Origin of the sequence: Aequorivita capsosiphonis DSM 23843 (assembly GCF_000429125.1) — a bacterium.
In the GTDB taxonomy this organism is placed as follows: Bacteria; Bacteroidota; Bacteroidia; order Flavobacteriales; family Flavobacteriaceae; genus Aequorivita; species Aequorivita capsosiphonis.
On the sequence record NZ_AUBG01000010.1, the window covers coordinates 149,645 to 207,315 of the forward strand.

General features: G+C 37.6%; 42 protein-coding genes. 24 read left to right on the top strand and 18 right to left on the bottom strand.

Annotated features, from left to right (window positions below):
- The first annotated feature begins 209 nt into the window (after nucleotides 1-209).
- From G440_RS0108490 to G440_RS0108520, 7 genes are all read left to right on the top strand, one after another.
- Complete coding sequence (locus G440_RS0108490) at nucleotides 210-593, top strand: four helix bundle protein (protein ID WP_026450915.1); 384 nt, start codon at nucleotides 210-212, stop codon at nucleotides 591-593.
- Nucleotides 594-653: 60 nt separating this feature from the next.
- Nucleotides 654-1,814: an efflux RND transporter periplasmic adaptor subunit gene (locus tag G440_RS0108495; protein ID WP_026450916.1), complete on the top strand. Its 1,161-nt coding sequence runs from the start codon at nucleotides 654-656 to the stop codon at nucleotides 1,812-1,814.
- A gap of 15 nt (nucleotides 1,815-1,829) precedes the next feature.
- Nucleotides 1,830-5,327 carry an efflux RND transporter permease subunit gene (locus tag G440_RS0108500; RefSeq protein WP_026450917.1) on the top strand — a complete coding sequence of 1,166 codons (3,498 nt, stop codon included), beginning with the start codon at nucleotides 1,830-1,832 and terminating at the stop codon, nucleotides 5,325-5,327.
- Nucleotides 5,328-5,494: 167 nt separating this feature from the next.
- Nucleotides 5,495-7,252: an aspartate--tRNA ligase gene (aspS, locus tag G440_RS0108505; protein WP_026450918.1), complete on the top strand. Its 1,758-nt coding sequence runs from the start codon at nucleotides 5,495-5,497 to the stop codon at nucleotides 7,250-7,252.
- 53 nt (nucleotides 7,253-7,305) lie between these two features.
- Complete coding sequence (locus G440_RS20645; RefSeq protein ID WP_051285235.1) at nucleotides 7,306-7,851, top strand: hypothetical protein; 546 nt, start codon at nucleotides 7,306-7,308, stop codon at nucleotides 7,849-7,851.
- A 52-nt stretch (nucleotides 7,852-7,903) separates the two neighbouring features.
- A complete protein-coding gene (locus tag G440_RS19695) occupies nucleotides 7,904-8,701 on the top strand; it encodes a tetratricopeptide repeat protein (RefSeq protein ID WP_051285237.1) in 798 nt (265 codons plus the stop codon).
- A gap of 22 nt (nucleotides 8,702-8,723) precedes the next feature.
- The gene (locus tag G440_RS0108520; protein ID WP_026450919.1) at nucleotides 8,724-8,984 is read left to right on the top strand and encodes a hypothetical protein; all 261 of its coding nucleotides are present in this window, start codon (nucleotides 8,724-8,726) and stop codon (nucleotides 8,982-8,984) included.
- Between the two features lie 148 nt (nucleotides 8,985-9,132).
- Here the strand turns inward: G440_RS0108520 and G440_RS0108525 are convergent, their stop codons facing one another.
- On the bottom strand, nucleotides 9,133-9,582 hold the full coding sequence (locus G440_RS0108525; protein ID WP_026450920.1) for a nucleoside deaminase: 450 nt from the start codon (nucleotides 9,580-9,582) through the stop codon (nucleotides 9,133-9,135).
- A gap of 26 nt (nucleotides 9,583-9,608) precedes the next feature.
- Complete coding sequence (locus G440_RS0108530; protein ID WP_026450921.1) at nucleotides 9,609-10,541, bottom strand: isoaspartyl peptidase/L-asparaginase family protein; 933 nt, start codon at nucleotides 10,539-10,541, stop codon at nucleotides 9,609-9,611.
- Nucleotides 10,542-10,833: 292 nt separating this feature from the next.
- Here G440_RS0108530 and polA point away from each other — a divergent pair, with 292 nt between their 5' ends.
- Nucleotides 10,834-13,674, top strand: coding sequence for a DNA polymerase I (gene polA, locus G440_RS0108535; protein WP_026450922.1), 2,841 nt, complete (start codon nucleotides 10,834-10,836; stop codon nucleotides 13,672-13,674).
- 127 nt (nucleotides 13,675-13,801) lie between these two features.
- Here the strand turns inward: polA and G440_RS0108540 are convergent, their stop codons facing one another.
- Entirely contained in the window at nucleotides 13,802-14,263 is a 462-nt protein-coding gene (locus G440_RS0108540) for a lipocalin family protein (RefSeq protein WP_026450923.1), read from the bottom strand.
- A 191-nt stretch (nucleotides 14,264-14,454) separates the two neighbouring features.
- Here G440_RS0108540 and G440_RS0108545 point away from each other — a divergent pair, with 191 nt between their 5' ends.
- The 8 genes from G440_RS0108545 (at nucleotide 14,455) to tsf (ending at nucleotide 26,265) form a co-directional block, all read left to right on the top strand.
- The gene (locus G440_RS0108545; protein WP_026450924.1) at nucleotides 14,455-16,026 is read left to right on the top strand and encodes a T9SS type A sorting domain-containing protein; all 1,572 of its coding nucleotides are present in this window, start codon (nucleotides 14,455-14,457) and stop codon (nucleotides 16,024-16,026) included.
- A 178-nt stretch (nucleotides 16,027-16,204) separates the two neighbouring features.
- Nucleotides 16,205-17,749, top strand: a complete 1,545-nt coding sequence (locus tag G440_RS0108550; protein ID WP_026450925.1) for a T9SS type A sorting domain-containing protein — start codon at nucleotides 16,205-16,207, stop codon at nucleotides 17,747-17,749.
- 514 nt (nucleotides 17,750-18,263) lie between these two features.
- Nucleotides 18,264-19,358, top strand: a complete 1,095-nt coding sequence (locus G440_RS19700; protein WP_034259247.1) for a hypothetical protein — start codon at nucleotides 18,264-18,266, stop codon at nucleotides 19,356-19,358.
- Between the two features lie 162 nt (nucleotides 19,359-19,520).
- Complete coding sequence (locus G440_RS0108565) at nucleotides 19,521-22,973, top strand: pyruvate carboxylase (protein ID WP_026450926.1); 3,453 nt, start codon at nucleotides 19,521-19,523, stop codon at nucleotides 22,971-22,973.
- A gap of 284 nt (nucleotides 22,974-23,257) precedes the next feature.
- Nucleotides 23,258-23,713 carry a 50S ribosomal protein L13 gene (gene rplM / locus G440_RS0108570; RefSeq protein ID WP_026450927.1) on the top strand — a complete coding sequence of 152 codons (456 nt, stop codon included), beginning with the start codon at nucleotides 23,258-23,260 and terminating at the stop codon, nucleotides 23,711-23,713.
- The gene (gene rpsI / locus G440_RS0108575; RefSeq protein WP_026450928.1) at nucleotides 23,713-24,099 is read left to right on the top strand and encodes a 30S ribosomal protein S9; all 387 of its coding nucleotides are present in this window, start codon (nucleotides 23,713-23,715) and stop codon (nucleotides 24,097-24,099) included. The genes rplM and rpsI overlap by 1 nt, the downstream gene beginning before the upstream one ends.
- Nucleotides 24,100-24,320: 221 nt before the next feature.
- Nucleotides 24,321-25,202 carry a 30S ribosomal protein S2 gene (rpsB, locus tag G440_RS0108580; protein WP_026450929.1) on the top strand — a complete coding sequence of 294 codons (882 nt, stop codon included), beginning with the start codon at nucleotides 24,321-24,323 and terminating at the stop codon, nucleotides 25,200-25,202.
- Between the two features lie 97 nt (nucleotides 25,203-25,299).
- Nucleotides 25,300-26,265: a translation elongation factor Ts gene (gene tsf, locus G440_RS0108585; protein WP_026450930.1), complete on the top strand. Its 966-nt coding sequence runs from the start codon at nucleotides 25,300-25,302 to the stop codon at nucleotides 26,263-26,265.
- 190 nt (nucleotides 26,266-26,455) lie between these two features.
- Here the strand turns inward: tsf and G440_RS0108590 are convergent, their stop codons facing one another.
- Nucleotides 26,456-27,853: a T9SS type A sorting domain-containing protein gene (locus tag G440_RS0108590; protein ID WP_026450931.1), complete on the bottom strand. Its 1,398-nt coding sequence runs from the start codon at nucleotides 27,851-27,853 to the stop codon at nucleotides 26,456-26,458.
- A gap of 180 nt (nucleotides 27,854-28,033) precedes the next feature.
- Here G440_RS0108590 and pyrH point away from each other — a divergent pair, with 180 nt between their 5' ends.
- The 3 genes from pyrH to G440_RS0108605 all read left to right on the top strand — a co-directional run bounded on the left by pyrH (nucleotide 28,034) and on the right by G440_RS0108605 (nucleotide 30,791).
- Nucleotides 28,034-28,741: a UMP kinase gene (gene pyrH, locus G440_RS0108595; RefSeq protein ID WP_026450932.1), complete on the top strand. Its 708-nt coding sequence runs from the start codon at nucleotides 28,034-28,036 to the stop codon at nucleotides 28,739-28,741.
- 139 nt (nucleotides 28,742-28,880) lie between these two features.
- Nucleotides 28,881-29,435, top strand: a complete 555-nt coding sequence (frr, locus tag G440_RS0108600; RefSeq protein ID WP_026450933.1) for a ribosome recycling factor — start codon at nucleotides 28,881-28,883, stop codon at nucleotides 29,433-29,435.
- A 90-nt stretch (nucleotides 29,436-29,525) separates the two neighbouring features.
- Nucleotides 29,526-30,791 carry a DUF5686 family protein gene (locus G440_RS0108605; RefSeq protein ID WP_026450934.1) on the top strand — a complete coding sequence of 422 codons (1,266 nt, stop codon included), beginning with the start codon at nucleotides 29,526-29,528 and terminating at the stop codon, nucleotides 30,789-30,791.
- A gap of 71 nt (nucleotides 30,792-30,862) precedes the next feature.
- Here G440_RS0108605 and hflX read toward each other — a convergent pair whose 3' ends face one another.
- Complete coding sequence (gene hflX / locus G440_RS0108610; protein WP_026450935.1) at nucleotides 30,863-32,074, bottom strand: GTPase HflX; 1,212 nt, start codon at nucleotides 32,072-32,074, stop codon at nucleotides 30,863-30,865.
- Between the two features lie 467 nt (nucleotides 32,075-32,541).
- On the opposite strand from hflX, the gene G440_RS0108615 reads away from it, so the two are divergent.
- The 3 genes from G440_RS0108615 (at nucleotide 32,542) to G440_RS0108625 (ending at nucleotide 37,758) form a co-directional block, all read left to right on the top strand.
- A complete protein-coding gene (locus tag G440_RS0108615) occupies nucleotides 32,542-34,803 on the top strand; it encodes a T9SS type B sorting domain-containing protein (protein ID WP_026450936.1) in 2,262 nt (753 codons plus the stop codon).
- A 123-nt stretch (nucleotides 34,804-34,926) separates the two neighbouring features.
- A complete protein-coding gene (locus G440_RS0108620; protein ID WP_026450937.1) occupies nucleotides 34,927-35,844 on the top strand; it encodes a PorP/SprF family type IX secretion system membrane protein in 918 nt (305 codons plus the stop codon).
- Nucleotides 35,845-35,868: 24 nt separating this feature from the next.
- On the top strand, nucleotides 35,869-37,758 hold the full coding sequence (locus G440_RS0108625) for an OmpA family protein (protein WP_026450938.1): 1,890 nt from the start codon (nucleotides 35,869-35,871) through the stop codon (nucleotides 37,756-37,758).
- 86 nt (nucleotides 37,759-37,844) lie between these two features.
- Here the strand turns inward: G440_RS0108625 and G440_RS0108630 are convergent, their stop codons facing one another.
- From G440_RS0108630 to G440_RS0108640, 3 genes are all read right to left on the bottom strand, one after another.
- Complete coding sequence (locus tag G440_RS0108630; protein WP_034259250.1) at nucleotides 37,845-38,333, bottom strand: GNAT family N-acetyltransferase; 489 nt, start codon at nucleotides 38,331-38,333, stop codon at nucleotides 37,845-37,847.
- Between the two features lie 81 nt (nucleotides 38,334-38,414).
- On the bottom strand, nucleotides 38,415-39,800 hold the full coding sequence (locus G440_RS0108635) for a DUF5689 domain-containing protein (protein ID WP_026450940.1): 1,386 nt from the start codon (nucleotides 39,798-39,800) through the stop codon (nucleotides 38,415-38,417).
- A 28-nt stretch (nucleotides 39,801-39,828) separates the two neighbouring features.
- A complete protein-coding gene (locus G440_RS0108640) occupies nucleotides 39,829-42,588 on the bottom strand; it encodes a carboxypeptidase-like regulatory domain-containing protein (RefSeq protein ID WP_026450941.1) in 2,760 nt (919 codons plus the stop codon).
- Between the two features lie 124 nt (nucleotides 42,589-42,712).
- Here G440_RS0108640 and G440_RS0108645 point away from each other — a divergent pair, with 124 nt between their 5' ends.
- The gene (locus tag G440_RS0108645) at nucleotides 42,713-43,768 is read left to right on the top strand and encodes an endonuclease/exonuclease/phosphatase family protein (RefSeq protein WP_026450942.1); all 1,056 of its coding nucleotides are present in this window, start codon (nucleotides 42,713-42,715) and stop codon (nucleotides 43,766-43,768) included.
- A gap of 69 nt (nucleotides 43,769-43,837) precedes the next feature.
- Here the strand turns inward: G440_RS0108645 and G440_RS0108650 are convergent, their stop codons facing one another.
- From G440_RS0108650 to uvrC, 10 genes are all read right to left on the bottom strand, one after another.
- The gene (locus tag G440_RS0108650) at nucleotides 43,838-44,278 is read right to left on the bottom strand and encodes a hypothetical protein (protein WP_026450943.1); all 441 of its coding nucleotides are present in this window, start codon (nucleotides 44,276-44,278) and stop codon (nucleotides 43,838-43,840) included.
- Between the two features lie 99 nt (nucleotides 44,279-44,377).
- Nucleotides 44,378-47,011, bottom strand: a complete 2,634-nt coding sequence (locus tag G440_RS0108655) for a TonB-dependent receptor (protein WP_026450944.1) — start codon at nucleotides 47,009-47,011, stop codon at nucleotides 44,378-44,380.
- 187 nt (nucleotides 47,012-47,198) lie between these two features.
- Entirely contained in the window at nucleotides 47,199-48,422 is a 1,224-nt protein-coding gene (locus G440_RS0108660; RefSeq protein ID WP_026450945.1) for a M23 family metallopeptidase, read from the bottom strand.
- Between the two features lie 30 nt (nucleotides 48,423-48,452).
- The gene (locus G440_RS0108665; protein ID WP_026450946.1) at nucleotides 48,453-49,226 is read right to left on the bottom strand and encodes a DUF3108 domain-containing protein; all 774 of its coding nucleotides are present in this window, start codon (nucleotides 49,224-49,226) and stop codon (nucleotides 48,453-48,455) included.
- Between the two features lie 104 nt (nucleotides 49,227-49,330).
- Entirely contained in the window at nucleotides 49,331-50,491 is a 1,161-nt protein-coding gene (gene hppD / locus G440_RS0108670) for a 4-hydroxyphenylpyruvate dioxygenase (protein WP_026450947.1), read from the bottom strand.
- 93 nt (nucleotides 50,492-50,584) lie between these two features.
- Nucleotides 50,585-50,893 carry a type II toxin-antitoxin system RelE/ParE family toxin gene (locus G440_RS0108675; protein WP_026450948.1) on the bottom strand — a complete coding sequence of 103 codons (309 nt, stop codon included), beginning with the start codon at nucleotides 50,891-50,893 and terminating at the stop codon, nucleotides 50,585-50,587.
- The gene (locus G440_RS0108680) at nucleotides 50,863-51,105 is read right to left on the bottom strand and encodes a hypothetical protein (RefSeq protein ID WP_026450949.1); all 243 of its coding nucleotides are present in this window, start codon (nucleotides 51,103-51,105) and stop codon (nucleotides 50,863-50,865) included. Before G440_RS0108680 ends, G440_RS0108675 begins: the two co-directional genes overlap by 31 nt.
- An 81-nt stretch (nucleotides 51,106-51,186) precedes the next feature.
- Nucleotides 51,187-52,350: a homogentisate 1,2-dioxygenase gene (locus G440_RS0108685; protein ID WP_026450950.1), complete on the bottom strand. Its 1,164-nt coding sequence runs from the start codon at nucleotides 52,348-52,350 to the stop codon at nucleotides 51,187-51,189.
- Between the two features lie 161 nt (nucleotides 52,351-52,511).
- Complete coding sequence (locus G440_RS0108690) at nucleotides 52,512-54,743, bottom strand: patatin-like phospholipase family protein (protein WP_026450951.1); 2,232 nt, start codon at nucleotides 54,741-54,743, stop codon at nucleotides 52,512-52,514.
- 23 nt (nucleotides 54,744-54,766) lie between these two features.
- Nucleotides 54,767-56,608 (bottom strand): excinuclease ABC subunit UvrC, encoded by a 1,842-nt coding sequence (gene uvrC, locus G440_RS19705; RefSeq protein ID WP_051285239.1) that lies wholly within the window; start codon nucleotides 56,606-56,608, stop codon nucleotides 54,767-54,769.
- A 132-nt stretch (nucleotides 56,609-56,740) separates the two neighbouring features.
- Here uvrC and G440_RS0108700 point away from each other — a divergent pair, with 132 nt between their 5' ends.
- Entirely contained in the window at nucleotides 56,741-57,613 is an 873-nt protein-coding gene (locus tag G440_RS0108700; protein ID WP_026450952.1) for an ATP-grasp domain-containing protein, read from the top strand.
- The last annotated feature ends 58 nt before the right edge of the window (nucleotides 57,614-57,671 follow it).

Sequence of the window (57,671 nt, forward strand, 5' to 3'; positions counted from 1 at the left end):
GAGGAGTTGAGGAGTTGAGGAGTTGAGGAGTTGAGGAGTTGAGGAGTTGAGGAGTTGAGGAGTTGAGGAGTTGAGGAGTTGAGGAGTTGAGGAGTAAGAAAATTGATATCAAGTTAAATAACAAAAAAAAATGCAAATAATTTTCAACAAATTTACAGGTTCTATAAATAACTGAATAGCAACAATATACTAACTAAAAATTAATCAGTATGAAAATTTTCGGTTTTGAAAAATTACAGGTTTGGCAAAAGTCAAGACAGACCTCTATTAAAATTTATAAAGCAACTGCGAATTTTCCTTCGGAAGCCGTGCCTGCCGGCAGGCAGGAAAGATTTGGGCTTACAAGTCAAATGAGAAGAGCTGCTATATCTATTTCGTCAAATATAGCAGAAGGAACCGGAAGACATTCAAACAAAGATAAGGCCCGTTTTACCGAAATCGCATATGGGTCAGCTCTCGAATTATTAAATCAATGTATCCTTTCTAATGATTTGGAATTTTTAAATGAAGAAAAATATCTGGAACTACGACAAAATCTAACCGAAATAACAGCAATGCTAGATGGACTATACAAGTCACAAATTTCCAAATAAACCCACTCCTAAACTCATCGACTAATACACTTATCGACTATTTAAAAAAACAATCAACAAATGAAAAAATCATTCTTATTTATAATCTTAATAGCCACGTTGGTCTCTTGTAGCGGCGACAAAAAATCAGTTGATGCTATTATCGATTCTGGCGACCTTTCCGCAGTTAAATCAAAAAGAACGGAGCTGAATCAACAACAACGAGATCTAAAAACCGACATCGATAAACTCAACGAATATATAGATTCACATGAAAAGAAGGAGCGCCCAGTTTTAATTACAGCAGAAGTAATAAAAGACACTGTTTTTAAACATTTCGTAGAAGTTCAAGGAAATGTGGAAACGGACCAAAACGTTGTATTGAACGCAGAATTTTCTGGTGTGCTTACCAATATATATGTTAAGGAAGGTCAACGTGTTTCAAAAGGACAGCGTTTGGCAAAAATTGACGATGGTGGTTTATCAAGTCAAGTAGCACAGCAAGAAGCACAGCTTGCGTTATCAAAAACTACTTTTGAGCGTCAAGAGCGACTTTGGGAGCAAAAAATAGGTTCAGAAATTCAATTTCTACAAGCCAAAACAACTTATGAAGCCGCCAAGAATGCAACACAGCAATTACGCTCGCAGTTAAGCAAAACTATTATCACTGCTCCTTTTAGTGGGGTGGTAGATGATATTATTTCAGATCCCGGACAAGTTGTTTCACCAGGACAAACGCCAATAATACGTTTGGTGAACTTGAGTAATATGTACGTAAAAGCCGCCATTCCAGAAAACTATATCAAAAACATAAAAAAAGGAACTCAAGTAAAAGTTAGACTGACTTCTATAAACGAAGAATTTACTGGAACTGTGCGTCAGGTTAGCAACTACATCAACCCAAATAATAGAAGCTTTGAGATACAGGTTGAGATTCCAAATAAAAACGGATTAGTAAAGCCAAACTTAATCGCTACCGTAAAAGTGAACGATTACACGGCTGAAGATGCAATTACAATTCCTGAGAACATACTTCAGGAAAATGCCGCAGGAGAAACTATTGCTTATTTGTATAAACCTGTAAATGATTCTGTGGGTACTGCTAAACGTATCATTCTTGAAACTGGACTTTCGTATGAAAACCACACACAGGTAAAATCAGGACTTAAAAAAGGCGATACCATTATTATAGAAGGTGCCAAAACCCTTCGCGATGGCCAAAAAGTAACTATCAAAAAATAAGAAACCCTTTGCACCATGAGCAAAAACCCGTACAAAGAATTTAGTATTTCATCTTGGGCCATTGATAATAAAATGACAGTCTATGTAGTGATGGCCATTATTTTATTTTTAGGTGCCTTCGCATATTACAGTATGCCACGAGAGGCCTTCCCAGAAATCATAGAGACAAAGATCTACGTGAGTTCCGTCAACCCAGGAAACTCGGCGGAGGATGTGGAGAAATTTATCACCGAACCGCTAGAAGAAGAGTTTAAAGACGTTGCTGGTGTAAAGGAAATTACATCCACAACGCTTCAGGATTACTCTATTATTATTGTGGAATTTGAGGAAACGGTTGAAATTCCTGTAGCCAAACAATTGGTTAAGGACAAGATAGATCAAGTAAAAGCTGAAACCACTTGGCCTGTTCTCACCAATGGTGCTAAAGTGGAACCCAATGCTTTCGATCTAAATTTTTCGGAAGAATTTCCTATTCTAAACATCAACCTAACTGGGGATTATACGGTTCAAAAATTAAAAGACTACGCCGAATATCTTCAGGATAAGATTGAACTGCTTCCGCAGATAAAAGAAGCAACGATAAGAGGTGCCGAAGAAAAAGAAGTTGAAATAGGTGTTGACATTTATAAAATGACCGCTTCGCAGGTGAGTTTTGACAATATTATAAATGCCATAAAAGGTGAAAATAACACTATTTCTGGCGGAAACATTATCACCAACGGCGTTCAGAAAAACATACGTATTACGGGCGAAATTCAAAACCCGAAAGAACTTGAAAATGTAGTAGTCAAAAAGGACGATGGGATCATATTTCTAAAAGATATTGCCTCAGTCAAGTTTCAGGAGAAAGATCCAACAACATACGCTCGCGAATATGGCAAACCAGTGGTCATGCTTGATATTAAGAAGCGCGCCGGAAAAAACATGATCGAGGCCGTTGCGGATATCAAAGAATTATTAGCCTCGGAACAAGAAAATTACTTACCAAAGAGTCTAGAAATTAGTCTTTCAAACGACCAATCCATAAAAACCGAAAACCAAGTAAATGACTTAGTGAATAACATCATCTTCGGAGTTATTTTGGTGGTACTCGTTTTGATGTTCTTTTTAGGATTTAGAAATGCACTTTTTGTCGGGTTTGCGATTCCACTCTCTATGTTGATGTCGCTCGTTATCCTTTCAGCATTAGGCTTTACGCTAAACACGATGGTTTTGTTTGGTTTAGTGATGGGGCTTGGAATGCTCGTGGACAACGGGATTGTAGTAGTTGAGAACGTGTACACATTGATGAGCGAAGGAATGTCTCCACGAAAAGCCGCAAAACAAGGAATGGGCGAAATTGCTTGGCCCATCATTGCGTCAACCGCAACCACTTTGGCAGCGTTTTTTCCACTTGGGCTTTGGCCAGGAACCATAGGTAAATTTATGGTTTATTTCCCTATCACGCTTTCGGTAGTGCTATCATCATCACTTTTTGTGGCGCTTATTATTAATTCCATGCTTACTTCAGAATTTATGAAAGTAGAGGAAGAGCCATTGACAAAAAAGAAACTCATTCGTTGGAGTTTAATTTTGATAGGAGTTGGCGCGATCCTTTTAATCGCAGGTTTTGCGTTGGATATCGCAGCTTTCCGTGGTTTTGGAAACCTAGCAATATTAACGGCGCTATTGCTTTGGCTATATAAGTATGTATTGGCTGGAGCTGTGGATTATTTTCAGTTTAAATCCCTTAAAAAGCTGGAGAATTCCTATGAGAAAACTCTAAAATACGCTTTGCGCGGAAGAAAGGCGTATGTGTTTTTCTTCGGAACTATAATCGTTTTAATCCTGTCTTTCGTTTTAGTGGGGTTAGTGCAACCCAAAGTGCTCTTTTTCCCCGAAAATGAACCCAATCAGATTATTACCTATATAGAATATCCACAGGGAACGGACATTGAAAAGACCAATGAGCTCACAAAAAAGGTTGAAAAGCGAATTTACGATGCCATAAAAAAATACGATGAAAACGGCTACAACTATATGGTAGAATCTGCGGTTTCACAGGTAGGAGAAGGTGCTGGAAACCCACAAACTGATGGAGGACAGAGCAATGAAATGCCGCAAAAAGGAAAAGTAACGCTTTCTATGCGCGACTATCAACTGCGCCGAGGTGTAAAAAGTAGTGACGTTTTGGAAGAAGTACGAGAATCGGTAAAAGGATTTCCCGGTGCTTCCATTATTGTGGAAAAAGATGCCGCAGGACCTCCTGTGGGCTATCCTATAAACATTGAATTGAGTGGAGAGGATTATGTGGAAATGCTTCGCGAAGCCGAAAACCTACGTACTTATATTGAAGGACTGGGTATTAGCGGAATCGAAGAACTGAAAATAGACGTAAACAAAGGAAAACCCGAAATGAATATTACCGTAGATCGTGAAAAAGCGGGGCTGTTAGGCATTTCTACAGGACAAATTGGACAGACCTTGCGACGCGCTATTTTTGGGGAAGAAGCTTCCACGTACAAAGAAGGCGATGACGATTATGAAATAAATGTGCGGCTTGCAGAACAGTATCGTCACGATGAAAGTGTACTTTTCAATCAGCCGGTTACCTTTAGAAATAATCAAGGAAAAATTGTGCAAGTGCCAATTTCTTCTATGATTACCAAAAAGAACACGTCTTCTTTTAGCTCTATTAAAAGAAAGAATTTAAAGCGTACCATCACTGTTTACTCAAACGTAATTGGTGGGTATAATGGAAACGAAATTGTAAACGATCTTAAATCTGAATTGCAAAGCTATAATCTTCCAAAAGATATAACGCTTGCTTTTACGGGAGAACAAGAAAAACAAGCGGACAATATGAGTTTCCTATTAATGGCGCTATTTTTTGCCTTAGGAGGAATTCTGTTGATATTGGTTGCACAGTTTAACTCGCTTTCCAAACCGGTTATCATCTTAACTTCAGTTGTTTTAAGTTTGGCAGGAGTATTCTTGGGCTTAGTAATTTTCCAGATGGATTTTGTGATTATTATGACGATGATGGGGATTATTTCCCTCGCGGGGATTGTGGTGAACAACGCAATTGTATTGATAGATTACACCCAAATCCTGATAGATCGAAAGATGGACGAACTACAAATGGATGAGGATCAAATGCTAACCAAAAGACAGTATTTTGAAATCATAGTAGCAGGTGGAAAATCACGTTTGCGTCCTGTTTTGCTAACTGCCATTACAACTGTTCTAGGTCTTATTCCATTGGCAATTGGATTTAACATAGACTTCTTCGGCCTGTTTACAGATTACAGCCCAAATATTTATATTGGTGGAGACAACGTCATTTTCTGGGGTCCACTTGCTTGGACGGTAATCTTCGGATTGATTTTCGCAACTTTCTTAACCCTGATCGTAGTGCCAGTAATGTTCTATTTGGTAAACCGCGCCAAGATTAAAATTAGAAAGAAACGCAGATTGAAGAAGCTCACTAAAGTAAGAGCGAAACAAGCTGCTTATAATGATCGGATTGCTTAATTTATAAGAATAACTATAACATTAAACTGACCTGCAGGATTTCATATTTCTTGCAGGTCTTTTTTTATATACGATGTTTTTTTCATTGCTAATAATAATCCCTTCAAAACCACGACAATTCATTTATTACTTGTTAAATTTGCTCCTCAATTTTTTTTCAGAATAAAATGTACAGAACGCACAATAACGGCCAACTTCGCGCCGCAGATATCAATAAAGAGGTAACACTTTCAGGATGGGTTCAAAAAACTCGTGATAAAGGATTTATGGTTTGGGTAGATCTTCGCGATCGCTACGGAATTACCCAACTTATCTTTGACGAGGAAAGAACTTCAAAAGAAGTAATGGACCAATGCACCAAATTGGGTCGCGAGTTCGTAATTCAAGTGAAGGGAACCGTAATAGAACGCGAATCCAAAAATCCGAATATGCCAACTGGCGACGTGGAAATTTTGGTTTCTGAACTTCTTATTCTGAATGAATCGAAAACGCCTCCCTTCACCATAGAAGACGAAACTGACGGCGGTGAAGATTTACGTATGAAATACCGCTACCTTGACATTCGAAGAAAACCGGTACGTGAAAATTTAATTTTTCGTCATAAAGTTGCGATTGCTGTAAGAAACTATCTTTCAACAGAAGGTTTTATAGAGGTAGAAACTCCATATTTAATAAAATCAACTCCTGAAGGGGCGCGCGATTTCGTAGTTCCTTCAAGAATGAACGAAGGTCAGTTTTATGCCCTTCCGCAGTCACCTCAAACGTTTAAGCAATTGCTAATGGTTGGCGGATTGGACAAATATTTCCAAATAGTAAAATGTTTCCGCGATGAAGATTTGCGTGCCGACCGTCAGCCAGAATTCACACAAATAGACTGCGAGATGGCTTTCGTAGACCAAGAAGACATCTTGAACGTTTTTGAAGGCCTGACCAGACATTTGCTAAAAGAAATAAACGGCGTAGAAATTTCTGAATTTCCAAGAATAACTTACGACCAAGCCATGGCCAAATACGGAAACGACAAACCAGACATTCGTTTTGGGATGGAGTTTGGCGAGCTAAACAAAGTTACACAGCATAAAGACTTCGGCGTTTTTAACCAAGCTGAATTAGTTGTCGGAATAGCAGTTCCTGGAGGAAACAGATTCACAAGAAAAGAAATTGACAAATTAATTGACTGGATAAAACGACCACAAGTTGGCGCTTTAGGAATGATCTATTCACGTTGCAATGACGACGGAACTTATAAGTCTTCCGTAGATAAATTTTATGACCAAGAAGACTTAGCGAAATGGGCCGAAGTAACTGATGCAAAAGCTGGCGATTTAATCTGTGTTCTTTCTGGAGATAAGAATAAAGTGCGCACCCAACTAAGTGCCTTGCGAATGCATCTAGCCGAAGAACTCGGTTTAAGAAAGAGCGATGAATTTGCGCCACTTTGGGTTGTAGATTTTCCACTTTTGGAATGGGATGAGGAAACGGAGCGTTACCACGCCATGCACCACCCGTTTACTTCTCCTAAACCAGGACAACTAGAACTTTTAGACACCAATCCTGGCGAAGTAAAAGCAAACGCTTACGATTTAGTTTTAAACGGAAACGAAATCGGCGGTGGTTCTATAAGAATTCACGATAAAAAAACACAAGCATTAATGTTCGATTATTTAGGTTTTACCCCTGAAGAAGCAAACGCACAATTCGGCTTTTTGATGGACGCCTTTCAATACGGCGCCCCACCACACGGCGGACTTGCTTTTGGATTGGATAGATTGGTTGCAATACTTGGCGGACAGGAAACCATCCGTGACTTTATTGCATTCCCTAAAAACAATTCGGGACGTGATGTTATGATTGATGCCCCTGCTCCTATTGATGCAAAGCAGTTGGAAGAATTAAATCTTGCCGTTACCCTCTCCAAGAAATAACATAAACTCGAATATTCAGCTATTTTGAAAGTTTGACTATAAAAAAATAGTTTATGAAAATTCTAAAAATCATTACATTTATAGTTTTAGGTCTTTGCATCTTAGCACTATTAGTGTTCTTTGGTGGATGGTTGTACTACAACAATAAATTTCCGGTGGACGAGGAAAAATATCCTAACTACGTTGGTTACATAAATCAAGAAACGGCTGCTTTAAACGATGTTTATTCGCTTTGCAATGCTGAAGCTATTTACCATGTACATCACGGGGCTTCAGAAAAAGGATATGCCGGCAATAAAAAGCAATTCAGAGATTCTATATTAGCGAATTACAAAAATGAAAATTATACTGATTCGGGATATTTAAATTTTCGATTTTTGGTTACATGCGAAGGTAATCCTGGTTGGTTTGAAACCATCCAAGTAGACATAGATTACAACAGCACCCATTTTTCCAAAGATCTAGTTATGCAATTGCAAACGCTTACCGCGCAACCTGAAAACTGGAACGTAATTTCAATTGAAGATAATCCCGTTGATTATTATATGTATGTATCCTATAAACTGAAAGATGGAGAAATCACTGAAATATTACCTTAGTATACTGCTGCTGACTACCGTTTTTATTTCTTGTGAGAAGAATATTTCCACAATGTCAGAAACTGAAAGGAAACAACACTCAGCTAAGCTTTATAAAGATGCACAAAGCTTACATCATGGACAAGGAATACCTATGGTGATGACAAAATTAGAAGAAGCCGTTAAAGTGGATCCTAATAATTGTGATGCGCTCCGAGAACTTTCTGTAGCCTATTTAAAGCGAGGATTAATTGATGATTGGAAGATCAAATTCGACAAAGCTGCCGCATGTGATCCTAAAATATGGGTACCATGGCGCGGTTATCTTTACGTTCAATTTTTTAGGGATTACGAAAAAGCAGTTGCAGATTTTGACGCTTCGGATACGTTAACCCCAAATTTCACAGATGCTCCTCAAGGCCACAGTGTAGATTATTGGCGAGGTATTGCATATTTAGGATTGAAGAATTATGGAAACTCCATTGAATATTTTGACCGTTATCTAGACGAAGTAACTGAAAAGAACGGAGAGGATTGGGCAGAACCAACAGCATTTTTATACCGTGGAATCGCCCATTATGAAAACCAAAATTCGGAAGCAGCGATCCAAGACTTTGAAAAAATGATTCATTACAACAAAAACACATCAGCAGACGGGAATTATTATAACGCCTTAATTCTATTTGAAGATAATAAATGTGAAGAAGCCAAAAAGGAACTAGAGAAGGCAATAGAAAACTTTAATCTTGGTTACTACAATAAGCACGACTACACCGAAGTTTTAAAACAAATTTATATTCAGGATCTTAATAATCTAAAAGCTGCGATAGAAAAGGGATGCCGAGGTAAGGAAGAGGTTTTAGATTTATAATATTCCAAATTTTAATCATACAATGAAATATTTTATAATCATATTATTCATTTCTATCGTAATAAGCATAAGTATTGGGTTTTATATAAAGCCTGAAGACGAAGCTACTGGAAAATTAATAATCGGTCTTTCGCTTATGGCAGGTTTCTTTGTTCTTATGCCGGCGTTTATCTATCATCGTTGGAAAGACAGAAGTGTAAAGGATTATATGTTGAATAAAGAAAACATATTAAAAATGCAAGAGTATCAAAAGGGTAAAGAGAAAAATAAACGTAAATCTTAAAAATAATTCTAAAAGAGTAATTATATTTCTCACTTTAAGGTAACTGAATCTTTCTATAGATGACTGGTGGTTTTATTTTCAAAATTAAGGTAGCTGAGTGATCTCGATTATCCCGATTGCTATCGGGATAATCGAGATCGTACCGAATCTAGTTTAAATTACGTCTTTCAATAAAAAACCGTTTTAGCAGTTTAGACGCTTCATCTGCCAAAACGCCGCCAGTCATTACGGTTTTTGGATGTAGTTTTGTGTTTAATGCAATACAGCCTCTTTGCTCGTCTCTAGCACCATAAACTATCTTAGATACCTGACTCCAAAATAGTGCGCCCGCACACATCTGGCAAGGTTCTATGGTTACATAAATAGTACAATCAATTAAATATTTCCCGCCTAAATAATTTGCCGCAGCGGTAATCGCTTGCATTTCTGCGTGAGCAGTTACATCGTTTAGCGTTTCAGTAAGGTTATGGCCACGCGCAATTATCTGATTATTTATGACGACTACCGCGCCAATTGGAATTTCACCCTTTTCATAAGCGGCTTCAGCTTCCTGTAGCGCGCGTTTCATAAAGTAAGTATCGTCGTATGGATTGATCATTTTAGTGTTCAAGTTTTCAAGTAAACTTACTTATAAATACTAACTTCTTTTTGTCCATTGGAAGTTTTATAGGCGCGGTACATTCCTTCAGTGTTGAAAGGCATGGCAATATTTCCTTCAGTGTCAACAGCAATTAAGCCACCATCACCGCCCAATTCTAGAACTCTCTTATTTATTACTTCGGAAGAAGCTTCTTCCAAGGACAATCCTTTATATTCCATTAAACAAGAAACATCGTAGGCAACTACGCCACGGATAAAAAATTCGCCACTACCTGTACAACTTACAGCGCAGGTTTTATTATTCGCATAATTTCCAGCACCTATTATTGGACTATCACCCACGCGACCCCAACGTTTGTTGGTCATTCCGCCTGTTGATGTTGCAGCCGCAATATTCCCTTCTTTATCACAGGCTACGGCTCCCACTGTGCCAAATTTCCCTTCTTTCTTCATACTGTGATCCAACTGAAAAGTATCGCTATCTTTTATATTTTGCCACTGTTGATAGCGGTGTTCATCATAAAAATATTCAGAACATTCCAGAGAATAATCCAAACTTTTAGCAAAACGCATGGCGCCTTCCCCTGCCAAAAAAACGTGATCACTTTTTTCCATAACGTCACGCGCTAAGGAAACAGGGTTTTTAATTCCTGTTATTAGTGACACCGCACCTGCATCCAAAGTTTTCCCATCCATAATGGCGGCATCCATTTCGTGCGTGCCGTCATTAGTAAAAACACTCCCTTTTCCAGCATTAAAAAGTGGTGAATCTTCCAAATGGTTTACGGCAGCTTCAACAGCATCCTTCGCGCTTCCATTATTTTCTAAAACACTATATCCCTTTTCAAGTGCTTCATTTAGAGCAGTATTGTACTGTTCTTCCTTTTCGGGTGTCATCAATCCTTTTACGAGTGTTCCGGCGCCGCCGTGGATTACTATGGAATATTTTTTATTCATTATTACTAACATTTATTGAAACAAAAATACACTTTGGTTTTAAATATTGACGTGAAAAAACCTTCGAGATTTCAAAAACTCTAGAGTTATCTAAAGGATTATTTCTTTTTCATAGAAAAGGCTTCAATTGTGAGGGGTTATTTTTATTTTTGAAGACAATAGCAATGTCCGTTCGAATGCAGTCGAGAACTTCATTCTCTGGAAGTCTATTAAATTAATCCCTTGATGTAGTTTATGCTGAGCGCAGCCAAAGCACTCGGGGGAGACATTCAGTTTTAAAATACAATCATTTATGTCTACCCAAAAACGCCTTTTCCTTCTAGATGCCTATGCCCTTATTTTTCGCGGGTATTATGCACTTATAAAAAATCCCACCATAAATTCTAAAGGTCAAGATACTTCGGCTGTTTTAGGGTTTATGAATTCACTTTTTGATGTTATCCGTCGTGAACGTCCAGACCATCTTGCAGTGTGTTTTGATAAAGATGGAAGCGCAGAACGCATCGAACTATTTCCAGAATACAAGGGAAATCGAGATGCGACACCAGATGTTATTAAACAATCCATCCCAATAATTCAAGAAATTATTAAAGCGATGCACATTCCGTGTGTAGAACTTTCAGGTTTAGAAGCAGATGATATTATCGGCACCTTAGCACAACAAGCCGAAAAAGAAGGCTACCAAGTTTTTATGGTAACACCAGATAAAGATTTTGCACAGTTGGTTACCGAAAATATTTTTATGTATCGTCCAGCAAGAATGGGGAACGCCATAGAAATTTGGGGTATTCCTGAGGTTCAAAAACGTTTTGGCGTAGAGCGACCAGAGCAGGTAATAGATTATTTGGGAATGATGGGCGATGCCAGTGACAATATTCCCGGACTTCCAGGCGTGGGCGATAAAACGGCGAAAAAATTTATCGCAGAATTTGGTTCTATGGAAGCACTTTTAGCAAATACCGATAAGCTAAAAGGAAAAATGAAAGAGAAGGTTGAAGACAATGCAGAACTCGGCATGCTTTCCAAAAAACTAGCGACAATTATTACCGATTGCGACGTGACCTTCCACGAAAAAGATTACGAACTTTCTATGCCAGACGGCGAAAAAGTGCAACAAATCTTTGAAGATCTAGAGTTCCGAAGATTAAAAGATCAATTTCTAAAATTATTTTCAGAAGAAGGTGCTTCAGAAAAAACGACGCAGATTTCAAACTCTGAATCTGCAAAAAAAGCAACTTCTGATTCCGCAGGAAGTGGACAATTCTCACTGTTTGGAGGTGACGGAGAGTCTTCTGACGAAATAAAAGATTACAACTCTCGCGCTACAATTGAAAACACCGAGCATTTCTATCAAACGGTTCAACCTGGCATGGGTACCAAGCTTTTTCTTCAGAATTTAATGAAACAGAAAAGTGTGTGTTTTGATACCGAAACTACCGGTTTAAATCCGCTGGAGGCGGAATTGGCTGGAATCGCTTTTTCTTGGGAAAAGGGAAAAGGCTTTTATATTCCTTTCCCCGAAAACCGTGAAGAAACGCAACAACTTTTAGAAGAACTACGTCCGTTTTTTGAAGATGAAAGCATTCAGAAAATTGGGCAGAACTTAAAGTATGATATAAAGGTATTGGCTAAATATAATATTTCGGTAAAAGGAAAACTTTTTGATACCATGCTCGCACATTATCTTATTAACCCAGATATGCGCCACAATATGGATGTTTTGAGCGAAACCTACCTCAACTACACCCCCGTTTCCATCACAGAGTTGATAGGCAAAAAAGGGAAGAATCAGCTTAATATGCGTGATGTTTCAATTGAGAAACAAACCGAATACGCTGTTGAAGATGCCGATGTAACTTTTCAGTTAAAAGAACATTTCGAAAAAGAACTGGGCGAAGCAAACACTCAAAAACTTTTTGATGAAATTGAAGTGCCACTGCTTCGCGTGTTGGCAGATATGGAGTTGGAGGGAATCAATCTAGATAAGGATTTCTTAAACAACCTTTCAGGCGCTCTGGACAAAGACATTCTTCAACTTGAAAAAAACATTTACGAAGAAGCTGACGAAACTTTCAACATTGCTTCCCCAAAGCAATTGGGCGAGATTCTCTTCGGAAAAATGAAGTTGATAGACAAGCCGAAAAAGACCAAAACAGGGCAGTATTCCACTGCGGAAGATGTGCTTTCCAATTTAGCAAAAGATCATAAAATTATTAGAGATGTTCTGGAATATCGCGGTTTGGCGAAGCTTAAAAGCACCTATGTTGATGCCCTACCAGAACAAGTGGAATCTACTACCGGAAGAGTTCATACCGATTATATGCAAACTGTTGCCGCAACAGGCCGATTGAGCAGTAACAATCCAAACCTTCAAAACATTCCAATTAGAACGGAGCGCGGACGCCAAGTGCGAAAAGCATTTGTTCCTCGAAACGAAGATTATGTTTTGATGGCTGCGGATTATTCACAAATAGAACTTCGAATTATCGCAGCTTTAAGTGAAGAAGACAATATGATAGAAGCCTTTAAAAACGGAGAAGACATTCACGCTTCTACCGCCGCAAAGGTTTTTAATGTTCCTTTAGATGAGGTTACTCGCGAACAAAGAAGCAATGCCAAAACCGTAAACTTCGGGATTATATACGGTGTTTCCGCTTTCGGTTTAAGCAACCAAACCGATCTCTCCCGTGGCGAGGCAAAAGATTTGATAGAAACCTATTATAAAACCTACCCAAAACTGCGGAACTACATAAGCGAACAAATAAATTTTGCGCGTGAAAATGGTTATGTACAAACGGTTTTAGGAAGAAGACGTTATTTAAAAGACATCAACGGAAGCAACGCCATTGTACGCGGTGCCGCAGAAAGAAACGCGGTAAACGCACCAATTCAAGGAAGCGCGGCGGATATTATTAAAATCGCGATGATCAGCATCCACAAAAAATTAGAAGAAAAAGACTTCAAAAGCAAGATGTTGCTTCAGGTTCATGATGAATTGGTTTTTGATGCTTATAAACCTGAATTAGAAGATTTAAAAACGCTCGTGAAACACGAAATGGAAAACGCTTATAAACTTACAGTTCCGTTAGATGTGGATATGGGCGTTGGAGAGAATTGGTTGGAGGCACACTAGACGCCTTAGGGCGAAAACTTCAATAAAATAAAATTCCAAATTTTCGAAATTGACAAAAAAGAATTTAGATGTTATAAAAAAGGCGTTTCCAAAGAAGCGTCTTTTTATTTTAAATTAGTTTTGTTTTTTAATTTCGATCGGCTACAAATTCCAGCGTTCCGAAATCTCCTGCAGATATCGTAATACTTATTGTATTACTATTCAAATCTATGATCGTGGTACTAGTTTCTGATTCTGGAGCGTCAGGAGTCAAGGTAAGTTGATTTCCGTTAAGCTCATAAGTTCTCGAACCAACAATGTCTCCATTACAGTTAAAAACTATAGTTCCATCAACTTCCTCTTCATCTACTTTGCATAAAGTAGATAGGTAATTACCATCTGCGGTAAACGTTGCGTTTCCTTTTATACAAGGAATTTCTTCTATAACATTGCGATTTGCTGTTCCGTCATTATTCAGATCTAATGGGATTGCTGCGTTCAGCTCCACGAGCTTCCACGAGCCTACTAATGTCGTTCCACTATTAGTATCATCAGATGAACAGGCCGAGAAGAAAATCGCGATAAGCAAAACACTCATTAATCTTTTCATAACCTATATGCTTAGTTGTCAGTTGTTTCACATAAACCGGATTATTGTTTTAAAACCTCAATATTACCAAATACTTAAGTGTTTTTTATTAAGGCATTATCGCTTTGCGGCATTAAAAAACTCTTAACTAACTCTTTCTTAGGTAAAAAGAAAATTGTACCTTACATAAGGTAAATTTAAATGCTACTATTATGAAGACAATAACTACACTTTTGGCCCTACTACTTTCCGTTATAACCTTGCAAGCTCAAAACTCCGGTATTCTTTGGCAAAAAACCATTGGTGGTACTAATTCTGATATGCTATCATCCATAATTGAAACCAGTGATGGAGGATATCTTGTTGGAGGAACATCCGAATCAGACATATCAGGTGAAAAAAGTGAAAATTCCAAAGGAGGAAAGGATTACTGGATTTTGAAATTAGACACTACTGGCAACATAGTTTGGCAAAAAACCTATGGCGGTGATGCTGACGATGGCTTAGGAACTTTTAAACAAACAAGTGATGGAGGCTATATTATGGGAGGAACTTCAAAGTCCGGTATTTCTGGTGATAAAACTGAAGATTCCAGAGGAAAAGCGGATTATTGGATGTTAAAATTAGACTCAAACGGCAATATAGAATGGCAAAAAACCTATGGCGGTAACGAGTATGATAAGTTAGTAGCAATAGTTGAAACAAATGATGGCGGCTATTTAGTAGCAGGTCAATCTAGTTCAGCAGTATCTGGTGATCGCACCGTTAGTAGAAATGGTCTCCCAGATGCTTGGGTTCTAAAATTAGATTCCAGCGGAGCTATTGTTTGGCAAAAATCATACGGTTCTACTGATTATAATTTTGCGTGTAACCTTAGCGGTCTTGCAAAAACAAATGATGGAGGTTTTATATTAAGTTCAGACTTGATTATTTTTCAGAGCCAAAATTTTCCATTTTGGGTATTAAAGATTGATGCCTCTGGAAATGAAATTTGGGATAGGACTATAAAAGGAGATAAAATAGATTGGTTTCCAAAAATAAATTCAAACCCAGATGGGTCCTATATCATAGCAGGCATCTCAAATTCTGATGCTTACGAAGATAAAACAGAAAATGCCATAGATGAATCTTTTGATTATTGGGTTTTAAAATTAGATGAAACAGGCACTATTGTATGGCAAAATACAATTGGAGGTGCAGGACAGGAAGGAGGTGTGGGTGCAATGTCTCAAACCACAGATGGAGGTTATTTAATTTGTGGATATTCAGATTCTAATATTTCAGGAGATAAAACCGAAAACTCCAAAGGTTCGTCAGATTTTTGGTTTCTTAAACTTAATAAGGTAGGAATTATTGAATGGCAGAAAACAATTGGTGGTTCCTTGGGCGAAATCGGTGGACGTTCCATACAAACTGGCGATGGAAATTTTTTAACAGCTGGCTCTTCAGAATCTAATATTTCTGGAGACAAAACCGAAAACTCTCGAGGAGGTTATGATTATTGGATCGTAAAACACGCCGCCACATTAGGCATTGAAGAAAACACCTTCTTCGGTACAATAAGCATATATCCCAATCCCGTAAATAGCACATTACAAATAAACACCCAAGGCATAAGCATAGATCAAATAAACATCTATACCATTTTGGGCAGCCGTGTTCGGCAGATGAATGTTGACACTGTTTCCCCAAGTGTAGATGTATCTAGTTTGGCTTCGGGAGTTTATTATATTCAATTTTATTCTGGGAAAAATGTGGCTTTAAAAAAGTTTATTAAAGAGTAAACTAAACTGTTATTAAAATAAATTTACAATAAAAGGACTCAATTACTGCGAGTCCTTTTTTGTTTTTAAATAATTAAGTTTCTTTTATCAAGTCTTTAATGATTTTCATTTTCAAAAAAATTTTGTTTTTGATTAAGGTTATATATATTGTGTAACGAAAGTCCAAATTAAATTTATTATGAAAAAGACCTTTACCCTGTTAGCATTATTACTTTCAGTATTTTCCATTTACGCCCAAGACCCGAATATTCTTTGGCAGCGGACTATTGGGGGGAGTGAATTAGAAGAGCCCACATTTATAAGTGGAACAAATGACGGTGGATTTATTGTTGGTGGATTTTCAGAATCTGACATTTCTGGTGAAAAAACTGAAAATTCTCGTGGTGGATATGACTATTGGGTATTAAAATTTGGTAGTAGTGGGAACATTGAATGGCAAAAAACTATAGGCAGTAGCCAAGATGATTATTTAGCTGATGCAAAACAAACCCCAGAAGGAGATTATATTTTGTTAGGTGGTTCAGATTCTGATATTTCAGGAGATAAGACTGAAAACTCTCTTGGATATACAGATTATTGGGTGATAAAACTTGATTCAACAGGAAATATTATTTGGGAAAATACTATTGGGGGTGATGGATATGACAATGCTGCCGAAGTACAAATAACAGCTGATGGAGGGTATATAATTGGTGGAACCTCGGAGTCTGGAATTTCAGGAGACAGAACGGTTTTTAATAGTTCTGGGAGAGATGCTTGGGTCTTAAAACTGGATGAAAACGGGAATATTTTATGGCAAAGAAGCCATAACTTGATGGATAGTTTTTCCATGGGAAGCATAAAAGTTACAGCTGATGGCGGCTATATTATCGGTGGAACGAGTAGGAGTCCGGATTTTTATTCATTCATGAAAGTAAATGCCAGCGGAAATAACGTGTGGGAAAAATATTATGGAGCAGACGGGTGGCAAGCATTGACAAATCTAATCATAACTTCCGATGGTGGTTATTTGGGAGTTGGGTTTTCAGATGCTGATGCGTCTGGCGATAAGACCGAAGATTCACAAGGAGGCCTCGACTACTGGCTTTTAAAACTAAATTCCAATGGTAATATTGAATGGCAAAATACAATAGGTGGCGATTCAGGTGACGCGCCATATACTGCAACTGAAACGGCAGACGGAGGTTACTTTATAACCGGATATTCCTATTCAAACATTTCTGGCGATAAAACTGAAAACACTTTTGATTCACCCGATTTCTGGATTATTAAACTCAATTCACTTGGTATAATTGAATGGCAAAACAATATTGGAGGCACTAATGTAGACAGATTGCCAAATACTGTTTTATATAACGATGGAAATTTTATAATCTGTGGACAGTCTGCATCAAATATATCTGGTGACAAAACCGAAAACTCAAGAGGAGGGTATGATTTCTGGATTATAAAACACGCAGCAACCTTAGGCTTAGAAGAAAACCCTTTTGCAGCCGCAATTAACCTCCATCCCAACCCCACAACAAACACGTTGCAACTTAACACCCAAGACAAAATAATTAACCAAATAAACATTTATTCAATGACTGGTAGTAAAGTTTTACAATTGGATATTAATACCGTTTCCCCAACCGTAGATGTTTCTAGTTTAGCTTCAGGCGTTTATTATATTCAGCTGTATTCTGGGAAAAATGTTGCCTTGAAAAAGTTTGTGAAGGAATAAGGAGGGAAAACGAAATCGAAATCGAAACCGAAATCGAAGATGTACTTCCACTACGCTCAGCAACCTTATTTTTTTGAAGTTGAAACCGAAAAATTTGAATATTGACCTTTAGAAAAGAAAATATCAAATTCCAAAGAAGTGATTTTTCAATTCTAAATTTCTCTTTTTTCTTTTCTCTTTAATCTTTTTTCTTTGTCTAAAATCTCAAGTCTCATATCTAAAATCTCAACCTCAGCAACCTTAAAAACTCGAAACAAAATTCTTTGCGTCTTAGCGCCTTTGCGTGCAATTTTTCTCTCGCCAAGTCGCCAAGTTTTTGAAATAGTGGCTAATTTTCAATACGTGAATCAATTCCAAAGAAATAATCTATCATTATTAACAAGAAATGCTGCATCTCACGTCTCACATCTCAAGTCTCAAGTCTCACATTCAAGTCTAAAACCCAAAATCTTACAGCGAAGCGGTCTTACGTGTTTAATGAAATCCATATCTTTAAAAAATATTTCCCAAAGCTATGGAGGATCAAAAACTTATTTCAAAAAAGAAACCCGCCTATCCTATTACCAATGCGCTCTTAAAATATTTGACGCGGCATGGGCGCACCATTAAAATCCCTATTTATTACGACGATTTACTGCGTTTTCAAGGTTCGGTAACTGTTTATGACAAAAATGGAAAGGATACTTTATGGGTTAGTGTATATTATTCTGAATTTGAAACCGAAGAGATTAATCAGAGTCTAAAGAAAGTTTATTCCATTTTACATTCCGATGGAACAGACACCATTTTGCCCTTCCTCAATATAGATAGTATAGACTTTTGCACTTTTGGAAACTCAAAACCATTTAGAATAAAAGTCCGTAATATTCTAAACGACAACTATCTCTTCCTATATATTAAAAAAGCCGATGCCTCCCGTATTTACGGTTTGGAGTTGGAAGATCTGCTTTCGCCAAACCATATAAATTTTTTAGTTCGGAAAAATACTTTAATAGAAGAGCACATCTCTGGTATTCCCGGAGACGATTTTATAAACAATCATTTTGACAATTGTTCCCCTCGTGACAAAGTTGAAATTGCCAAGGAGTTTGTAAAATTCAACGAACGTTGTTTTGTACGTTTATTGGGCGATATGCGCTCTTATAATTATGTTATGGTCCTTACCCACGATTTTGACCGAATTCAATATAGAATTCGCGCTATCGATTTTGACCAACAATCTTATGAAGGCAACGCAAAGGTTTATAAACCACAATTTCTGAAAGAGAATAATAAATTTGTAGAAATGACGATGGATCTGCTTCAACAAACATCCATAGATCAATATATAAGCGAGGAAAGATCTTTGTTAGCAAAACGGGCACGGAGCGAGCGAAAAAGACTTCGGGGCCTGCTCGCTTGTATGAAGAACGACACAATTTCGCCTCCTGAAAAAGTGGAGCAGCTAAAAATGGACCTCTTTGAACTTACGGGTGACGTAAACTTCAAAAAGGCAAATAACATGGGTGAAATACTAGAAGGCGCTCTAGATTTTGTGATTCGGAATTACAAAAGCGATAACAAATACATTATAAAAAGAAAAAGAACACAGCAGCAATCTAGAAAATAGAGAAATAAGGCTTTGCCGTAACAATAGCTTATTTAAATACGCCGGCATCTTCCATTTCTTTGTATTTAAAAAAATTCTGTGAAACTTTTCAAATTTTTATATTTTGAGGCGATGCGTTTTCTATCTTTATCGCCTTAAACCCTACTTTTAAAATATGCTTTAATGAAAATACAAAAAATTTTAGTCGCCAATCGTGGAGAAATCGCTATTCGAATATTGCGTGCGTGTACCGAGATAAACATTGCTACGGTTGCAATATACACCTATGAAGATCGCTATTCCCAACATCGTTATAAAGCAGACGAAGCCTATCAAATTGGCGAAAACGATGCTCCACTAAAGCCCTATTTGGATGGAGATGCTATAATTGCCATCGCAAAAGCGAAAAATGTAGATGCCATTCATCCTGGATACGGCTTTCTTTCTGAAAATTCAGACTTCGCAAGAAACTGTGCGAAAAATGGAATTATTTTCATCGGCCCAGATCCTAAGGTCATGGATGCGCTTGGCGATAAGATTACGGCGAAGAAAATCGCAGAAAGATGTGATGTGCCCATCATAAAAAGTAACACTAAAAAACTGAATTCTTTAAAAATTGCGCTTTCCGAAGCAGAAGCTATTGGTTATCCGGTAATGCTAAAAGCTGCCTCTGGCGGTGGTGGAAGGGGAATGCGCGTCATTAGAAGCGAGGAAGACCTAAACAACAATTTTGAATCTGCCAGAAGTGAATCGCTAAATGCTTTTGGGGACGACACCATGTTTCTCGAAAAATATGTTGAAAACCCGAAGCATCTAGAAGTACAAATTGTAGCGGACAATCACGGTACTATTCGGCATTTATTTGAACGCGACTGCTCGGTACAACGCAGGCATCAAAAAGTAGTTGAGGTTGCTCCATCATTTAATGTTTCAACCCGCGTTAAAGATTTACTTTATAAATATGCTGTCAAAATTGCTACAGAAGTAAATTACAACAACGTAGGGACAGTAGAATTTCTAGTTGATCAAGAAGACAATGTGTTTTTTATAGAAGTAAATCCTAGAATTCAAGTAGAACATACCGTAACTGAAATGGTAACGGGGATTGATCTTATAAAGACTCAAATTTTTATTGCAGGTGACTACAAACTTTCAGACACACAGATAAAAATTTACGAACAGGATACTCTGGAAACTTACGGTTTCGCCATGCAATGCCGTTTGACAACAGAAGATCCCGAAAATAATTTTACGCCAGATTACGGCACTATCACAACCTACCGAAGTGCTTCGGGAATGGGCATCAGGCTGGATGAAGGTAGTATTTATCAGTCTTACAGCGTCAGTCCTTTCTTTGACTCCATGCTCGTAAAAGTTTCCGCGCACGGAAGAACCTTGGATGGTGCCGTTCGGAAAATGGTACGTGCTTTAAAGGAGTTTCGCATTCGCGGAGTAAAAACAAATATCCATTTTCTTCAGAATGTAATTCAGAATGAAACCTTTAGAGATGGTAAGGCTACCGTTAATTTTATAGCCAATACTCCTTCTTTATTTGAAATAAAACTTCCACAGGACAGGACATCAAAAATTGTAAATTATTTAGGCGAAGTAATTGTAAATGGCAATCCAGATGTAAAAACATTCGACAAAAATAAAATCTTTAGAACGCCAAAAATTCCAAAGTTCGATCCAAAAAAAGAATATCCGAAGGGCACAAAAGATTTGCTTACGGAAATGGGACCCGAAAAATTCTGTGCATGGTTAAAAGATGAAAAAAAGATCCACTATACAGATACTACTATTCGAGATGCGCATCAATCGCTTTTGGCAACAAGAATGCGATCTTATGACATGACCAAAGTAGCCGAAAGTTTTGCTAAAAACCATCCGAATACCTTCAGTATAGAAATGTGGGGCGGTGCTACGTTTGATGTTTGTCTGCGTTTTTTACATGAAAGTCCGTGGACAAGGCTGCGTGAGCTTAGAAGCTTAATGCCGAATATACTTTTTCAAATGTTGCTTCGCGGCTCCAATGGAGTTGGCTACAAAGCATATCCTGATAATTTAATTGAAAAATTTATTGAAACTTCTTGGGAAAACGGAATCGATATTTTTAGAATCTTCGATTCATTAAACTGGGTAAAGGCAATGGAACCCAGCATTAATTATGTTAGAAATAAAACTGGTGGAATTGCTGAGGCAGCCATTAGCTATACAGGTGATATCCTGGATCCCAAAGAAACTAAATACACCTTAAAGTATTATACCCAGCTGGCAAAAGATCTGGAAAATGCGGGTGCACATATGATAGCCATCAAAGATATGGCGGGCTTATTAAAACCTTACGCCGCGAGCGAACTGGTTTCGGCTCTGAAAGACACATTAAATATTCCACTCCATTTACACACGCACGACACCTCCTCTATTCAGTCGGCAACTTACTTAAAAGCTATTGAAGCAGGAGTAGATGTGGTTGATGTAGCGTTAGGTGGATTATCGGGACTAACATCACAGCCCAATTTCAACTCTATTGTTGAAATGATGAAAAATCAAGAACGGGAGCACGAGTTTGATATTCCTAAACTAAACGAATTTTCAAACTATTGGGAAGATGTGCGCGAAGTATATTATCCGTTTGAGTCTGGCCTAAAAGCTGGAACGGCTGAAGTTTATCAACATGAAATTCCTGGAGGACAATATTCAAATTTACGTCCGCAAGCAGAAGCGCTTGGTTTGGGAGATCAATTTGACGAAGTGAAAAAGATGTATGCCCGTGTAAATGAAATGTTTGGAAACCTCGTAAAAGTGACCCCTAGTTCAAAAGTAGTTGGAGATATGGCCATTTTTATGGTTACAAACAATCTCTATCCGGAAGACGTGATGGAACGTGGGGAAGATATTTCCTTTCCAGAATCGGTTATCAATTTCTTTAAGGGTGACTTGGGACAACCCTTGGGAGGATTTCCAAAAGAACTTCAACGGATTATCCTTAAAAACCAAACTGCTTATACCGATAGGCCGAATGCACATTTAGCACCTATAGACTTTTATGAAGAATTTAGTGTCTTCAAGAAGAAGTTTCAAAAAGGTTTTACCCGCCCTATCGAATTTGAAGATTTTCTTTCCTATAGTTTATACCCAAGAGTATTTGAAGATGCTCACGAAAAGTATAAGTTATATGGCAATACGGCGATTCTTGCTTCTACAAATTTCTTTTATGGCATGAAACTTCGTGAGGAAGCTATTATTGAATTGGAACCGGGGAAATCTGTAATTGTAAAACTACTTTCCATTGGAATTCCCAATGATGACGGTATTCGCATTGTATTCTTTTCGGTAAACGGTGAAAACCGATTTGTTGAGATCAAGGACAAATCCATCGAAGTTAAAAAAGAAGTACACGTAAAAGCCGAAGAAAATAATCCCAATCAATATGGCGCTCCTTTACAGGGAAGTCTATATAAGGTATTGGTTAAAAAAGGACAAGAGATCAAGAAAAACGATCATCTCTTTATTATAGAAGCTATGAAAATGGAGACTACTATTACTGCTAACAAAGCGGGGAAAGTAAAATCTGTAGCTCTTAAACCGGGAACCATGGTAATGAAAGGCGATTTGATTTTGACTTTGGAATAGGTTCGAAATCGAAATCGAAACTGAAATCGAAATTGAACTCTTTGCGGCTTTGCGTGCATTTTTCTCTCGCTAAGCCGCAAAGTTTTATTTATTTCATGGTGAAGTCTTACGTCTTACGTCATAAAGCGCCGCGACCTGCACGCCGTAGGAGGGTCTTAAGTCTTTTTTCACCTACCCACCTTGTTATTCAAATAAATAACATTACATTTGCACCCCTCTTAGACAAAATCCGTTTTGTTAAAGGGTGAGAAAACAATGAAATATTAACAATTGACAAAGACTAAATGGATACATTAAGTTACAAAACAGTATCTGCCAACAAGGCAACCGTTGTAAAAGAATGGTTACTGGTAGATGCGGACGGGCAAACATTGGGTCGTCTTGCAAGCGAAGTTGCTAAATTACTTCGCGGTAAGCACAAACCAAGTTTCACCCCGCACGTAGATTGCGGTGATAACGTGATTGTTATCAACACCGGGAATATAAACCTTTCCGGAAACAAATGGCAGGATAAAACCTACATTCGCCACACAGGATATCCTGGTGGACAACGTAGCCTTAACGCTACAGAATTGTACAAAAAAGACCCTGCAAGGCTTGTTGAAAAAGCTGTAAAAGGTATGCTTCCAAAAAATAAATTGGGCGCAGAAATGTTCAGAAACTTGAAAGTGTATGCAGATGCAAACCACGGTCAAGAAGCACAAAAACCTAGAGCTATTAACTTTAACGACAACAAGTAATGGAGACAATTCACAAAATAGGCAGAAGAAAAACCGCTGTTGCACGTGTGTACCTTAAAGAAGGTAAAGGAAACATTACTGTCAACAAGCGTGAGTTTGAAAACTACTTTCCTACTGGAACTCTTCAGTACAAAGTAAAACAACCTTTAGCACTTACAGATAACGAAACAACTTTCGACATTACAGTAAATGTATTTGGCGGTGGTATTACAGGACAGGCAGAAGCCATTCGTCTTGCAATCTCCAGAGCTATGTGTACGCTTAATGACGAAAACCGTGGCATCTTGAAACCAGAAGGTTTACTAACAAGAGACCCAAGAATGGTGGAACGTAAGAAGTTCGGACAGAAAAAAGCCCGTAAAAAATTCCAATTCTCAAAACGTTAATACTTCAACTTCGCTTGGCAATTTGCTACAGCGTTTGTTGATAAATATAATACTCAACTCAATTGGGTATCTCATTTGGGATACCCAATTAAAGTTGAAAAGTTCATAATCATTATTAATTAAAAAGCTGTTAACCCGAAACATTCGGGTGTTAGTTTAGCATCTAAACCAAAGCTCTGCTTAGGTTGCTATCCTTTCACAGAACGTAAACTAAAACAAAAATGGCAAGAAAAATAGTAGTAAAAGACTTACTAGAAGCTGGTGTACACTTTGGACACCTAACCCGCAAATGGAACCCGAACATGGCACCGTATATCTATATGGAGCGTAATGGGATCCACATTATCAATCTTTACAAAACCGCTGCAAAAATTGAAGAAGCTGGAGAGGCTCTTAAAAAAATTGCAGGTAGTGGACGCAAAATCCTTTTTGTAGCTACAAAAAAACAAGCAAAAGACATCGTTGCTGAAAAGGCAAAAGCTGCTAACATGCCCTACATTACTGAAAGATGGCCTGGTGGTATGCTTACCAACTTTGTTACTATCCGTAAAGCCGTTAAGAAAATGGCTACTATTGATAGAATGAAGCAAGATGGTACTTTTATGACGCTTTCTAAAAAGGAACGTTTGGCAGTAGATCGTCTTCGTACTAAATTGGAAAAAAACTTAGGTTCTATTTCTGATATGAGCCGTCTTCCTGCAGCTTTATTTGTTGTTGATACAACTCGTGAGCACATTGCAGTTGCAGAAGCTTTAAAACTTAACATTCCAATCTTTGCCATGGTGGACACCAACAGTGACCCACGTGTAATTGACTACGTAATCCCTTCAAACGATGATGCTTCAAAATCTATTGATGCTATCATGAGTTTTGTTTCTGAAGCTGTAATCGAAGGTCTTTCCGAAAGAAAATCTGGTGGAAAAGACGACGAGGATGAAGAAAAAATGGAAAAAGCAGCCAAAAAAGATAAAGCAGCTAAACCTGCTAAGAAAGAAAAGGCTGAAGTTCCCTCAACTGACAAGGAAGATGTAGAAGCAATGAAAGAAGCTAAGGAACCTGTTCGTCAGAAGTCTAAGAAAGAAGTTCTTAAGGAAGAAGAATAATCTCGATATTTTAAAATCTAAAAGTCGTTTGGTTCTTTTCTATCTCGAAAATTGATTAAACGACTTTTTTTAATATTAAACTTAAAAATTTAAAAAAATGGCAAACATAACAGCCGCAGAAGTTAATAAACTAAGACAAGCCACCGGAGCCGGAATGATGGACTGTAAAAAGGCATTAGTTGAGGCAGAAGGAAATATGGAAGACGCAATTGCTATCCTTAGAAAAAAAGGACAGAAAATCGCTGAAAAAAGAGCTGATCGCGACTCTAGTGAAGGTGTTGCTACTGCAAAAATAAACGACACCAACACAAAAGGTGTTATCATTTCTTTAAACTGTGAAACTGACTTTGTTGCCAAAAACGATTCTTACGTTGAAATGGCAAACAAAATGGCAGCAGTCGCTTTGAATACATCTTCAAAAGATGAGTTTTTAGCTGCAGATTTTGATGGAATGACCATTGCAGAAAAATTAACTGAACAAACCGGTGTTATCGGTGAGAAAATTGAAATCGGTGGTTTTGAAATTCTAGAGGCTCCATTTGTAGGTGCTTATGTTCACGTTAACAAGATTGCTGCTTTAACTGGTCTTTCAAAAGCAGTTGATAACGCAGAAGAATTGGCAAAAGACGTTTCTATGCAAGTTGCATCTATGGGCGCTACTACCCTTTCTTATAAAGATTTTGATGCAGAATTCGTAGCTTCTGAAACGGAAGCAAGAATCGCTGTTATCGAAAAAGATAATATCGAATTGGGACGCTTGGGTAAAACTAAGAAAAATGTACCATCATACATTTCAAGAGCACAATTAACTCCTGAAGTATTGGCAAAAGCCGAAGAAGATGCAAAAGCTGAATTGAAAGCTGAAGGTAAACCAGAACAAATCTGGGATAAAATTCTTCCTGGAAAATTGGAGCGTTTTATTAGCGACAACACTACGCTTGATCACGAAAAAGCCTTGCTTGACCAAAATTTCATTAAAGACGACAAGAAAAGCGTTGCAGATTACGTAAAATCGTATGGCGATGTTGAAGTAGTTGGCTTTAAGAGAGTTTCTTTAGCATAAGCTTTAAACAAATATTTATAATTCGAAAAGAGGCTGATTGCTTTCAGCCTCTTTTTTTTGTGTTATAGTTTATTGTATATCTGTATTTAATAATAAAACAAAAAAATTATAATTTATTACCAGACCTCACAGGTCTCAGAGACCTGTGAGGTCTTTCAATTTGTGGATATTCAGGTAGTTTTTTCACAGCCTATTTCTTCACAATCTTCTTAACCAGTTTTTTCCCTTCGGAAGAAATGACCGCCAGGTACATTCCTGTAGTTAGATGACTCAGACTTAGTTCCGTTTTTTCGGCTAAGGGCGAAACTTCTAAAACCTTTCTTCCCATAAGATCAAAAACTTCAATATTTTGAATCTGTCCATTCGCTTCTACAAATATGTTATTCGCTGAAGGGTTCGGATATAACGCTATTTCAGTTTGCTTTAAATCTTCAATTCCAAGATTTGTATTAACCCCAAAAATAGTTTGATATGTCTTCGCATCAAATTGTACCGTAATGGTGTAAACTCCATCCATCGAATTGCCATCAATTGGGAAATTCCACTGTCCCCAAGCTGCTGTATAATCTGGCCAAGTAGAATCAAAATCGTAATCATAAAGAATGCTTCCGTCCGGTTTCTTTACGTTAATATGTGTTCTGGCATTCGTCTGTAAATCGCGATAAAAAATGCGAAATCTTACGGTTTCACCGGGGTGGAAATTGAGTTCGCGATAGGTGTTTTCAACAATTCCACAAGCGTCGTCAAAAGCGTCTGAGTTGTGCGTGGAGAGGGTCAAGATTTCAGGAACAAAATAATCTGGTTGCTCCGCCCACCAGCTTTCAGAATTTAAACTATTACACGGTCCTGCATAAGGGTCAATAAGATGGCCATCCGAATCGTGTACTTCAAAATGCACATGCGGAATATCGCTGCTGCCAGAACTTCCAGCCCTGCCCAAATATTCTCCAGCTTCAACGGTATCTCCCACGCCTTTTGAGGTTATGCTTCCACTTTTGAAATGCCAATACCAAGTTCGCGAGCCATCGGCGTGTTCCATGATAATTCCATTCCAATTTTGGTTACCATTGTTATCACAGTTTTTGTCAAAGTTTCCGTCCTTTTTTTGTAGAATAATACCTGGAGCGGCAGCCACAATCTCCATCACATCCTCCTCCATTTTTTTCCAAGGGTAGGGCCAAACCACATAATCTGTTCCTCGATGATTTCCACCAACGTAATCATAGGTTCTTTCGCCACAATTGTAATCCAATAAATGTCCATTGGAAGTAGGATCTTGATCTACTTGATTGAACAATGAATAATAGCCATAATCATCATACCCAGCTTTCGGCCGAAAAGGTAGAATAAATAAAGGATGCGCTGTAGCGCGTTGCTGAAAAAAGGTTGGATTTTTTTCAAGAATCAGGTTTCTATGCGCAGTAATTTCTCGCATCACCTCTTGTCTTTGGGTATCGGGAATACATGCTGTTACTTCCAAAGAAATGGGATGAAAGGAAACTGGAGATGGTGGTTTTTTAAAGTCATTGTTTTGGGCGGTTGCAAAAGCCGTGACGCCCAGTAATATATAAAATAAATGTGTTTTCATAATGCAAAATATTAAGGATTATTAGTTACTTAGTATTGTAACATCGAAATAGAAGGAGGAATGTCATCAAGAAAAAAATCTTACTAACTTTTGATAAATTTCACTTCCAAAAACTACTTTCATTAATTACTTACACCGCATCAATATTTTTCTTTATTTTTGCCCCAGCAAATCCAAATTATGCAATACAAAAGAATTCTTTTAAAACTTTCTGGTGAAGCCTTGATGGGCAATCAACAATATGGAATTGATCCTGTTCGCCTTAAGGAATACGCTCAAGAAATTAAACAGATTACCGAAAAAGGAGTAGAAGTAGCCATTGTTATTGGCGGCGGAAATATTTTTAGAGGTTTGTCTGGAGCTAGTAGCGGCATGGACCGAGTTCAGGGAGATCACATGGGAATGCTCGCAACTGTAATCAATGGCCTAGCCCTACAGAGCGCCTTAGAAAATGAAGACGTGCCTACCCGCTTGCAAAGCGCTATTAACATCAATGAAGTTGCAGAGCCGTTTATCCGAAGAAAAGCGATACGCCATTTAGAAAAAGGACGTGTAGTAATTTTTGGAGGTGGCACAGGAAATCCTTATTTTACAACCGATTCCGCAGCCGTTTTACGCGCTATTGAAATCAGTGCCGACGTTATTCTGAAAGGAACCCGCGTGGACGGAATATACACTAGCGATCCAGAAAAAGATAAACTTGCAACAAAATTCGATTTCATCACTTTTGAAGATGTATTGCAAAAAGGTTTAAAAGTCATGGACACGACAGCCTTTACTCTAAGTCAAGAAAACGAGTTGCCAATTATTGTTTTTGATATGAACACCAAAGGAAACCTATTAAAAGTAATTTCTGGAGAAAAGATTGGAACGAAAGTAAATTTGTAACCCACCAGCCCCCTAAAGGGGGAACGTAAGGATAAATAAAATTGAATTTTGAATAATAAATTCTTAGTTTTGAAATTATTCAATTTTAAACAATAACTAGTATTAATTTATTCGCCCGGTTATCGAGCGAAGTCGAGATATGGAAGACGAAATAGATTTTATCATTGAAGGCACAAAAGAAGCCATGGCTAATGCCTTAAAACATCTTGAAAAACAATTGGTTAATATCCGCGCCGGAAAAGCTTCACCATCTATGGTTGGTGGCGTGATGGTAGATTATTACGGAAGTCCAACGCCGCTGGGGCAAGTTGCCAACGTAAACACTCCAGATGGAATGACCATTTCCATCCAACCTTGGGAAAAGGGCCTGATCCCAGAAATTGAGCGCGGCATTCATCTTGCAAATCTAGGCTTTAACCCCATGAACAATGGTGAAAGCGTAATCATCAACGTTCCCCCTTTGACCGAAGAACGAAGAAAAGATCTCGCTAAACAGGCCAAGTCTGCATCTGAAGAGGCAAAAATTGGAGTTCGTAACGATCGTAAAAATGCGAATAACGATCTTAAAGATTTAGATATTTCTGAAGACCTTCAAAAAGGGCTGGAAGGAGACATTCAAGAAATGACAGACCAGCACATCAAGAAAATTGATGAAATCTTTGCGAAAAAAGAAAAGGAAATAATGACAGTTTAAGACTCTTTCCGTTAAACTAAATACAATAAAGCGGCACATTTGCCGCTTTATTGTATTTTTAGGAGCAACAACTATCCGCAAATCAAATATATGCAAAAACCTTTCTTCCTTTTTTTGCTTCTTCTTGGATTTTCTACTTATGCCCAAGAACCGGCGGTACAGACTAAAAAGGACACCATTTCTACTATTGAAGAGAAAAAGGAACATCCACTTTCTACAGGGTATTATCCCATAGGTTTTTTTGATGTTGATTTAAAAACCATCATTAAATTAAACCAGTATGAAGGATTTAGATTAGGTATTGGAGGTCTTACCAACGATAAACTTTTTGAGAAATATAAATTGGGAGGCTATATAGCCTATGGATTTAAGGATCGCGCCCTAAAATACAGTCTTGGCGCAAGTGCACGCGTAAACAAGGAAAAAAAAGCATGGATAAGTCTTTACTATGCAGATGATATCAAGGAAATAGGAACCTACGATTATCTTACTGACGCGCGCGTTTATTCTATTTTTGAACCTAGATTGATAAACATTATCCAGTTTTATAAATATAAAAAATGGTACGCCAATATAGCCAGCGAACTTACTCCGAAAATACTTGCAGAATTTCGAATTGAGCACAGTAAGGTGGAAAACGTGGAGAATTATTATTTTATAAATGACGGCATTCCTTATAGGAACTATAAATTAGCAGAAGCGACGCTTTCCTTCAGAATAAGTCCAAAAACAAACTTTTTTACGAATGAAGACGGCACCAAAGAATATTTTGACGGTTTCCCAAAGATTAGCGCACAAATAACACAAGGATTTAAAGGGATTGCCGGCAGCGATTTTAACTATACCAAATTTGCATTAAAATTTGACTATTACATAAAACGTACCGATCTTTCCTCTACTAATATTTTATTGGATGGGTCTCTGGCATTAGGCGACGTACCTTTAACGCATTTATTTCACGCCTATCCAAACCAACCTAACAAGGAAAAACTAACCCAGCGATTTTCAGTTGCAGGTGTCCAAAGTTTTGAAACCATGCACTTTGGAGAATTTTTTTCAGATAGGTTAATGATGCTTCAGATAAAGCACAGTTTGCGAAGGTTTAAACTAACTGAAAAATGGAAGCCAGAGCTCGTGTTTATTACGCGTCATGCTTGGGGAGATATGAGCAATACCAACCGCCACTTCGGAATTCCTTTTAATACCCTGGAACATCTTTACAACGAAAGTGGCCTAGAATTAAACAAGATCCTTTTTGGATTTGGACTCAGTGCGGCTTATCGATATGGCTATTATAACTTACCGAGTTTTGAAGAAAACTTATCCTTTAAGTTTACTTTTAATTTAAAAATATAAAGTCAAATTTCTTTCGGAATGCTCCTGCAATACTTCAGTTGTAATATCGAATTATATTGAACAAATTGCTTTTATTCCTCTTCGCTATATTCATTATATAGAAAATTGTTATACGGAAAACGGGTAGTGTGTATTTCCTTTACCTTTTCATATAGCATTTTTCGAAATTCATTAAAGTTCTCTTTGTTCAATGCAGAAATAAAAATGGCTTCACCATTTACTTTGGCCATCCAGGTTTGTTTCCATTCATCTAAAGTATGGTGGGCCGTTGTTTTTTCAGTTATTAAGTCGTCCTCCTCTATTTCCTCGGGATTATACGCATCAATTTTATTAAAAACCATCACTGTTGGCTTATCTGCACTACCTATCTCGTCTAAGGTTTTATTAACAGAAGCAATATGATGTTCAAATGATGGATGACTAATATCAACCACGTGAAGCAATAAATCTGCCTCCCGTACTTCATCCAGCGTACTTTTAAAAGATTCCACTAATTGCGTGGGTAATTTTCTAATAAAACCAACGGTATCGGTCAACAGAAAAGGAAGGTTTCCAATAACAACTTTTCGAACCGTTGTATCCAATGTTGCAAAAAGTTTATTTTCAGCAAATACCTCGCTTTTGCTGATTACATTCATCAAAGTAGATTTACCAACGTTTGTATATCCCACAAGAGCCACGCGAACCAATGATCCGCGATTGCCTCTTTGCACATCCATCTGACGGTCTATTTTCTTTAATTTCTGTTTCAATAGAGTAATACGGTCACGAACAATTCGTCTATCAGTTTCAATCTCGGTTTCACCAGGGCCGCGCATTCCAATACCACCGCGCTGACGCTCCAAGTGCGTCCACATTCCTGCTAGTCTTGGCAATAAATATTCATATTGAGCCAGTTCAACTTGCGTACGCGCATAACTGGTTTGGGCGCGTTGAGCGAAAATATCAAGAATCAAATTGGTTCTATCTATTATTTTACACTGAAGAATTTTTTCAATATTTTTTTGTTGTGCGGGAGAAAGTTCGTCATCAAAAATAGCAACGCTTATGTCGTTTTCCTCGACATAATTTTTAACCTCGTCCAACTTTCCAGTTCCAATAAAGGTTTTTGGATTTGGCACTTCCATCTTTTGGGTGAAGCGTTTCGAGACCTCACCTCCAGCGGTGAAGGCCAAAAATTCGAGTTCATCAAGGTACTCCGTTGATTTTTCCTCGTCTTGATACTGTGTAATCAGGCCGATTAACACTGTTTTTTCATAAGAAATATCCGTTCTTTCAATCATATAATTATGTTAGCGCTAGCGATGTGGTTTTTACTTTAAATAGCAATAGGGGTATTGCAACCTCCATATAAAATTAACATGGATCACAAATGTACGAAAACACTAAGCAAGAGTTTTTTTACTTTAGAAGCAATTAACATCATTTTATTCATAAATAATAAATTTTTTTTAACTTAGCATCTAAAAACATTGAAATACGCTTAGAAATTAGGATCGATTTTAAGGTTTATGTGAAAAGTCATCTTGTTGAAATAAAGTATAAAGGATCAAAAAGCTCAGAATCCAAGATTAAGAATTTGATTATCAACAAGGAACAAGTTTGTGAGGCAGACTTTGGATTCTTGCAACTTTTACGTTAAAAAGATAAATAAGCCTTGACGTCCTTCTTTTATCAGAATTTTTATCTATTTTCGTGTTAAATTTAGGTTAACACACAATAACAGATTTTCACTTCCAAAAAAAACTTTATGAATAAAAAATTACTTCTCTATTTACAAAGTTGTCATTATTTTTTTAAAGCCAACTTTAGACAGCACGCCTTAGCGCTTTTTAGTTTCTTACTAATATCTTTTTCTGCATTTGCGCAAGGACCTGGATGTCCTAACGTTTTTGCCGGCGACGATGTAGCGTTGGACTGCGACGAACCATGTACCGACCTTACCGCAAGTTATCTCAATACTGGAGAAACATCGAGTTATGCAGTTTCTTCCATTCCTTATGAACCTCCATTCCCATTTACGGGCGGAACTCCTGTTTCTGTGGACACAGATGATGTATGGTCTAACGCAATTCAATTACCCTTTGACTTTTGCTTTTTCGGGGAAACTTATACGGAAATGGTAATTGGCTCTAACGCAGCAATCTCATTTGATTTGAATGCAAACTCTCCCGGCGGCTATTGTGGTTGGAGTTTTGACGAATCAATTCCTAACCCGAACTTATTTTCAGCAGCGATCTTTGGACCGTATATGGATGTTGATCCATCGGTATCTGGCTCCGGACAAATTAATTGGACCGTTTTTGGAGAGGCACCTTGCCGAACCATGGTAGTTAATTTTCCAGGAATCCCATTTTATAGTTCTTCTTGCAACAACCTTGAACTAACGTCACAAGTAGTTATTTATGAAACTACCAATGTAGTAGAGGTATACGTAGAGGATAGATCTAACGGTTGTACTTGGAACGATGGCAACGCTGTTTTGGGAATCCAAAATGAAGGCGGTAGCCAAGGATATACTCCTCCAGGAAGAAATACTGGTAATTGGAGTGCTTCCAACGAAGCGTGGCGTTTTACGCCCGATGGCGAATCAAACGTTGAATTCACCTGGTTAGATTCAAACGGAGAAGTAATTGGCACAGAGCCAACCCTTAATGTTTGCCCAACGGAAGCTTCAACTGTATATACAGCACAAGCAGTTTACACCAACTGTAATGGAGATGTGGTTACTGAATCTGATGATGTAACGGTAACCAGAACAGGATCTTTTACACTTAATCTTGGTGGAGATCAGGAATTGTGTGACACACCAAGTTATGAAATTACTGCAGAAGTAATAGACGGAAATCCCGCAGATGCTACCTTCCTATGGAGCACAGGGGAAACCACACAAAGTATTACTGTAACCGATTCTGGAACTTATACCGTAGATGTTTCTATTGGTACTTGCACCCTTATTGGTTCAGTGGATATCAATTTTAACGAACGTCCGTTGTTTGATTTAGGTGATAACATGGAAACTTGCTTTTCTGAGCCAGTTATTCTAGATGCTACCCCATCCAATTACAACCCTACTGACGCTACTTATGAGTGGAGTCTAGATGGCACTGTACTGGCAGACGAAACAAACCCAACGCTCAATGCAAGTGACTATGGTGTTTACACCGTAACTGTTGATGTGGCAGGTTGTTCGGCTACAGATGAAGTAACGATTTCCGAACAAGACCTTCAGGTTTCTTTAGGAGAAGATCTTGAATCTTGCTTTGAAGGATCTGAAACCCTTACCGCCCAAGCAACGGGCTTCAACCCTAGCGACGCAAATTATACTTGGAAATTAGATGGTGAAACCATTGAAGAAGAAAATAGTTCTACATTAATAATATATGAAATAGGAACTTACACTGTAACGGCTTCTATTGGAAGCTGTAGCGCAACAGATAGTATAGATGTTACATTTAAAGACGACCTTGAAGTTACTATTGAGGGAGGTGATTTCCAAACCTGTCCAAAAGAAGAGCACACTTTAAAAGCATCTACACGTGAAAATGGCGCAACCTACCAATGGTATCTTAATGGAGATATATTGACTGGAGAAACAAACAGTACAATCGATATTATGTTAGAACCAGGAACCATGGGATCTCAAATCTACTTGGTGGAGATTTCAGCTGGTGGCTGTACCGGATCAGATTCTGTAGAGGTCAGTTTATACGATCTTACAAACTGCGTAATTACTCAAGGAATTTCACCAAACAATGATGGCTTTAATGATTCGTTGGAGCTTAGCTGGCTAAACGACAGATCTGGGATTGTAAAACTTAAAATCTATAACAGATATGGAACATTGGTTTTTGACCAACGTGATTATAGCAACCAGTGGAATGGCCAGTCTGATAAAGGCAATGAGCTCCCAACGGGTACCTATTTTTATGTAATTGACCTTAAAAATGTTGATGCTGTTTACGGATCACGAACTACCGGTTGGATTTATCTGAACCGGAAAGCCAACTAAACACATTAATTATTTTTAACTACCAAATAGATAAATATGAAATGCCCAATTTCACTTAACCCTATAATCAAAGATGAATTATTTGGGCATTCCATCTTCCATTTTATAAAATATTTTATACAGATGAAAAAACATATATATAGCATAATAGTATTGATGGCAGTGTTGTTGTTTCAGGACGCACAGGCGCAACAAGATCCTCAATATACCCAATACATGTACAACATGAATGTGGTGAATCCTGCTTATGCGGGTTCTAAGGAAAGTCTTTCCTTTACTGCACTTTATAGAGATCAATGGTCAGGTTTTGACGGCCATCCTGTTACCTTCGCTTTCTCGGCACATTCGCCAATAAGTGAAAGAGTAGGCCTTGGTGTATCAGCCATAAAAGATGAACTTGGCCCAGTTCAAGAAACCAATGTGTATGCAGACTTCTCATACACCATTCCTGTGAATAACAGGGTGAAACTTGCTTTGGGTCTAAAAGCAGGAGCAACTTTTCACAAAGTAGGGCTCTCCACTTTAGAACTACAGGATCCAAACGATCCATTCCTGTCTGAAAACATAAACAACACCTACCCCAACGTAGGTGCTGGAGCTTTTCTCTATGGCGATTCGTTCTATATTGGAGTTTCAGTTCCTAATATGTTGAAATCCGTCCATTTGGATGAAAACGGTATTAAGTATGGCTCAGAAGTCAATCACTACTTTGCAACAGGAGGGTTCATTTTCGATGTTAATAAAAACTTTAGGCTGAAACCGTCCATAATGGTTAAAGGTGCTACTGGTGCCCCAGTTTCTTATGACTTAAACCTAAACTCACTATTTTACGACACTTTTGAACTTGGAGTTTCTTACAGAATAGAACAAACTTTTAGTGGATTAATTGGTTTTCAACTTACGGAGAATATAAAAATTGGCTACGCTTATGATCATGTATCCGGCGGTTTATCAGCAATATCACGGAGTTCTCACGAAGTGTTTTTCGCGTTTGATCTTTACTTTAAGCCACGTGTATTACGTTCGCCAAGATTCTTTTAACAACAAAAAAAAAATTCATATAATATGAACAAGATATATACAATACTTTTACTGATAGCCGTAAGCACATCTATGATTACCGCTCAGAATCGTAACACCAAAAAGGCTGATCAATATTATGATCGCTTGCAATATACCGATGCTACCGCCGCTTATGAAAAGCTCCTAAATGAAGGCGAGAAAAACACCTATGTTTATGTACGTTTAGCAAATAGCTACTATTTTATCAACGATACAAAAAATGCCGAAAGATTTTACGAGAAGGCAATAAATGATGAAGGAATTACCTCTGAAACAGTTTATAATTACGCACAATCTTTAAAGGCGAATGGTAAATTTGAAATGTACAATAAGTGGATGAAAATATTTGCTAGCATGATACCGAGCGATTCTCGAGCTATGGCTTTTATGGAAAACCCGAATTACCTACCTAAAATCATGGATTCCACAGCACAAAGGTATTTTGTAACCAATCTTACTGAATTGAACTCGAAATTTTCAGATTTTGGAGGGACAGCTTTTCAAAATGAACTTTATTTTAGTTCGGCCAGAAACGAAACTGGTAAAGTTTATGGCTGGAATGAAGAACCTTATTTGGAGATTTATACAGCTACCATTAATGCCGATGGTTCTGTAAAAAATGCAAAACTCCTAAAAGGTGATGTTAATACAAAATATCATGAAAGTACAGTGGCTATTACCCCAGACGGGAAACGTATGTATTTTGATAGAAATGATTACTACGGAGGTAAATACAAAAAGAATTCTGCAGGTATAAACCAGTTAAACATATATTACGCTGAAAACGTAAACGGTGCATGGAAAGACATAAAATCCGTGTCGTTTAACGATAATGAATATTCAAACAGTCACCCAGCACTTAGTCCAGATGGTAAGACCTTGTATTATACAAGTAATCGTCCAGGAGGAATAGGCAACTCAGACATTTATAAAGTGAGTGTCAATGAGGACGGTAGTTTTGGAGTACCAGAAAATCTAGGTGAACCAGTAAATACAGAAGGAGACGAAGGTTTTCCTTATGTAGATTCAGATGGTACACTCTATTTCAGTAGTAATGGACATTTAGGAATGGGTGGATTGGATGTTTTTGCAGCCAAAGCAACAGATGACGGTTTTGGGAAACCAAAAAACCTAGGAATCGGAGCTAATAGTAGTGCCGACGATTTTGCTTTCACTTATAATCCAGAGACGAAACAAGGTTATGTTTCTTCGGACAGAGCTGGCGGTAAAGGTAGCGACGATATTTACAAAATTGGGAAATCAGATCTTTGTAATCTAAATGTTCTAGTGGTAGATGCCAATACTGATATGCCAATCTCCGGCTCACGAATAGAACTTTATGACGAGTTTGAAAATAAACTAAAAAGCCAGACTACAGAAACCGATGGAACAACTGTGTTAACCGTGGATTGCAGCCAAAATCATGTGGTGCAAGCGTTTATGGAAGGTTACGAAAGTAATTCCGAGACTGTTTCTTCTTCAGAGGACGACGAGTTAAATGTTCGTATAGCACTTCGTCCAATCGGTGAAATTGTTGATGGTAATACTGTAAAATTAAATCCAATTCTCTTTGACTTTGATAAACATAACATCAAACCACAAGCGGCTTTTGAACTAGATAAACTAGTGGAATTGATGAAGAAAAACCCTGAAATGATTATTAAAGTGGAGAGCTTCACAGATAACCGTGGCTCAGACTCCTATAATTTGGGTCTTTCAGATAGACGTGCAAAAAGCACCGTACAATACGTAATTTCAAAAGGTATTGCGAAAGACAGAATCAGCGGAAAAGGTTTTGGCGAAAACAACCCCGCGGTTGATTGTGGCGCAAATTGTACTGAAGCACAGCACCAAGAAAATAGACGTTCAGAATTTACTGTGATGAATAAATAATTTTTTTTTAAAAAGAGTAACTAAGTAACTAACCAGAAAAGCCTTCGCAGGTTCGAGTAATCGAATGTTGCGAGGGTTTTTTTTTATTATAATTTCATTTTATAATAAGCAGCGGGTAACCCAATGTATTCTCCGTTATAATCCCATTGAAAACCTTGGTTTACCAAAATTCTTTTAGACGCAGTATTTTCTGGGTCAATAATGGCGATCAAATTATGAATCTCATCAACATGTTTTCCAAGGTTTATTAATGTTTGGGCGATTTCAGTACCGTAACCTTTTCTCCAAAATTCTGGCATAAGTAGATAACCAATCTCTGCCTCGTTTTCTTTAGTCATTTCAAGCTTTGAATGCGCTACAAAACTACCATCAGAAAGGAGTGATACTTTAAAATGACCGATTCCAGGATTTTCCCTATTTATTTTTAACATTTTTTCTAAACGCTTTCTTGCTTCATCCTCAGGATCGGGTCGCCCCGTTACCATTTCCATAACATCGGCGTTGCTTACCAATTGATAATAATCATCAAAATCTGCAGCGGTATAATGGCTAAATATTAATCTTTCAGAATTCATGTTTGCTGATTTTTATAAAAGTAAAAAAAACTACCTCATAATAAAACGGTTTCTTTGCGAAGAAAAGTCATCATTTAAAGTTTATTCAGTCACAGAAATATTATCAATTTGATAAGTAGTTTTAATGCCACTTGAAGCACCTAGGTATCGATAGGCAACATACACCACATTTCCGGCATAATCCGAAAGATCAACATCACCAGAAGGAGTAAATTCGGCTCCATAGCCGGCAGTATTTCCTGAGGAAATAATAGCGCTCAAGTCAGTCCATTCGGCCGTTGTAACATCTCCTGTGAAGTCTGTAGAAACCTTTACGGTTAGCGCCATTCCGTTATAAAAACCATCATTGGTGTCAAAAGTGAGTTTTGGAGAAGAACCACTTGGCAAATTTAAGCCAGGAGTAACCAACCAAACTTCGCAAGGATTCTCCCCTGAACTCTTGGCCGTTGTTTGTGCATAGTTATTTGAATTGAATTCCATCACTTCAAACACTGTAGACCTGCCGTTTACGTTTACGTTTGTCCATCCCTCAATATCCACTGGTATATCGGTTCCGGAATTCTGCCCTTCAAAATCTTGTAAAAATGGTAATTCCAAAATAGCTCCAGTTCCTCCTTGATTACAACGTTCATCATTCATCACAACATCATCAATATCTCGTATAAATAATTGTACATCATTATTAAAGCGACTTAAAACAGCGGTCAACGTGCCTTTACCTTCTGGAAGCAACAAGCCCTTAAAATCTGAGAAACCACTTGTTCGTAACATGATGGTTTCTTCATCACAATTTTCCAATTGCCTATTAACGCTAAAGGTATTACTCGGATTTCCATAATGTGCAACTCCCGCAAGACCGTCAGGAAACTGGATATTTTCAAATTTAATCAGCGTGTTTAAAAATTCACTGTTCGTATCATTATCGTTTACTTCGGAAATTGTAACAATTTGCGGAAGAATTTGAATAGTATCCATAGAGCGAAGAATTCTAGAATCAAAATCTTCAACGTTAATACGCCCCACTTCGTCACCATCTTGAATTCCGATGCTAGGCAATCCAGCGTATTCCCCAATATATAATCCATCTACTCGGAAATAAATTTTACGGCCCGGTTCATATTTTGTGTACAGGTTAGTTGCTTCCGTAGAAATAGCTACGCCCGCTGTTGGATTTTGGGGAGCATCTTGAATAACCAAAGATTTGTAGAAATTCCCGGTTTCATCGCTGGAAACCACATAGCCTTGCAAATACAACGCTCTATTTGAGCCATCACCAGCTTCAATTATCTTAGGTTCAAAACCGCGGTAAATACTTTTTACCGCTATGATATTGGTGTTTACATCAACAATTGGCTCGTCAACATTTATCTCCGGCACATTATAATCATCGTCGTGTACGCATGATACCGTCATCATTCCAAAGAAGAATAAGAGGCTTAGCGTTTTTAAAATTTTCAAATTTTTCATAGCTATATCATTTAATGCTTTATCTCAATCAAAATCGAACGTAGAAATTTATATAATAAGTAGTTCCGTAACCATACCAATATTTTGAGCCAAAAACGCGGGTATCATTGGCGGAATCTTCGGAAAGTGTTCTGTAGTTCGAATTTCTTCCTTGTTCAAAGCCACCCGTTTTGTATTTTTTGTCCAGAATATTATTAATGGTGGCAAAAAACCCTAGATAATAGTCTTTGATTCTCCAAGATTTGCCTCCTACTACATTCAGTAATATATAATCATCAAACTTTTCTTGCTTCAATAATGCCCTTGCAATTGCTGGATCATAATCATTGAAAGGCATTCCATCTGTATCGAGATAAAAATTTTTGGTGCGCGTTAAGGGAGAGATACTAACATAAGCATTCGAAAAATAGTTTGCTGTTGCTCCAACCCACCAGAAACCGGGATCGCGGTATTCAAAACCAATTTGATAGGCCTGTTCAGGCCCACCCGATACTTTGTAATTTTCAAGCGCTGATTTTCCATAGAACTGTGGTTCGTCCAAATCATCTGAAGTTAAATAGAGGTTTGGGTTGTTGTCGTATGTATTTTGACCATAGGCAGCAGCTCCCTTTAGTTTAATGGTGGGAGTAACCTGGGCTTCAATTCCCACTTCTAAACCTACATTCTTCTTGTCTATATCGGTAAGCACTTCTTGAACAAAAGCAGTTGACGCAGAACGTCCAGGAACCGAAATTCCATCGGCATAATAAAAAGAAATTTCAGAAGCATTCTGCATCAAAGTATAATAACCAGTCACTCTTGCTTTCACTATTGACGAACGGAATAAATAACTTCCATCAACATTAATAAACTTTTCTTCGGCTAAACCAATTACCGTGGCGTTGTTCTGTCTTGAATTTGAAAAGGCATTTCTCACAGTAGGTGCCGCAGTAAAATAAGCCGTATTAATGTCTAAGATATGCTTTCCAGTTAATCTGTAAGTCGCACCGGCCTTGGCTCCATAGGTGGTAAAGTCAAGTTTTTCGCTTTTCCCAAAGGAATCATTTTCATTGGGATAAGACCCGTTTCTATACAAGCCATTGCGTTGGTAAGAAGTTTTTCCCACTTTTCCCGCCAAATAGAAATCTATTGTGGAATATGAAAACTGTCCCTGTACAAAGCCATTGAAGTCGGTTGCATCAATTTCAAAATTGTATTTAAATTTATCGTCTTTTCCTATTACGCGGTTGGGATTGTTTAAATCATTTTCTGCCGAATCTCCAGTGTTAAACGTATCGATATCCAAATAACCATCTCCTCCCAAAAGATCAATCATATTTGCGAAATTGGCCGAATTCAGACTTCTATAGTTTAAAGAAGCATTCAGTGCAATATTTTCGGTTAACTGAGATCTTAAAATAGTGTTTACAGAAATCTGTTTATCATCATTCCGGTCTTCATATAAATAATAACGGGAAGTTCCACCGTAAAAAATATTGGTTTCATAAATATCTTGCCAGTTTATTTGGCCGTCGTTTACGAAGGTGGAATATGCTTGGTAAGCTCCTTCATAATTTGGTCCATTCTTCTCAGTCAAAAAATAGCTGGGTAGTTTTTTGTAATAGCTTGGATCTGGATTGGGCGCATTATCATAACCTAATCGGCTATTTCCAGTTTTTCCAAATTGATAGCCTATATTGGTATTAAGTTCTGTGTTATTTGAAATACTCCAAAAATGGTTAAGCATAATAACCGGTTCTTCCACTTCCTTAATTCGTGAATTTCGAATTTCACCTTCCTGTTTTCCCCAATAGGAATTATATCTTGTGTCTTTTAGATCATACACCTCTTGCGTATTAGGCGAAGATTTCCCTCTGCGGTTTGGCGTATAGAAAGCCGTAAAATTTAAACTATGGCTTTCACCGAATCTTTTTTCAACGGAAGCAAAAATTGAATTTGCATCATACAAAGTACCTTCATTATATCCTTCTTTAGCAAAACGCCTTCCAATCAAAGCAGAATATGCCCATCCACTTGAAAGCAGCCCGCTATTATAAAAACCTACCGTGCGGCCGCGGTAACTACGGTTGCTGGAGGCATAAGAAATACGTCCTCCTTTGCGATACTGAGATGCCCGCATAATAATGTTGGTAGTTCCAGCGAGATGCCCGAAAGTGTACTCATTCGCAGAAATACCCATAGAAAACATCTGATTGCGCTGAGATTCATTGAGACCACCCCAATTGCTCCATTGTGGCCTACCATTGTATAGTTTATTCATTTCGAGACCGTTGATAAGCACTTTCCCATCTTCGGAATTATAACCTCTTGGTCTAAAAAAAGTAGTGCTAAAATCATAGGCCGCAGCATTCAAAAAAACATCTTTAGACGCTTGAAGCAAACTCGAAACATTATAGGAAGTTCCCTCATCTTCATCTAATTGATCGTCGGAAAGACTGATTACACCAATTTGTTCATTAATTTCTTTTAGGTCGACTACCAAGAGAATAGCTCTTAAATCAATTGGAGCATCATTTTGAATAGTGATAGGAATTTTTAAAGGAAGGTAGCCTGTTTTTGAAATTTTCAAAACCTGTTCCCCCTTTGGCAGATCCTTCTGAAAAAAGGAAAATGCCCCTTGGGCATCTGTATTAGAAGTGAAGATACTATTTTGAATGCTTACAATAACATCCGGAATTGGTTCGCTAGAGATTTTATCAAATACTTTTCCAGATACAACAGCAACTTGAGCGAGGGTCGGAAAACCACCGAATAGAACTATCCATAATATTAAAGTGATACTTTTCATCTCGATACATGTAGTTTAGCATAGTTTTATTCTTAAATGATACTATAAATATATAATAATTTAACTTAAAATTCACATTTTCAGCTAAATACCTTAAATTTAACAAGTTTAACCTAGTTTACACATGAAAACTGACTTGTACTTTTTAGCAATATTCATTCTTTTTATAGCTTCTTCTTTTGGACAGAACAAGAAGGAATACAAAATAATTACGGTCGCATTTTATAATGTTGAAAACCTTTTTGACTATGAGGACGATCCCCTCACCTTTGACGATGATCGTACTCCAGAAGGAAAAGATCATTGGACCAAAGAAATTTATGAGGCAAAAGTGAAGAATATAGCAAAAGTGATTGCCGATATTGGGCAGGATCTTACCCAAACCTCACCTGCAATAATAGGGCTTTGCGAAGTAGAAAACCGACGTGTTCTCGAAGATCTTGCAAACGACCCAGCTCTTTTAGAAAAAGATTATGGTATGGTTCACTTTGACAGCCCAGACCGCCGGGGAATTGATGTGGCACTCCTATATAAAAAAAAATTGTTCACCCCTTCAAACTACAAAGCGCATGAACTTCTTCTCTACCAAGATCACAATAGAAGTAAACGTATTTATACACGCGATCAGCTTTTAGTAAGCGGGATGTTGGATGGGGAAAAAATACATTTTATTGTCAATCACTGGCCATCTCGATACGGTGGCGAAGAGCGGAGTCGCCCAAAAAGATTGAAAGCCGCAGCACTTAATAAAAGGATAATAGATTCTCTTTTCAGTGAAGATCCCTATGCTAAAATCATTACTATGGGTGATATGAATGATGATCCCACAAGCCCGAGCATTAAGAGTGTTTTAAATGCAAAAAATGAAAGACAAGCCATGGGGCTAAAGGAATTGTATAATCCTATGGAGAATATGTATAAAAAAGGAATGGGCACTTTGGCGTATCGGGATGCCTGGAATCTTTTTGATCAAATGATAATTTCTACAGAACTGGCTAAAAAAGAGTATTCCTCTTATCGTTTTTACAAAGCTGGTATTTACAATAAAAACTATCTTGCCACTCCGCGCGGACAATATAAGGGTTATCCTTTTAGAAGCTTTGCAAATGGCTACACTGGTGGATATAGCGATCACTTTCCAGTATATATCTATTTAATAAAGGAGAAATTTTCAGAATAATATTATAAATAAAAATGGTAGGCTTACAAATAATCTGAGGCCTACCATTTTGTATTGATTAACTATCTTTTAAAACCACTGTCCCCAAGGAATACGGCTTAGCATCAATAGCAATGCTATGGTGTAAAATATAGAAAGGGTTTTAAATTTCTTGCTTGAAAGCAATTTTTTCTTGTGTTTTGAATATCCAATGGTAATAAAAACCACGGTTAGGATCATCACAAATGGATGTTCCACAGCGTAGAGACGTAATGTAGAATCCTTCATTACTACGCCCATTCCGTTAGTGGTTATGCTTTGTAAGCCCAAAGGCGAAACAAAATAAAGAATAAGCCCAATAAGCAGTTGAATATGAACAACAATTAGTGCAAAGAGTGAGATTCTAAAGTCTTTTGCACCGTATTCTCTTTTTGAAAAGAATCCAGCAAGTGCATTTAGCGTTGCGAGCACAACAATTAAAAGAACCAAATAGGCCCAATAAGAGTGAATGAATTGTAAGGTATTAGCCATAGTTTTTAAATGTTTTTAGAAGTTTCCCAAAGATAAGGTTTATAAACAAAAAAAATGCCCCAAAAGATTGGAGCATTTTTCTATATAAAGTAATCGATATTAAAAATTGTAACGAACACTAGCGTTCCAAGTTCTTTCAACACCATAATAGTATCCATAAGAATCTTTTTGGCCTAAGTAAATTTCATTTGTAACATTATAAACGTTTCCACGAATGGTAAAAGCATTTTTACCAAAGTCAAATTTGTAGGTAATCCCAAGATCCAATAAGCTATAAGGGCTTAAACGCTCGGCTTGGTACACTTCATTATTAAGAGCGGATTCTGTAACGTCTTCTGCATCCACAAAACCGTAAAGATCTGTATAGATGTTGTAAGCACCGTCTAAACTAAGTCCGCCAACAACGTTATAATTGAAACCAAAACCAAAAGAAGTCTGTGCAGCATTACCCACTTTAGTTCCCGTAAGATCAATCTTTCCTTCTTCTAATAATTCGTTAGTTTGGTCGGCTCTAGTTTGGAAAGGTGTTGTACCATCATATTTCCAGTTACCAATACTACCAAATGCTCTAATCATAAAGTCACTTGAGTATCTGTATTTTGCTTCAAATTCAAACCCTGTATGAAGTTGAGTAATACCTGTAAATCTCTGGTAACGATCAACTTGTTCTATTGGATCTGAAGAATCTGGATTTGCTCTAATAAATCCACCTGAAAGGAATCTGTTACCCCACTTAGTGTAATAACCATTCAAATCTAAGCTAAAGCTCCCAGCACGAAGTCTGTATCCAGCCTCAACTCCTAAAATTTCCTCGTTATCAATTTCATTTTCACCCTCAAGGATATAGTTTGAGTTTCTAATATCAGAGAAAATGTTATCTAGGAATGGTTGTCTAGAATAGTAACCAGCATTTGCAAATACAGTACTATTTTCAAGGAAAGTGTAACCCAAACCTCCTTTAAGGTTGTATCCAATTTTGTTAATTTTAGCAGATTTCCCAAGACCATCTACACCCTCAGTTTCTCTACCTGAAGCACGCCCTTCTCTTTGATAGCTCTGTGTAGAAACAGCTCCTTGCACAAAAGCAGAGAAATTATCATTTTTATATTCTGCTTGACCAAAACCACCGAAGTAATTTATAAATTCAGAATAATCATAGTTGAAACGCTGACCTTCATCGGCTGAGTTAAATAAAGAAGCCCAAGGACTAGCCTCAAAAGTTTCGCTAATTACGTAGTCTGGATCTCTGTCAGCATAATTTTGGTTTTCAGCATAACCCTGAAGACCTAAAAGATTGTTCATTTGGTACCAGTGGTTTCCTTTATAGAAACGTGTATCTATACCAACATTTACAGTAAAATTATCACTTACGGCACTCTCAAGGTTTGTTAGGAAACCATACCAATTGTGGTTGTTTACAGACATTCTTCTGGCTAAGGAACCACGTGAGTAACTTCCAATTCCATTTTCAGCACCAGCAATATTGCTGGCTTCAATAGCGTCAAAATTTACTTCCCCGTTATCATCATTCCTGATAATATTTCTAGAGCTACCTGCAGGACCTGTTCCTCCTCCACGACCCCAAGAGGCATAAAGCACAGAGGACAAGTTTGTTTTTTCACTAATATTCCAATCCCAGTTTAGGTTTGCAATAGGTTTGTGGTAATAATTTCTTCTCAGTGTAAATCTTTCACCATTGTAAAATCCAGAGTTGTCGTTATAGCGTCTTCCGTATTCTTCGTACTTCTCAAGTGATTTTGAAAAGTTTTGGTCGTGCCATTGTGGTGCACCAGTTAACAACAAGTTGAAGGAGTGCTTATCGTTAGGCACAAAACCAATTCCTATAAAATAGTTTTGTCCTTGACCTGCAGTGCCTTCAGCATACTTTTTATGCCCTTGCCAGTGATCCAATAAAAATGAGTAAGCCCATTTTCCTTGTAGTCCAGAATCGTAACTGATTGTTCCCTTTAAATAACTGTCGTTACCTGTCATGAAGCGAGCAAAACCGCCTTCTTTTCTTCCAGCAGCACGAGAAATGATATTAACAGTACCTCCAACTGAGGATATAGCCAATTTTGAAGACCCTAAACCACGTTGAACTTGGATTGCATTGGCAACGTCTGACATACCAGACCAGTTAGACCAGTACATTCTACCATCTTCCATTCCGTTAATTGGTTGTCCGTTTAAAAGGAATGCGGTATTTGTTTGGTCAAAACCACGTAAAAACATTTGCGAGTCACCAAAACCACCTGCTTGATTAGCAACGTAAACACTAGGAGTACTTTTTATAGCCTCTGGGAATTCTACGTTACCTACAGCTTTCGCTTGAATTTCTGCAGAAGTAATTGTTGAAACGGCAATAGGAGTTTGACGATCTCTAGCCAAATCTATAATCCCTCTTCCTACAATAACTACCTCATCAAGGGCATCAGAATCTGAAGTAACCTTAATGTTACCAAGACTTGCATTTCCATTCACAACTTTAAAGGAAACTTTTTCAACAGTATACCCTATGTATGAAATTGTAATTGTACCCGAATTGGCAGAAGTTTCTAATATGAAATTCCCATCAAAATCGGCAATAGCACCATTTGTAGTGCCAGTCTCAACCACATTGGCTCCTGCCAATGGATTGTTTGTTTCAGAATCAATTACAGTACCTGTAACCTTTCCTTGTGAAAAAGCGGAAAAACCGCCAATTAAAAAAACAAGAAGTAATAGTTTTCTCATGAGTTTGAGTTTTGGTTTAAATTTTCGGCAAAAGTACAATCTTTAATATCTTTAAACCAATAAATTTGATTAAGAAATATTTAAGATTGTCTGTTGTATCCAAAGATAAAATTTAAACCATAAAGCCTTGAGAATTCAAGCTTTAGTTAATAACAAGGTTATTAACATGTTATAGTGAAGTTAAAGTTTAAAATGTAATACAGTCCAATTCTTCCTTAAGCGGAAGCAATTCTGCAAAATATTGATCGTGCAATTCTTCCGGCAAGGGTTCCGAAAATGGTGTTTCTTCTTGAAAAGGATCTACCTGTTTTCCGTTTTTCCAAAAGCGATAACATACATGAGGACCACCTGTGTTGCCAGTCATTCCTATCCAACCAATAACATCGCCTTGGCTAACAAATTGCCCAACTTTAACCTTCCGTGCTTTCATATGAAGATATTGGGTCTCATAAGTACCGTTGTGCCGGATCTTTACATAATTGCCATTTCCGCCTCTATACTCAGATTTTGTAATTACACCATCGGCAGTCGCCAGAATAGGTGTTCCTATTGGAGCGGCAAAATCCGTCCCCTTGTGCGGACGAAGTTTAAAACCATAATATTTTATGCGTCTATTTAAATTATAACGGGAGGATATACGACTAAATTTTACAGGCGCCTTCAAAAATGCCCGCTTTAGGTTATTGGCTTGTTCATCATAATATCCTGAAATATTGTCTAAGGAATCCGAAGAGAAATTAAAAGCATAAAGCGGTTTGCCATGGTGCTCAAAATAGGCAGCCTTGATCTCGTGGAGTCCAGCTGGAATGGTATCATCTATAAATCTTTCTGTATAAATAACCTTAAACCGATCCCCTTTCTGTAGTTTAAAAAAGTTTATGGTCCAAGCATAAATGTTCGCTAGCTGATCCGTCATATTTGGACTTAAATTCTGCTCTTCCATAGTTGCAGAAAGCGAATTGCTAATAATCCCTGATGCCTCGCGCTCCTGATAGCGTATAGGTTTTTGATTATTATAGATGGAAATTTCATCACGAAAATCGACTACTGCATAATCGATTTTGTTGGTTTCATAGATAAAAACTTGCGTTTGATTAAGCGAGTCTTTTGAATTGAGTAATATATATGGTTTCCCAACACGAATTCTCCGCACATCAAAACTGTCGCGAAACTTTGTGGCAACTTCCATTATTTTATCATGAGATACACCGTTGGAATAAAGTATATCGCCAAAGGTATCACCCGAACGAATAGTGTCTCTAGTTACATTAAAATCATTAAAAATGTAGCCGTACTGCTGAATGATCGGTTCTTCAACAACCTCTTGGATTTCAGGTAGGTCGTCTTTTGTGTTTTCACAAGATGTTGTGAGTAGACTAAGTGTTAAAGCCAGTAAAATTAAATTCTTCAATCCAGGGGAGTTTTCGGTATTATAATTCTATTAATTCGCAATGATCTTGAATGAATGTTGCAAGCCTTTAAATTCAGTTAAGGTTGCCTTTAACGAACCTACCGCCAAATTGGCTTTTATAAGTAATGGTATTTTATTTTTATCATCACTTATCCAAACAGTTAGGCTTTCTTTTTCCTTAAAAACACGACCAGATTGAACATAAGGCCTAAAGACCAAAGTGCGAACGCGCCCAAAATTAGTATCTAAAACTTCTTTACCAAGGAATTTTAACCTGAATTTGTAATTTTCTTTGTCAAAAAACATATTCATTTCTACAACGTCACCTTCTTTTATGTTTTCAGTCTCTAATTTGTTTCGAAGAAAGTAGAAAGCAGAGATCATATCCTGCGTTTCTTTAGGAAACGAAAATTCACTCGTTTCATTGTGCTTTTTGTCAATTACACGCGCTTTATTATTGAAATGATCAAAATCTATTTGAAGATCTTTGGTATATCCACCTTCATCAATCTTCCGAATAAAACGGTAGGGGATATCCTTTTCTCTATCAATATAGGATTGATAATCGTCTTGGACATTAAAAAACCATTTTGAAAGACCCACGGTTTCACCATAACCGCGCACGTGAAAAACATCGTTTCCATTTACGGATGCGTTTTTTACCTGAAGGGTGGCATAGCCAGCAGTTACAAAACCATAGTGGACCCGGAATTTAAAAAATTCACCATCACCATAAGCTCTTTCCTGCGCAGAAAGAAAAAATATATTTCCAAAAATAAATAAAAGCACAAGTAGCTTCTTCATAAATTGAGACTTAGGACGTTTTTGAGATTAAAAATGCAACTTCCGTTCCAAAAAAATAAACCCCACCTTCCTTATGACGATGGGGTTTACTTATTGTTACCTTTTTACAATGTGCCTCTTTGCTCTTGTTCGCGTTCTATAGATTCAAAAAGCGCCTTAAAGTTTCCAGCTCCAAAACCTTTTGCCCCCATTCTCTGAATTATTTCGAAAAACAAAGTTGGACGGTCTTCCAAAGGTTTTGTGAATATTTGAAGTAGATATCCTTCTTCATCGGCATCTATCATAATGGAAAGATCGCGAAGTTCATTTAAATCTTCCTTCATCATTTTCATATGATCTCCTAAACGTTCTGGAATAGCATCATAGTAAGATTGCGGTGGAGGCGGTAAAAACTCAATTCCACGCTCTTTTAATTGGCTTACTGTTTTTATAATATCATCGGTTGCCACTGCTAAGTGCTGTACGCCCGCATCTTCGTAAAAGTCAAGATACTCCTCAATTTGTGACTTCTTGGCCGCTTTAGCAGGCTCATTAATTGGAAATTTTATACGCCCGTTGCCGTTACTCATCACCTTACTCATCAAAGCAGAATATTCGGTGTGAATTTGTTTATCGTCAAACGATAAAAAGTTTACAAAGCCCATCACTTCCTCATACCATTTTACCCATACGTCCATTTGGTTCCAGCCTACGTTACCTACCATATGGTCAATATATTTTAAACCGGTTGATGTAGGATTGTAATCACTTTTCCATGCACGGAAACCGGGCAAAAATGTTCCATTATAGTTTTTTCGTTCCACAAACATGTGCACGGTTTCACCATACGTGTAAATCCCACTTCGCACTACTTCCCCGTGTTCATCTTTTTCAACCTTAGGTTCCATATATGATTTGGCACCGCGTTTGGTAGTTTCTTCGTAAGCACTTCTCGCATCTTCCACCCAAAGTGCAATTACTTTTACACCGTCACCATGTTTTACAATATGGTCATTTATGGGAGATTTACTGTTTAAAGGGGTGGTTAGCACAAGAGTTATCTTGTCCTGTTTCAATACATAGCTCACAGAATCACGCGATCCTGTTTCCAGCCCTTTATATGCATAGGATTGAAATCCGAATGCTGTTTTATAGAAATGGGCACTTTGTTTCGCGTTACCCACGTAGAACTCTACATAATCTGTTCCTAATAATGGCAGAAAGTCTTCTGCGCCTTCAAAAATCTTCTCCAGTCCATAATCGACCGATTTTACGTCTTTACTCATAATTTACTTTTTCTAAAAATTCTATTTTTATTTACTAATTAATTTAGAAGATTTTCGATAAGAATATCTTCATTTAATCACTTAAACGATTATTTATTTATATCCCTTCAAATTAAAGCCATAAGGATCCTGTCGCGTATCCCAAACCTTTAACACTTCAATATACTCTTCACGAATTCTATACACTAATTTAAAATCTTTCACTATTTGAATCCGAACATTCGTGATGTTAGTCTCAATTCCAGCAAAAGGGAAAATTGCCACAATTTTTATAGTATCATTAAATAATAACTCCAATTTTTCTGCATATAACGCGGATTGGTTTCTATTGGTCCAATATTCAAAAATAGAGAGTTTATCCCTAGTGGCGGCTAAAGTCCAACGGATTTCTCTTGAAACCATTTAGCTATCAATTTTTCAGATTCTTTTTGCGTGAAATATCTACCGTTATCTGCATCATCTATCGCTTCATTAACCTGTTTGAGTTCGTTTGATGAAAATTCATAAACTTTGTCAATTTTTTTTTCAGTAGAAATCAAATTATAGATTTCATTCAAAACAGTTTCGTCCTCTATGGAGTTTACTCTATCTATTATTTTCTGTTTTACTGTCATACTTTGTGTTCTTTGTTCAAATATTTACAACTAGAATTTAAGATTTACAGAAATTGTCAAAGTGCTGCCAACTGCACACTGCTACTCTTTTTCCAGCCAACTTTGATAATACGTACCGTCCGATAGTTTCAATCCATCTTCAGTAACCTGCAAGGGTTTAAAAGTATCTACCATTACTGCCAATTCTTCCGTTTCGGTTTTACCTATACTTCTTTCGGCAGCACCTGGATGTGGTCCATGCACAATACCTGCTGGGTGTAATGTTATATACCCAGGTTTAATATCGTTTCGGCTCATAAAATCACCATCTACATAATAAAGCACCTCGTCACTATCAATATTACTATGATTGTATGGCGCAGGTATGCTATTTGGATGATAGTCAAATAAACGCGGAACAAAACTACAAATTACCATAGCACTTGTCTCAAAGGTTTGGTGCACTGGTGGCGGTTGATGAATGCGTCCCGTAATAGGCTCAAAATCGTGGATAGACAATGCATACGGAAAATTGTATCCATCATATCCCACTACATCAAAAGGATGCTTGGCATAAACCATTTCAAAAATATCATCTTGCTTTTTCACCTTCACTAAAAACTCACCTTTTTCGTTATGGGTTTCCAATTCCTGTGGTTTGCGGATATCCCGCTCGCAAAAAGGAGAATGTTCCAACAACTGGCCAAACCAATTTCTATAACGTTTTGGTGTATAAATTGGGTTTCGCGATTCAACGATAAGAAGTCGGTTGTCTTCGGTATCAAAATCTATTTGGTAAATAACTCCTCGGGGAACTAAAAGATAGTCGCCGTATTTGAAATCTAGATTCCCTAAAAAAGTACGCAGTTTTCCCGAGCCTTTATGGATGAAGAGAAGTTCATCGGCATCTGTATTTTTATAAAAATAATTTTTTAATGATTGCTGTGGAGCAGCAAGAATAATACTGCAGTCGCTATTGGTAAGCACTGTTTTCCGACTATCCAGATAATCATTTTCAGGTTTTACGTCAAATCCTTTTAGTTTGAGCGACTCCATGTTGTTAGCGCGTGCAATCTTAGGAGCAACATGATATTGTTTCTTAATTTCCTTTACTTGGGTGGGTCTGTTTTCGTGGTAAATGTTACTATACATTCCATCAAAACCCACGGTTCCGAAAAGTTCTTCGGAATAAAGGCTTCCATCTGGTTTTCGAAATTGCGTGTGGCGTTTGGGCGGGATTTTACCCAGTTTATGATAAAAAGGCATCTTTTGAGATTATTAGGTTAATGAGATATTGAGTTACTGATCAATCAACAACTATTAGATTGAGACATTAAATCCCACCTAATAACTTAAAAATCAATAAACTTAATTACTCTTCCCTACAAATATCGTAAAAATATTGGAGCTAAACCTTCAAGATTATGCTAAAACCTATATCCCAAGGCTACATACCATTCGCCTTTGTCCAGTTCGGGAGAATAGGCATATTTGATTTCCATGGGACCTAAAATTGTTTCCAGACCGTAGCCCATCGCATAGGCTGAATAATTTACCCCATCTATCCATTTACCCTTTTCAAAAAGATCGTTGCCAACATTGGCAATATTCGCACTAATATTCAAATGGTTTTTTTTGAAAATTTCATAATCAAAGGTCAGTGTGGTTTTAAGGTAGGTATTTCCACGAATCGAAATCGCATCATAACCCAAAAAAGGAATTATATTATTCATCTCCTTAAATCCATAGCCACCAAGAGCAAAATCCAATGTAGTTGTTTCGGTCCCGCCCAATTTAAATCCACCCTCAGTAGTTAAATGTCCCGATAGGTTTCCGAAAATTTTATGAGCATAGCCTATTTTAGCTTTCGCCACTGAAAAAGGTTCAAAATCCTTATTTCTGCCGTTTGCAAGGAGGTACCAATGAAAATCTCCTGAAAAGTAAGCGCCACTTTTTGGAAAAAAGCTATTGTCATAAGTATCATATTTCAAAAACCCATAAGTACTGTAATAATTGGTACTCTCAAAAACGGTACGAGGCAAATTATTGGAATCAGTTCCTATAGTTTCAGAGAGATAACGGAGATATTTATGTTCTCCTCCAACTCCAAAAACAAAAGTTCTTCGGAAGAGTGTTTGAAAATAAAGCTGGTTTGTGAAATCGCTGTAATTGATCGATAATTTATTTATGGGAAGACTAAGTTCTGATTCCATATCTACGCCGACAAAACTCAATGGAACATCGGTTTCAAAAAAGTGGTATTTTGAATTGAAACCCACACTCCAATAGAAACCTTTATCAATATAATATTCAAAATTATAACGAAGGTTGTCGCCAACAATAAGATCTAATGAAGCAATGTCATTATTGGTCAGAAGTCGTTTTTTAGTAATATTTACTAATGCCGCCGTTTTAAATAGATTGTCATAATGCGCAGCAAAACGCAAGGACATCGACGATTTATTTTCCCTTAACTGTAATAGCAACGTATTTTGACCACTTTCATCTTCATAAAATTTATAATTGATATCTTGAAAGTTCCCTGTTGCAGAAAGATTGTTGATTCCTTCCGTAAAATATTTGTAAGTGACTTTATCCGGAGTGCGCAATTTAAGTTTACCCAATACATAACTTCTTGAGTATTCTTCGTTTCCTTCAATTTTTACATCCTTTATATAAATAGTATCTCGCTTTTCGAATTTAATTTCCTTCTTTTTTACAGGCTTTTGTTTTGATGCAATGTCTTGAAGTTGTTTTCGGTAAGCTTCCGTTGCAACAACACCAGATTCCACGATGTTCCTACCTGCACTAAAAGAGACCACTGAAAAATCCTTAATATTTGGATGGATATACACATCGGTTTCTTTACGTTTTTCAATCATATCATTAATAGTGCGGTAATTGTTAATCTGCACTAAAACATCAAGTGCAGATCTAAGTTTATCTCGGGTTTTAAGACTGTCCTGAACATCAACGCCAATAATAAGATCCATGCCTTTGGCTTTCACCTCGCCTACTGGATAATTATTGACCACTCCACCATCAATCAAAACTTGGTCTTTAATGATAACGGGACTAAAAAGCGAGGGTAAAGCTCCACTGGCTGAAACCGCCCGAGGCAGATAACCGTGATTCAAAATAACCTGCTTCCCAGTTTCAACATTGGTGGCAATGCAAAAAAATGGAATTGGCAACTTGCTGAAATCTGAAATACTACTCACATGGCCCGTCAATCTTGAAAGCAAATTGTAAACATTCTGACCCTTAGAAAGTCCTGAAGGAAATCCAATTCTAAACTTATCAAAAGGGAGCACCAAGGCATATTTTTCAGCTTCCTGTTTTTCATAAAATGTTTTTGCACTTCGCGGAACTTTATCCTGTATTAAAGTGCTAAAATCAGTTTGGCTAAAAATACTGTCTAATTGTTTGGCAGAATATCCCGAGGCATAAAGTGCTCCAATGATAGCTCCCATACTGGTTCCGCCAATATAATCTATGCGCACTCCCGCTTCCTCTATCACTTTTAGAGCTCCTATATGGGCCAATCCTTTTGCTCCACCGCCACTGAGCACGAGCCCTACCTTTAAATCCTTTTGCTGCTCCTGCGAAAAGGAAAAAGTGGATATTATTAGGAATACTATAAAAAGTATTTTTTTCATTATCGATGTTTCGTTTATCTCTTTTAGTCCTGTTTCTCGTCTTCCTTTGGCTCTGCTTCCTTTTTATCAGATTTCGAATCACGAAAATGGGCAATCAATTTTTTTGCACGGCTCGGTCCCACAACTTCTGAAATCTCTTCAAAACTGGCAGATGCAATCCGTTTCGTGCTCTTAAACTGCTTTAACAATTCAACAATGGTTTTTTCACCAATACCTGAAATGGATTCCAACTCTGTGTTTAAAGCTTGTTTGCTGCGCTTGCTTCGGTGAAAGGTAATCCCAAAACGGTGCGCTTCATTTCGCAATTGCTGGATTATTTTTAAAGTCTCACTCTTTTTATCCAAGTATAGCGGAATGGGGTCGTCTGGGTAAAACAATTCTTCCAAACGCTTGGCAATGCCGATAATCGCGATTTTTCCGCGCAAGTTTAACTTGTCTAAACTTTTTAACGATGAAGAAAGCTGCCCCTTTCCTCCATCTATGATGATAAGCTGCGGCAATGGTTGCTCTTCTTCCAGCAATCTTTTATACCGGCGATATACAACTTCTTCCATCGAAGCAAAATCGTCCGGCCCCACGACGGTTTTAATATTGAATTTACGATAATCCTTCTTACTCGGTTTTCCATTTTTAAAAACTACACAAGCTGCAACGGGGTTTGTTCCTTGAATATTACTATTGTCAAAACACTCAATATGTCGCGGTTCTTCAGAAAGTCGAAGATCTTTTTTCATCTGCGCCATAATCCGTTTCTCGTGCCGATCTGGATCTACAATTTTTGCTTGTTTGAATTTCTCCATTCGGAAATATTTCGCATTTCGCTCCGAAAGATTCAAGATTGCCTTTTTATCGCCCAACTTTGGTACGTGTACTTTTATCTCTTCCCCAAGCTCCACTTCAAAAGGCGTATAAATTTCTTTTGAAAGCGAATTAAAACGTTGTCGTAATTCAACAATTGCCAACTGAAGCAACTCTTCATCAGTTTCATCCAATTTCTTTTTTATTTCCAAGGTGTGCGATCGGATAATGGCACCATGAGACAGCTGAAGGAAATTTACATACCCATAGCTTTCATCTGAAATAATTGAAAACACATCAACATTGTTTATTTTTGGATTAACCACTGTCGATTTGCTTTGATAGTTTTCCAAAATATCAATTTTTTCCTTGACGCGCTGTGCCTCTTCAAATTTTAAATCGGCGGCCAAGGCTTTCATTTGGCTTTTAAATTTATGTAAGGAATCTTTAAAGTTTCCCTTCACAATATTTCGAATGGCTTCAATATTTTCGTGATATTCCTTTTCGGAAAACAATCCTTCGCAAGGCCCCAAACAATTGCCTAGATGATATTCCAGACACACCTTATATTTTCCGGCTCTAATTTTTTCTTCGGAAAGATCATAATTGCAAGTGCGCAACGGATACAAGCCTTTAATTAAGTCCAATAAGGTATGCACGGTTTTCATGCTGGTGTAGGGCCCAAAATATTCTGAACCGTCCTTAATCATTCTACGGGTAGAGAAAACTCTCGGGAAACGCTCGTTTTTAATGCAGATCCACGGATAACTTTTATCATCTTTCAACAAAACGTTATAGCGCGGCTGATATTTTTTTATCAGATTGTTTTCCAACAGCAGCGCATCCGTTTCCGTTTGTACCACAATATGCTTTACGGTATCGATTTTTTTTACAAGAATTCTTGTTTTGCCGTTGTCCTGTTGTTTATTAAAATAGGAAGAAACCCGTTTTTTCAGGTTTTTAGCCTTCCCCACATATAGCAGTTTCCCGTCTTTATCATAGTATTGATAAACACCTGGTGAATCGGGAAGTGTGGAAATTTGAAGCGTTAAGGAAGCATTTGCCATAGCTCAAAGATAATGGATTGTAAATTTTATTAGACCTAGTTTTACAAAGCAATATGTTAATTATGGATTTATCTTTTACAGGTTCCATGCACTACCACCTTTTTGATTAAATTGCGCCATCAATAATCAACTATGAACATTGCCATTTTATCCCGTGGAGAAGCACTTTACTCCACAAAAAGCTTGCTAAATGCTGGGAAAGCAAGAAATCATTCTATGGAAGTTTTGGATCCTTCCTATTGCAATCTGGCCATTGAAAACGGAAAAGCATCACTCTATTATCAAAATGAATTAGTTAAGAATCTCCACGCAATCATTCCCAGAATTGGTGCTTCAAATACGTATTATGGAACTAACGTAGTTCGTCATTTTGAGGCTATGAATTTATTTTCAGTAGTTTCTTCTGAAGGAATAAGTAACAGCCGCGATAAATGGACGTGTTTTCAAATTTTGGCCAAACACCAAATTCCTGTGCCAAAAACATTTTTCGCTTCCTATTTTGAATTTGAGGAGCAATTGAAAACTTTTAATGACAAACCAATCATCATCAAACTTTTAGAGGGAACCCACGGGGAAGGGGTGATTCTTACCGAAAGTCCACAAAATGCCTTGGCAACCATAGAGACATTAAATGCCGCCGGAGTTAAATTTCTACTTCAGGAATATATTGAAGAAGCCAAAGGTACCGATATAAGAGCGATTGTTGTTGATGGCTTTGTAGTTGCGGCAATGAAACGAAAATCCAAGGCTGGCGATTTCCGCAGTAACCTGCATCGCGGAGGTACTTCAGAAATTATTGAGCTTTCTTCCGCAGAAGAAAAAATAGCTATAAAAGCAGCCAAAGCAATGGGACTTGGGTTTTGTGGTGTAGATATCCTGCAATCCAAAAACGGACCTCTTGTTTTAGAAATCAACAGTACTCCGGGATTGGAAGGCATTGAAAACACTTCAGGAAAAAATGTTTCTAAAAGCGTCATTGGGTTTATTGAACGGAATAAAAAGTAGCAGTTTTCAGTTGCAGTGGTCAGTGGTCAGTGGTCAGTGGTCAGTGGTCAGTGGTCAG

What these genes read in the sequence shown, in the direction of transcription:
- G440_RS0108490 (WP_026450915.1), top strand. Translation starts at nt 210, where the DNA reads ATGAAAATTTTCGGTTTTGAAAAATTACAGGTTTGGCAAAAGTCAAGA.
- G440_RS0108495 (WP_026450916.1), top strand. Translation starts at nt 654, where the DNA reads ATGAAAAAATCATTCTTATTTATAATCTTAATAGCCACGTTGGTCTCT.
- G440_RS0108500 (WP_026450917.1), top strand. Translation starts at nt 1,830, where the DNA reads ATGAGCAAAAACCCGTACAAAGAATTTAGTATTTCATCTTGGGCCATT.
- aspS (WP_026450918.1), top strand. Translation starts at nt 5,495, where the DNA reads ATGTACAGAACGCACAATAACGGCCAACTTCGCGCCGCAGATATCAAT.
- G440_RS20645 (WP_051285235.1), top strand. Translation starts at nt 7,306, where the DNA reads ATGAAAATTCTAAAAATCATTACATTTATAGTTTTAGGTCTTTGCATC.
- G440_RS19695 (WP_051285237.1), top strand. Translation starts at nt 7,904, where the DNA reads ATGTCAGAAACTGAAAGGAAACAACACTCAGCTAAGCTTTATAAAGAT.
- G440_RS0108520 (WP_026450919.1), top strand. Translation starts at nt 8,724, where the DNA reads ATGAAATATTTTATAATCATATTATTCATTTCTATCGTAATAAGCATA.
- G440_RS0108525 (WP_026450920.1), bottom strand. Translation starts at nt 9,582, where the DNA reads ATGATCAATCCATACGACGATACTTACTTTATGAAACGCGCGCTACAG.
- G440_RS0108530 (WP_026450921.1), bottom strand. Translation starts at nt 10,541, where the DNA reads ATGAATAAAAAATATTCCATAGTAATCCACGGCGGCGCCGGAACACTC.
- polA (WP_026450922.1), top strand. Translation starts at nt 10,834, where the DNA reads ATGTCTACCCAAAAACGCCTTTTCCTTCTAGATGCCTATGCCCTTATT.
- G440_RS0108540 (WP_026450923.1), bottom strand. Translation starts at nt 14,263, where the DNA reads ATGAAAAGATTAATGAGTGTTTTGCTTATCGCGATTTTCTTCTCGGCC.
- G440_RS0108545 (WP_026450924.1), top strand. Translation starts at nt 14,455, where the DNA reads ATGAAGACAATAACTACACTTTTGGCCCTACTACTTTCCGTTATAACC.
- G440_RS0108550 (WP_026450925.1), top strand. Translation starts at nt 16,205, where the DNA reads ATGAAAAAGACCTTTACCCTGTTAGCATTATTACTTTCAGTATTTTCC.
- G440_RS19700 (WP_034259247.1), top strand. Translation starts at nt 18,264, where the DNA reads ATGGAGGATCAAAAACTTATTTCAAAAAAGAAACCCGCCTATCCTATT.
- G440_RS0108565 (WP_026450926.1), top strand. Translation starts at nt 19,521, where the DNA reads ATGAAAATACAAAAAATTTTAGTCGCCAATCGTGGAGAAATCGCTATT.
- rplM (WP_026450927.1), top strand. Translation starts at nt 23,258, where the DNA reads ATGGATACATTAAGTTACAAAACAGTATCTGCCAACAAGGCAACCGTT.
- rpsI (WP_026450928.1), top strand. Translation starts at nt 23,713, where the DNA reads ATGGAGACAATTCACAAAATAGGCAGAAGAAAAACCGCTGTTGCACGT.
- rpsB (WP_026450929.1), top strand. Translation starts at nt 24,321, where the DNA reads ATGGCAAGAAAAATAGTAGTAAAAGACTTACTAGAAGCTGGTGTACAC.
- tsf (WP_026450930.1), top strand. Translation starts at nt 25,300, where the DNA reads ATGGCAAACATAACAGCCGCAGAAGTTAATAAACTAAGACAAGCCACC.
- G440_RS0108590 (WP_026450931.1), bottom strand. Translation starts at nt 27,853, where the DNA reads ATGAAAACACATTTATTTTATATATTACTGGGCGTCACGGCTTTTGCA.
- pyrH (WP_026450932.1), top strand. Translation starts at nt 28,034, where the DNA reads ATGCAATACAAAAGAATTCTTTTAAAACTTTCTGGTGAAGCCTTGATG.
- frr (WP_026450933.1), top strand. Translation starts at nt 28,881, where the DNA reads ATGGAAGACGAAATAGATTTTATCATTGAAGGCACAAAAGAAGCCATG.
- G440_RS0108605 (WP_026450934.1), top strand. Translation starts at nt 29,526, where the DNA reads ATGCAAAAACCTTTCTTCCTTTTTTTGCTTCTTCTTGGATTTTCTACT.
- hflX (WP_026450935.1), bottom strand. Translation starts at nt 32,074, where the DNA reads ATGATTGAAAGAACGGATATTTCTTATGAAAAAACAGTGTTAATCGGC.
- G440_RS0108615 (WP_026450936.1), top strand. Translation starts at nt 32,542, where the DNA reads ATGAATAAAAAATTACTTCTCTATTTACAAAGTTGTCATTATTTTTTT.
- G440_RS0108620 (WP_026450937.1), top strand. Translation starts at nt 34,927, where the DNA reads ATGAAAAAACATATATATAGCATAATAGTATTGATGGCAGTGTTGTTG.
- G440_RS0108625 (WP_026450938.1), top strand. Translation starts at nt 35,869, where the DNA reads ATGAACAAGATATATACAATACTTTTACTGATAGCCGTAAGCACATCT.
- G440_RS0108630 (WP_034259250.1), bottom strand. Translation starts at nt 38,333, where the DNA reads ATGAATTCTGAAAGATTAATATTTAGCCATTATACCGCTGCAGATTTT.
- G440_RS0108635 (WP_026450940.1), bottom strand. Translation starts at nt 39,800, where the DNA reads ATGAAAAATTTGAAAATTTTAAAAACGCTAAGCCTCTTATTCTTCTTT.
- G440_RS0108640 (WP_026450941.1), bottom strand. Translation starts at nt 42,588, where the DNA reads ATGAAAAGTATCACTTTAATATTATGGATAGTTCTATTCGGTGGTTTT.
- G440_RS0108645 (WP_026450942.1), top strand. Translation starts at nt 42,713, where the DNA reads ATGAAAACTGACTTGTACTTTTTAGCAATATTCATTCTTTTTATAGCT.
- G440_RS0108650 (WP_026450943.1), bottom strand. Translation starts at nt 44,278, where the DNA reads ATGGCTAATACCTTACAATTCATTCACTCTTATTGGGCCTATTTGGTT.
- G440_RS0108655 (WP_026450944.1), bottom strand. Translation starts at nt 47,011, where the DNA reads ATGAGAAAACTATTACTTCTTGTTTTTTTAATTGGCGGTTTTTCCGCT.
- G440_RS0108665 (WP_026450946.1), bottom strand. Translation starts at nt 49,226, where the DNA reads ATGAAGAAGCTACTTGTGCTTTTATTTATTTTTGGAAATATATTTTTT.
- hppD (WP_026450947.1), bottom strand. Translation starts at nt 50,491, where the DNA reads ATGAGTAAAGACGTAAAATCGGTCGATTATGGACTGGAGAAGATTTTT.
- G440_RS0108675 (WP_026450948.1), bottom strand. Translation starts at nt 50,893, where the DNA reads ATGGTTTCAAGAGAAATCCGTTGGACTTTAGCCGCCACTAGGGATAAA.
- G440_RS0108680 (WP_026450949.1), bottom strand. Translation starts at nt 51,105, where the DNA reads ATGACAGTAAAACAGAAAATAATAGATAGAGTAAACTCCATAGAGGAC.
- G440_RS0108685 (WP_026450950.1), bottom strand. Translation starts at nt 52,350, where the DNA reads ATGCCTTTTTATCATAAACTGGGTAAAATCCCGCCCAAACGCCACACG.
- G440_RS0108690 (WP_026450951.1), bottom strand. Translation starts at nt 54,743, where the DNA reads ATGAAAAAAATACTTTTTATAGTATTCCTAATAATATCCACTTTTTCC.
- uvrC (WP_051285239.1), bottom strand. Translation starts at nt 56,608, where the DNA reads ATGGCAAATGCTTCCTTAACGCTTCAAATTTCCACACTTCCCGATTCA.
- G440_RS0108700 (WP_026450952.1), top strand. Translation starts at nt 56,741, where the DNA reads ATGAACATTGCCATTTTATCCCGTGGAGAAGCACTTTACTCCACAAAA.